This window comes from Ralstonia sp. NFACC01 (assembly GCF_900115545.1).
Taxonomy (GTDB): domain Bacteria; phylum Pseudomonadota; class Gammaproteobacteria; order Burkholderiales; family Burkholderiaceae; genus Ralstonia; species Ralstonia mojiangensis.
This window is the reverse complement of sequence record NZ_FOWV01000012.1, coordinates 1-55,093: the sequence shown is the minus strand read 5'-3', so window position 1 is coordinate 55,093 and position 55,093 is coordinate 1. Positions and strand designations below refer to the sequence as shown.

59 protein-coding genes (1 of these 59 cut by a window edge) are annotated in these 55,093 nt (G+C 63.9%); 20 read left to right on the top strand and 39 right to left on the bottom strand.

Annotation, left to right across the window (positions count from 1 at the left end; translation table 11 throughout):
* The 3 genes from gstA to BM136_RS23095 form a co-directional block, all read left to right on the top strand.
* A protein-coding gene (gene gstA, locus BM136_RS23105; protein WP_092976282.1) for a glutathione transferase GstA crosses the window boundary here: on the top strand, positions 1–186 show its end. It extends 444 nt beyond the left edge of the window; the window shows 186 of its 630 coding nt (coding positions 445–630); its start codon lies off the left edge, out of view; its stop codon occupies positions 184–186.
* A gap of 192 nt (positions 187–378) precedes the next feature.
* Entirely contained in the window at positions 379–1,446 is a 1,068-nt protein-coding gene (pstS, locus tag BM136_RS23100) for a phosphate ABC transporter substrate-binding protein PstS (protein WP_092976279.1), read from the top strand.
* Positions 1,447–1,619: 173 nt separating this feature from the next.
* Positions 1,620–1,823, top strand: a complete 204-nt coding sequence (locus tag BM136_RS23095; protein WP_024977239.1) for a DUF3562 domain-containing protein — start codon at positions 1,620–1,622, stop codon at positions 1,821–1,823.
* Positions 1,824–1,834: 11 nt separating this feature from the next.
* Here the strand turns inward: BM136_RS23095 and BM136_RS23090 are convergent, their stop codons facing one another.
* From BM136_RS23090 to BM136_RS23080, 3 genes are all read right to left on the bottom strand, one after another.
* Positions 1,835–2,782 carry an alpha/beta hydrolase gene (locus BM136_RS23090; protein WP_092976276.1) on the bottom strand — a complete coding sequence of 316 codons (948 nt, stop codon included), beginning with the start codon at positions 2,780–2,782 and terminating at the stop codon, positions 1,835–1,837.
* 149 nt (positions 2,783–2,931) lie between these two features.
* Positions 2,932–3,393 (bottom strand): CoA-binding protein, encoded by a 462-nt coding sequence (locus tag BM136_RS23085; protein WP_092976273.1) that lies wholly within the window; start codon positions 3,391–3,393, stop codon positions 2,932–2,934.
* Between the two features lie 20 nt (positions 3,394–3,413).
* Entirely contained in the window at positions 3,414–4,556 is a 1,143-nt protein-coding gene (locus BM136_RS23080) for an RsiV family protein (RefSeq protein WP_092976270.1), read from the bottom strand.
* A 590-nt stretch (positions 4,557–5,146) separates the two neighbouring features.
* Between BM136_RS23080 and BM136_RS23075 the strand changes: the two genes are divergently transcribed.
* The gene (locus BM136_RS23075; protein WP_092976267.1) at positions 5,147–7,546 is read left to right on the top strand and encodes a DUF6600 domain-containing protein; all 2,400 of its coding nucleotides are present in this window, start codon (positions 5,147–5,149) and stop codon (positions 7,544–7,546) included.
* 99 nt (positions 7,547–7,645) lie between these two features.
* Here BM136_RS23075 and BM136_RS23070 read toward each other — a convergent pair whose 3' ends face one another.
* The 14 genes from BM136_RS23070 to BM136_RS23005 all read right to left on the bottom strand — a co-directional run bounded on the left by BM136_RS23070 (position 7,646) and on the right by BM136_RS23005 (position 21,128).
* A complete protein-coding gene (locus BM136_RS23070) occupies positions 7,646–8,062 on the bottom strand; it encodes a F0F1 ATP synthase subunit epsilon (protein WP_009239559.1) in 417 nt (138 codons plus the stop codon).
* Between the two features lie 92 nt (positions 8,063–8,154).
* A complete protein-coding gene (atpD, locus tag BM136_RS23065) occupies positions 8,155–9,558 on the bottom strand; it encodes a F0F1 ATP synthase subunit beta (protein WP_092976264.1) in 1,404 nt (467 codons plus the stop codon).
* Between the two features lie 36 nt (positions 9,559–9,594).
* Complete coding sequence (gene atpG, locus BM136_RS23060; protein WP_092976261.1) at positions 9,595–10,470, bottom strand: F0F1 ATP synthase subunit gamma; 876 nt, start codon at positions 10,468–10,470, stop codon at positions 9,595–9,597.
* Positions 10,471–10,534: 64 nt separating this feature from the next.
* Positions 10,535–12,076, bottom strand: coding sequence for a F0F1 ATP synthase subunit alpha (atpA, locus tag BM136_RS23055; RefSeq protein ID WP_004628633.1), 1,542 nt, complete (start codon positions 12,074–12,076; stop codon positions 10,535–10,537).
* 85 nt (positions 12,077–12,161) lie between these two features.
* Positions 12,162–12,698, bottom strand: coding sequence for a F0F1 ATP synthase subunit delta (locus tag BM136_RS23050; protein ID WP_009239555.1), 537 nt, complete (start codon positions 12,696–12,698; stop codon positions 12,162–12,164).
* A 2-nt stretch (positions 12,699–12,700) separates the two neighbouring features.
* Positions 12,701–13,171, bottom strand: a complete 471-nt coding sequence (locus BM136_RS23045; RefSeq protein ID WP_045205302.1) for a F0F1 ATP synthase subunit B — start codon at positions 13,169–13,171, stop codon at positions 12,701–12,703.
* A gap of 106 nt (positions 13,172–13,277) precedes the next feature.
* The gene (gene atpE / locus BM136_RS23040; protein ID WP_003262709.1) at positions 13,278–13,544 is read right to left on the bottom strand and encodes a F0F1 ATP synthase subunit C; all 267 of its coding nucleotides are present in this window, start codon (positions 13,542–13,544) and stop codon (positions 13,278–13,280) included.
* Between the two features lie 83 nt (positions 13,545–13,627).
* Positions 13,628–14,509 (bottom strand): F0F1 ATP synthase subunit A, encoded by an 882-nt coding sequence (gene atpB / locus BM136_RS23035; RefSeq protein WP_092976258.1) that lies wholly within the window; start codon positions 14,507–14,509, stop codon positions 13,628–13,630.
* A 232-nt stretch (positions 14,510–14,741) separates the two neighbouring features.
* Positions 14,742–15,290, bottom strand: a complete 549-nt coding sequence (locus BM136_RS23030) for an ATP synthase subunit I (RefSeq protein ID WP_092976338.1) — start codon at positions 15,288–15,290, stop codon at positions 14,742–14,744.
* 351 nt (positions 15,291–15,641) lie between these two features.
* Entirely contained in the window at positions 15,642–16,553 is a 912-nt protein-coding gene (locus BM136_RS23025) for a ParB/RepB/Spo0J family partition protein (RefSeq protein WP_092976255.1), read from the bottom strand.
* 17 nt (positions 16,554–16,570) lie between these two features.
* Positions 16,571–17,356, bottom strand: coding sequence for a ParA family protein (locus tag BM136_RS23020; RefSeq protein WP_092976251.1), 786 nt, complete (start codon positions 17,354–17,356; stop codon positions 16,571–16,573).
* Positions 17,357–17,393: 37 nt separating this feature from the next.
* Complete coding sequence (gene rsmG, locus BM136_RS23015) at positions 17,394–18,062, bottom strand: 16S rRNA (guanine(527)-N(7))-methyltransferase RsmG (protein WP_092976249.1); 669 nt, start codon at positions 18,060–18,062, stop codon at positions 17,394–17,396.
* Positions 18,062–20,011, bottom strand: a complete 1,950-nt coding sequence (mnmG, locus tag BM136_RS23010; protein WP_092976246.1) for a tRNA uridine-5-carboxymethylaminomethyl(34) synthesis enzyme MnmG — start codon at positions 20,009–20,011, stop codon at positions 18,062–18,064. The genes rsmG and mnmG overlap by 1 nt, the downstream gene beginning before the upstream one ends.
* A gap of 172 nt (positions 20,012–20,183) precedes the next feature.
* The gene (locus BM136_RS23005; protein WP_092976243.1) at positions 20,184–21,128 is read right to left on the bottom strand and encodes a LysR family transcriptional regulator; all 945 of its coding nucleotides are present in this window, start codon (positions 21,126–21,128) and stop codon (positions 20,184–20,186) included.
* An 86-nt stretch (positions 21,129–21,214) separates the two neighbouring features.
* On the opposite strand from BM136_RS23005, the gene BM136_RS23000 reads away from it, so the two are divergent.
* Entirely contained in the window at positions 21,215–22,228 is a 1,014-nt protein-coding gene (locus BM136_RS23000; RefSeq protein ID WP_092976240.1) for an aldo/keto reductase, read from the top strand.
* Between the two features lie 75 nt (positions 22,229–22,303).
* Here BM136_RS23000 and BM136_RS22995 read toward each other — a convergent pair whose 3' ends face one another.
* Both BM136_RS22995 and BM136_RS22990 read right to left on the bottom strand, forming a co-directional pair.
* Positions 22,304–23,452, bottom strand: a complete 1,149-nt coding sequence (locus BM136_RS22995) for an ABC transporter substrate-binding protein (RefSeq protein WP_092976237.1) — start codon at positions 23,450–23,452, stop codon at positions 22,304–22,306.
* 156 nt (positions 23,453–23,608) lie between these two features.
* Positions 23,609–24,214: a short chain dehydrogenase gene (locus BM136_RS22990; protein ID WP_092976234.1), complete on the bottom strand. Its 606-nt coding sequence runs from the start codon at positions 24,212–24,214 to the stop codon at positions 23,609–23,611.
* Between the two features lie 107 nt (positions 24,215–24,321).
* On the opposite strand from BM136_RS22990, the gene crgA reads away from it, so the two are divergent.
* Together crgA and BM136_RS22980 are read left to right on the top strand one after the other, a co-directional pair.
* Positions 24,322–25,230: a LysR family transcriptional regulator CrgA gene (crgA, locus tag BM136_RS22985; RefSeq protein ID WP_092976231.1), complete on the top strand. Its 909-nt coding sequence runs from the start codon at positions 24,322–24,324 to the stop codon at positions 25,228–25,230.
* A gap of 5 nt (positions 25,231–25,235) precedes the next feature.
* On the top strand, positions 25,236–25,451 hold the full coding sequence (locus tag BM136_RS22980; RefSeq protein ID WP_092976228.1) for a DUF3820 family protein: 216 nt from the start codon (positions 25,236–25,238) through the stop codon (positions 25,449–25,451).
* 12 nt (positions 25,452–25,463) lie between these two features.
* Here BM136_RS22980 and BM136_RS22975 read toward each other — a convergent pair whose 3' ends face one another.
* A complete protein-coding gene (locus BM136_RS22975; RefSeq protein WP_092976225.1) occupies positions 25,464–26,360 on the bottom strand; it encodes a LysR family transcriptional regulator in 897 nt (298 codons plus the stop codon).
* Positions 26,361–26,461: 101 nt separating this feature from the next.
* On the opposite strand from BM136_RS22975, the gene BM136_RS22970 reads away from it, so the two are divergent.
* Positions 26,462–27,418 carry an SDR family oxidoreductase gene (locus BM136_RS22970; protein ID WP_092976222.1) on the top strand — a complete coding sequence of 319 codons (957 nt, stop codon included), beginning with the start codon at positions 26,462–26,464 and terminating at the stop codon, positions 27,416–27,418.
* Here BM136_RS22970 and BM136_RS22965 read toward each other — a convergent pair.
* Entirely contained in the window at positions 27,404–27,955 is a 552-nt protein-coding gene (locus BM136_RS22965) for a phosphonate degradation HD-domain oxygenase (RefSeq protein ID WP_092976219.1), read from the bottom strand. The two genes, BM136_RS22970 and BM136_RS22965, sit on opposite strands and share 15 nt — an antisense overlap.
* A gap of 169 nt (positions 27,956–28,124) precedes the next feature.
* Between BM136_RS22965 and BM136_RS22960 the strand changes: the two genes are divergently transcribed.
* On the top strand, positions 28,125–28,502 hold the full coding sequence (locus tag BM136_RS22960) for a cupin domain-containing protein (protein ID WP_024977217.1): 378 nt from the start codon (positions 28,125–28,127) through the stop codon (positions 28,500–28,502).
* On the opposite strand, the gene BM136_RS22955 is transcribed toward BM136_RS22960, so the two are convergent.
* Together BM136_RS22955 and BM136_RS22950 are read right to left on the bottom strand one after the other, a co-directional pair.
* Positions 28,492–29,250, bottom strand: a complete 759-nt coding sequence (locus BM136_RS22955) for a sulfite exporter TauE/SafE family protein (protein WP_092976216.1) — start codon at positions 29,248–29,250, stop codon at positions 28,492–28,494. The two genes, BM136_RS22960 and BM136_RS22955, sit on opposite strands and share 11 nt — an antisense overlap.
* Before the next feature lie 23 nt (positions 29,251–29,273).
* Positions 29,274–29,711 carry a hypothetical protein gene (locus BM136_RS22950; protein WP_092976214.1) on the bottom strand — a complete coding sequence of 146 codons (438 nt, stop codon included), beginning with the start codon at positions 29,709–29,711 and terminating at the stop codon, positions 29,274–29,276.
* A gap of 121 nt (positions 29,712–29,832) precedes the next feature.
* Between BM136_RS22950 and BM136_RS22945 the strand changes: the two genes are divergently transcribed.
* Entirely contained in the window at positions 29,833–30,069 is a 237-nt protein-coding gene (locus tag BM136_RS22945; RefSeq protein ID WP_092976212.1) for a hypothetical protein, read from the top strand.
* 246 nt (positions 30,070–30,315) lie between these two features.
* Here BM136_RS22945 and BM136_RS22940 read toward each other — a convergent pair whose 3' ends face one another.
* The 6 genes from BM136_RS22940 to BM136_RS22915 form a co-directional block, all read right to left on the bottom strand.
* Positions 30,316–31,302 carry a branched-chain amino acid ABC transporter permease gene (locus BM136_RS22940; protein ID WP_092976335.1) on the bottom strand — a complete coding sequence of 329 codons (987 nt, stop codon included), beginning with the start codon at positions 31,300–31,302 and terminating at the stop codon, positions 30,316–30,318.
* A gap of 14 nt (positions 31,303–31,316) precedes the next feature.
* Positions 31,317–32,201, bottom strand: coding sequence for a branched-chain amino acid ABC transporter permease (locus BM136_RS22935; RefSeq protein WP_092976209.1), 885 nt, complete (start codon positions 32,199–32,201; stop codon positions 31,317–31,319).
* An 83-nt stretch (positions 32,202–32,284) separates the two neighbouring features.
* Entirely contained in the window at positions 32,285–33,493 is a 1,209-nt protein-coding gene (locus BM136_RS22930) for an ABC transporter substrate-binding protein (protein WP_092976206.1), read from the bottom strand.
* A 75-nt stretch (positions 33,494–33,568) separates the two neighbouring features.
* Positions 33,569–34,309 carry an ABC transporter ATP-binding protein gene (locus BM136_RS22925; RefSeq protein ID WP_092976203.1) on the bottom strand — a complete coding sequence of 247 codons (741 nt, stop codon included), beginning with the start codon at positions 34,307–34,309 and terminating at the stop codon, positions 33,569–33,571.
* 94 nt (positions 34,310–34,403) lie between these two features.
* Complete coding sequence (locus BM136_RS22920; RefSeq protein ID WP_092976200.1) at positions 34,404–35,174, bottom strand: ABC transporter ATP-binding protein; 771 nt, start codon at positions 35,172–35,174, stop codon at positions 34,404–34,406.
* A gap of 245 nt (positions 35,175–35,419) precedes the next feature.
* Positions 35,420–37,054: a GMC family oxidoreductase gene (locus BM136_RS22915; RefSeq protein ID WP_092976197.1), complete on the bottom strand. Its 1,635-nt coding sequence runs from the start codon at positions 37,052–37,054 to the stop codon at positions 35,420–35,422.
* Between the two features lie 545 nt (positions 37,055–37,599).
* On the opposite strand from BM136_RS22915, the gene BM136_RS22910 reads away from it, so the two are divergent.
* The gene (locus BM136_RS22910; protein ID WP_139219400.1) at positions 37,600–38,175 is read left to right on the top strand and encodes a hypothetical protein; all 576 of its coding nucleotides are present in this window, start codon (positions 37,600–37,602) and stop codon (positions 38,173–38,175) included.
* Between the two features lie 98 nt (positions 38,176–38,273).
* On the opposite strand, the gene BM136_RS22905 is transcribed toward BM136_RS22910, so the two are convergent.
* The 3 genes from BM136_RS22905 to BM136_RS22895 form a co-directional block, all read right to left on the bottom strand.
* On the bottom strand, positions 38,274–39,143 hold the full coding sequence (locus BM136_RS22905; RefSeq protein WP_092976332.1) for an alpha/beta hydrolase: 870 nt from the start codon (positions 39,141–39,143) through the stop codon (positions 38,274–38,276).
* Between the two features lie 75 nt (positions 39,144–39,218).
* Positions 39,219–39,677, bottom strand: coding sequence for a Cu(I)-responsive transcriptional regulator (cueR, locus tag BM136_RS22900; RefSeq protein ID WP_092976191.1), 459 nt, complete (start codon positions 39,675–39,677; stop codon positions 39,219–39,221).
* Positions 39,674–41,896, bottom strand: coding sequence for a heavy metal translocating P-type ATPase (locus BM136_RS22895; RefSeq protein ID WP_092976188.1), 2,223 nt, complete (start codon positions 41,894–41,896; stop codon positions 39,674–39,676). The genes cueR and BM136_RS22895 overlap by 4 nt, the downstream gene beginning before the upstream one ends.
* A gap of 147 nt (positions 41,897–42,043) precedes the next feature.
* Here BM136_RS22895 and BM136_RS22890 point away from each other — a divergent pair, with 147 nt between their 5' ends.
* Positions 42,044–42,256: a heavy-metal-associated domain-containing protein gene (locus tag BM136_RS22890; RefSeq protein ID WP_092976185.1), complete on the top strand. Its 213-nt coding sequence runs from the start codon at positions 42,044–42,046 to the stop codon at positions 42,254–42,256.
* A gap of 62 nt (positions 42,257–42,318) precedes the next feature.
* Here the strand turns inward: BM136_RS22890 and BM136_RS22885 are convergent, their stop codons facing one another.
* From BM136_RS22885 to BM136_RS22870, 4 genes are all read right to left on the bottom strand, one after another.
* Positions 42,319–43,038: an OmpW/AlkL family protein gene (locus BM136_RS22885; RefSeq protein ID WP_092976182.1), complete on the bottom strand. Its 720-nt coding sequence runs from the start codon at positions 43,036–43,038 to the stop codon at positions 42,319–42,321.
* 205 nt (positions 43,039–43,243) lie between these two features.
* Complete coding sequence (locus BM136_RS22880; RefSeq protein WP_092976179.1) at positions 43,244–44,245, bottom strand: delta(1)-pyrroline-2-carboxylate reductase family protein; 1,002 nt, start codon at positions 44,243–44,245, stop codon at positions 43,244–43,246.
* Between the two features lie 35 nt (positions 44,246–44,280).
* Positions 44,281–45,045 carry a lysoplasmalogenase gene (locus BM136_RS22875; RefSeq protein ID WP_092976176.1) on the bottom strand — a complete coding sequence of 255 codons (765 nt, stop codon included), beginning with the start codon at positions 45,043–45,045 and terminating at the stop codon, positions 44,281–44,283.
* Positions 45,046–45,137: 92 nt separating this feature from the next.
* Positions 45,138–45,614 (bottom strand): Lrp/AsnC family transcriptional regulator, encoded by a 477-nt coding sequence (locus tag BM136_RS22870; RefSeq protein ID WP_092976173.1) that lies wholly within the window; start codon positions 45,612–45,614, stop codon positions 45,138–45,140.
* Between the two features lie 138 nt (positions 45,615–45,752).
* On the opposite strand from BM136_RS22870, the gene phhA reads away from it, so the two are divergent.
* On the top strand, positions 45,753–46,697 hold the full coding sequence (gene phhA / locus BM136_RS22865) for a phenylalanine 4-monooxygenase (protein WP_092976170.1): 945 nt from the start codon (positions 45,753–45,755) through the stop codon (positions 46,695–46,697).
* Positions 46,698–46,758: 61 nt separating this feature from the next.
* The gene (locus BM136_RS22860) at positions 46,759–47,073 is read left to right on the top strand and encodes a 4a-hydroxytetrahydrobiopterin dehydratase (protein WP_092976167.1); all 315 of its coding nucleotides are present in this window, start codon (positions 46,759–46,761) and stop codon (positions 47,071–47,073) included.
* Between the two features lie 17 nt (positions 47,074–47,090).
* Here BM136_RS22860 and BM136_RS22855 read toward each other — a convergent pair whose 3' ends face one another.
* The gene (locus BM136_RS22855; RefSeq protein WP_045205351.1) at positions 47,091–47,318 is read right to left on the bottom strand and encodes a DUF3717 domain-containing protein; all 228 of its coding nucleotides are present in this window, start codon (positions 47,316–47,318) and stop codon (positions 47,091–47,093) included.
* 76 nt (positions 47,319–47,394) lie between these two features.
* Here BM136_RS22855 and BM136_RS22850 point away from each other — a divergent pair, with 76 nt between their 5' ends.
* Positions 47,395–48,105 (top strand): response regulator transcription factor, encoded by a 711-nt coding sequence (locus tag BM136_RS22850; RefSeq protein WP_092976164.1) that lies wholly within the window; start codon positions 47,395–47,397, stop codon positions 48,103–48,105.
* 8 nt (positions 48,106–48,113) lie between these two features.
* Positions 48,114–49,790, top strand: a complete 1,677-nt coding sequence (locus tag BM136_RS22845) for a sensor histidine kinase (protein ID WP_092976161.1) — start codon at positions 48,114–48,116, stop codon at positions 49,788–49,790.
* A 16-nt stretch (positions 49,791–49,806) separates the two neighbouring features.
* On the opposite strand, the gene BM136_RS22840 is transcribed toward BM136_RS22845, so the two are convergent.
* Positions 49,807–50,346: an SET domain-containing protein gene (locus BM136_RS22840; RefSeq protein ID WP_092976158.1), complete on the bottom strand. Its 540-nt coding sequence runs from the start codon at positions 50,344–50,346 to the stop codon at positions 49,807–49,809.
* Between the two features lie 633 nt (positions 50,347–50,979).
* Between BM136_RS22840 and BM136_RS22835 the strand changes: the two genes are divergently transcribed.
* The 4 genes from BM136_RS22835 to BM136_RS22820 all read left to right on the top strand — a co-directional run bounded on the left by BM136_RS22835 (position 50,980) and on the right by BM136_RS22820 (position 54,273).
* Entirely contained in the window at positions 50,980–51,258 is a 279-nt protein-coding gene (locus tag BM136_RS22835) for an HU family DNA-binding protein (protein ID WP_004628548.1), read from the top strand.
* A gap of 147 nt (positions 51,259–51,405) precedes the next feature.
* Complete coding sequence (locus BM136_RS22830; RefSeq protein WP_092976155.1) at positions 51,406–52,353, top strand: DUF2272 domain-containing protein; 948 nt, start codon at positions 51,406–51,408, stop codon at positions 52,351–52,353.
* Between the two features lie 112 nt (positions 52,354–52,465).
* Positions 52,466–53,290: a class II aldolase/adducin family protein gene (locus BM136_RS22825; protein WP_092976152.1), complete on the top strand. Its 825-nt coding sequence runs from the start codon at positions 52,466–52,468 to the stop codon at positions 53,288–53,290.
* A gap of 5 nt (positions 53,291–53,295) precedes the next feature.
* A complete protein-coding gene (locus tag BM136_RS22820; protein WP_092976149.1) occupies positions 53,296–54,273 on the top strand; it encodes a 2-dehydropantoate 2-reductase in 978 nt (325 codons plus the stop codon).
* A 34-nt stretch (positions 54,274–54,307) separates the two neighbouring features.
* On the opposite strand, the gene BM136_RS22815 is transcribed toward BM136_RS22820, so the two are convergent.
* A partial coding sequence (locus BM136_RS22815) for a fimbrial protein (RefSeq protein WP_092976146.1) occupies positions 54,308–55,093 on the bottom strand: 786 nt, incomplete at its 5' end.

The following is a 55,093-nucleotide window of genomic DNA, read 5'->3' as shown; positions in this document are numbered from 1 at the left end:
ACGTACAGCGTGGCCGACGCTTATGCCTTTGCGGTGCTGAACTGGACGAACTTCCTGGCGCTGCCGATGAGCGCGTATCCGAACGTGCAGGCGTATATGGCGCGGGTAGGTGCGCGGCCGCAGGTGGTTGAAGCGTTGACGGCGGAAGGCTTGATCAAAGCCGATGCAGCCAGCGCCGTCGCCTGACCGATGGCCTGGGATCGGCCGGCCCTAAACAAAACCGCCGACCCCACCCCCTACTCCGCCCAACGTTTGCGGAACGTCTTACAACAGATCCCCATGTTGTAGATGGGCTCTATCAGGGCTGCACGCCGTGCTGTCACAGGCGCGTCGCTACAATCGCACGCTTTGCGTCTTCTGCAGCCCGCAGCTCCGCCCATGTTCAAGCACGCTGTTCTCGCCCTCGCCCTTGCCATTGCGGCTGCGGGCTTGCCGCCCCTCGCACGCGCCGATGTGCGCGGCGCAGGTTCGACCGCCGCTGCGCCGGTCTATCGCGTCTGGTCGGCAGGGTATGCCGCATCGTCGGGCGTTGCGCTCAGCTATGACGCGGTAGGTTCGGGAGAAGGCCTGAAGCGCATTCGCGCGGGCGCGGTGGATTTTGGTGCGTCTGACGTGCCGCTCTCCAGCGCGGAGGCTGCCAAGGCAGGCCTCGTCTGCGTGCCGTCGGTGGTGACAGGTGCGGTGCCGTTTGTGAACGTGCCGGGTGTGCCGCGCGGTCAGCTCAAACTGACGGGCGAACTGCTGGCGCAGATCTTCCTCGGCAAGGTCGAGAGCTGGGATGCGCCGGAGCTGCGTGCGCTTAACCCGGGCGTGACGCTGCCCAAGTTGAAGATCCATCCCGTCGTGCGCTCCGATGGCTCTGGCACGACGTACCACTTCACCGATTATCTGAGCGCAGTCAGCGCCGATTGGAAAAGCGCTTACGGCACCAAGTCGACCATCAATTGGCCTGCGGGCTTCACGGCCGCAAAGGGCAGCGGCGATGTGGTCAAAGCGGTGCAGGCTACATCCGGCGCCATTGGTTATGTCGACTACAACTACATCCTCGACAACGACCTGAGCGGCGTGCAGCTACGCAATTTGGCGGGCCGCTTTGTCAGCGCCCAGGTGAGCGGCTTTCGCGAAGCGGTGATGCAGAGCGCTTGGAACCGCAAGGGGGATTTCACTGCGCCGCTGGTCAACCTGCCGGGTGCCGAGACGTGGCCGATCACGATGGGCACCTTCATTGTCGTGCCGGCAGTCAGCGCATCGGGGCCGCGCACGCTGGCCGCGCTGAAGTTCCTGACGTGGGGTTACTTCCACGGCGACGAGCTGGCCGCGCGTGCGAAATTCGTGCCGCTGCCCGAGCGCGTGCAGGCGATTGCGTATCGCGAACTGGCACGCGTGACCGATACGTCGGGCGCCGCCATCGGCCTGCAGAGCATGCCCGCGAACTGGGGCAAATGATCATTGCCGGGTGCAGTGTCTGCACTGGCAACAGCACCGTTTTGATGCTGCGCAGGTGACCCATTGAAAGCTTTGCAACAAGGCTGGATTGTTCCGACGCGTTTCCTATAGTGGTCACTCGCCGCGCAAGTCAGCCCGCGCGTCATCGCCGAAGCAACGACCGGAAAGCAAACATGGGTACCGCCATCGCAGACCAGGACGAGCAGATCCACCAGATCGCACAGGACACCGGCGCACCGGCTGATCTCGTCCGTGAGCAGTACATGCAGACCATGCGCACATTGGCCGCAGATGCCAGCGTGCACGACTATCTCTCGCTGTTTGTCACACGCCGGGTGCTCGCCGCGTTCCGCCCGCGCCGCACGCCCACGCGTTAGCCCTGCCCTGCTTATTCCTCGCTGATCATCCCGACGAATGCATGCGCTGCGCGGCGCATCCATTCGCGTGCGCGCTCTGCTTCGAACTGGATGCGCGCAAAGGCGTGCGTCATGCCGGAGGCTTCGATGGTGATGACCTGCGCGCCGTGCTGCACGAGGTAGTCGGCGTATTGCAGGCCATCGTCGCGCAACACGTCGTGCGCGGCCACGATGACGACGGTGTCGGGCGGCGTATATGCCGGCGCACGCGCCATCAGGAAGATGCGTGGGTCGTGCTCGGCGAGCGGCTTGGCGAGGGCGTCTGCACCGATGTATTTCTCCCAGTACCAGCGCATTTCGTCACGCGTGAGGCCGGGGCCTTGTGCAAACGCGTTGTAGCTTTCGCTACCGAAAGCGGGCGTGGTAACGGGGTACAGCAGCAACTGAGCATTCACGAGACCGGGGCGCATGCCCTGCGCGGCCTGCACCGCAAGATGGCCGCCCGCGCTGTCGCCGCCCACCGCAAGGAAGTCCGGATCAAAGTCGAGGTGCGAGCGCTGCTCGGCCAGGTATGCGAGCGCGTCGCGTGCATCGTCCGCCGGCGTGGGAAACGCATGCTCGGGCGCAAGGCGGTAATCGACACTCACAACGGCACAGCCCGTGTCTTGCGCCACCAATGCGGCGAGCATGCGATGCGTTGTGCGCGGCGCGCCGACCACCCAGCCGCCACCGTGGAACCACACCAGCAAGCGCGGCGTGGTCACGCCTTTTGGCCGAAAGACGATGGCGTCGAGCGTGCGCCCGGCGAGCGGCAGGCTGAAGTCTGAAACGTCAACGCCTTCGGGATCAGGCCGGTCGGATACCGCAGCAATCGCCTCAAAGCGCGCGCGCTGCGCGGGCGCGTCTTCAGGCGGGGGCAAGGCGCCGAACTGTTCGGCAAGGCGTTGGTAGAACTGCAGGATTTGCGGATCGACGGCCATGATTTAAGCAGGATGCGATGACCGCCAGAGTGTAGCGCGCCAGGTTGGCTGAACTCCCTTGATCCGTCAGGAAGCGATCGGCGCGGTCGTCGACGAAACCTCTGTCCCCCTGCACCATCGTGTTTGTCACAAGGCCGTGGGGCCGGCGTTCATTTTTGCTCGCCGATACCGAGTCGCCAGTGTTCGATCTTCGTGCAGCGGTCTTGCACGGCCGGAATGCCGGCGTTGCGCGCCACGGCCATCGCCTCGTCATTCACGATGCCGAGCTGCACCCAGATGCCTCCCACGCCGAGCGTCACGGCTTCCTGCACGACGGGCAGAACCTGTTCTGAGCGCCGGAAGATATCGACCAGATCGATGCGCTGGCCGGCGGCGGCAAGCGTCGTCGCCGCTTCGGTAAGCGTGGCGTAGCAAGGCTCGCCGAGCACGTCTTCGCCCGCGTGCTGCGGGTTGACGGGGACGATGCGATAGCCGGCCTGTTGCAGATAGCGCGCCACGTCATAGCTGGGCCGCGTCGGCCGCGGCGACAGCCCGACCACGGCAATGGTCTTGCCGGACAGCAGCCTGCGCATGGTGGCTTGCTCGTCGACGTAGGAAGGATTGGCAGACATGGTTGGCAATGCAGAGGCAATCAGGTTGTGGGCCGCTTGCAGGCGGAGCCCAGGTCATCGAAGCGCACGGCGGCACGGAACGCCCCCGACGAATACGGGCCGACCTCGTACGGCCCGTAGTGCACGACGATGCGGTCACCTTGCAGCGTAAACGGAAACGCGGCGTTACGCAGATCACGCTCCTTGAGCGCGCCGCGCGGCGCATCCGGTGCGCCTTCGCGCTTGAGCGCATCGACAATCTGCGTATTGAAGCTCTGCAGGCAGGCGGATGTGGGGTTCAGCACATCAGCCAGGACAATCGGCTGAAAACCCTGCGCGCCCCGTCGCCAGTTGCCGGCGGTGAAGCTGTAGTTGCCATGCGCGCCGCCGCTGTAAGCCCACACCATGCGCAAGAGGCTCACGGTGTCGCCCAGGCCGACGGCGCTGATGCGGATGACGCATTCGGTGTCGTATTGGTCGCACTTGCGCACGCGCAGCGACTGGATCAGCGCGTCGATGGTGGCATCGCCCGTCACCGGATAGCGCTCAGTCAGCTTGGCTTGGCCGGAGGCGCCCGTGGCCTCCTGATAGCGCGCCATGCGCTTGAGGGTGAAGGGTTGGCTGCGGCCGCCGTCGCTCCAGGTTCCGGTAGCAGCGGCACCATCGGCCGAGAGCGCGCCGGAGAGCGTGCCGCCCTCGCGCACGACAGACTGGCCGGCCGCATCGAGCGCTTCCGCACGTTCGCGCCACACGAAGCGGCGCTCGGGCACGTTGCGCCCTTCGATGGTCCAGAAAGCGCGGCCCTGGGGGCGGTCATCGTAGGCTTCGCCGGTCAGCGTGTCAGCCACCGGATCCTTGTCTTTGTCCTGCTCTTTGGGTGGCGGGTCGTACACGTTCAACCAGACGTTCCAGCCAGGGCTGTCGGCGCCTTTTCCTACAGCCCCCTGCCAGAAGTTGCCGGCCAGACGCTCGGACTGCTCTTTCGTTTTTGCAAGTGGGACAGTTGGCGCAGAAGCAACAGGTGCGGAGGCGGGGGGCGCACTCGCAGGCGTAGCAGGTGAAGCCGAGGCGGCTTCGGTGCCGGCCTGTGCGCCACCGGCCCCGCCAAGTGCCCCCATCAAGGTAACAAAAACGCCCGCCCTCACCGACTTGTGCAACACATGGTGCATCGCATGCCTGTGCATGCCTCCCTCCTATGAACCCGACACCCCAGACTAGGACACACCCCGCTGGTTCGTCTTTTTCCAAGCCCCGTCTGCCTAAGCGGCAAACCGATGGGACTGTGCGGGTGCAGCAGGCGTTCCCCGAACGCGCCTTCGAAGCGATTTTGGGCTCACACCAAGCGGCTTTTACCACGCTTGCATTCGATTGCAATCCGACACACTTTGTTACGCCTCGGGGCCACCCCGTCACCCACAATGCCTTCGCACCCCGGCGTTTGTGTCCAATTGTTGTGCGCCATATCTGGCCCAGCGGTGGCGGCGACACGGCCTGCGGTGCAAGGTTACCCCCTCCTTTCGAATTGACCCCTCGAAGGGATTTCCCGTCCGCGCGGTGCTCCCCGGCCCGCGCGCTTTTTTTTTGTATGCGCAATTCGCGCGCCTGCCCGCCTGCTTCCCGCCTTTCCCCAACGCCCTGGATACGACCGATGCGTCTATCGGCTTCCTGCGCGACGAAACACGCTCTTACAAAGGCAAGTCGACCCCTCGGCGCCTGCCGCGTTAAATGGAGACATCCACGCGGCACAGGCCGCCATAAAAAACGAGGGCTCATCATGTCCAATGTTTCCCGCCGTTCCCCTCTCTCCTCAGGTGTACGGCTGCCGCATGTGTTGCGCGCAGTGGGCGTTGCCGCCGTATTGCTTGTTTGCGGTGCGCAGGCCGCGATGGCCGCCGATCCGGCCTCACGGGTGGCGCGGCTGTCGGACTTTTCCGGCACGGTGAGCTTCGCGCCCGCTGGGTCCGATGATTGGGCCGGCGCCTCGCTCAACCGCCCACTAACCACGGGCGACCGCCTGTGGTCGGACCAGGGCAGCCACAGCGAGCTGCACGTCGGGTCCACGGCGCTGCGCCTGGGCCAGAACACCGGCGCCACGCTCGTCGACCTGGACGATCGCAACACGCAAGTGAAGCTCACCCAAGGCGCCCTGTCGGTTCGCGTACGCTCCCTGCCGCCCGACCAGACCATCGAGATCGACACGCCCAACCTAGCCTTCACACCGCAGGCACCGGGCGAATACCGTCTCGACGTCGCACCCGATGGCTCCAGCACGACCGTCACCGTGTGGCATGGCCAGGGCACAGCCTACGGCGATGACCGCTCCACCCCGCTGGGTGCCGGTCAGCAAATCCGCTTTGGCGGCACCGATCTCGCCGAGGCCGGCGGCACCGACAACCCCGGCCGCGACGCCTTCGACCGCTGGGCGGAATCTCGCGATGCCCGCGAAGACGCTTCTGTCTCTGCCCGCTACGTCGGCCGCGAAATGACCGGCTACGAAGCCCTTGACGACAACGGCACATGGCGTGAAGAAGACGGCTATGGCGCCGTGTGGGTGCCGCGTGCCGTGCCCGCCGGCTGGGCACCGTATCGCACAGGTCATTGGGCCTGGGTGGCACCGTGGGGCTGGACGTGGGTCGATGACGCGCCGTGGGGTTTTGCGCCTTTCCACTACGGCCGCTGGGCGTATGTCGGCTCCACCTGGTGCTGGGTGCCCGGGCCGGCGGTGCCGCGTCCGGTCTATGCGCCGGCACTCGTCGGTTTCGTAGGCAGCGGAGGCGGCGGCGGCGTGAGCTGGGGGATCAACATCTCGATCGGCTCGCCGGGTGTGGCGTGGTTCCCGCTTGCGCCGGGCGAGGCGTATCGCCCCGTGTACGCGGCCAGCCCGACGTACGTGACGAACATCAACCGCACGGTGGTAGTGAACAACGTCACGGTCAACAAGACCATCATCAACAACACCACCAACGTGACCAACGTTCGCAACGTGAACCGGGTCACCTATGTCAACGCAAACAACCCGGCCGCACTGACGGCGGTGCCCGCCAAGACGTTCGTCAACGGCCAGCCCGTCGGCCCCGCCATGACACATCTGCGGCCGGAACAACTGCGCGCGCAGATGGCGCACGCGCAGTTTGTGTCGACGCCGGCGCTGGCACCGGTGCGTGCCAGCCTGGTGGGCGCAGCAGCCAACGGCGGGCCGCATCAATTGCCGCCGCCGCAGGCGTTTGCACGTCAGGCGATTGCGGTGCGCGCACCCGCCCTGCCGGCAGGTGGGCACGATGCATTGGCAGAACGGTTCCGATCGCAAGGCGGTGCGCTCCCGGGCGCTGGCCCGGCGTGGACGGGCGGCAACGTGGGCGCCCGCGTTGCGCCGGTGCGGGATCACGCCAATATGGGAGTGCCGACCCCACCCGCGGCTGCACAGGCAGCAGGGCTACGTCTGACTCGCGCCGCACCGAGTGGGCAGAATGGGCCTGCGCACGCCGTTAACGAGCCGGGCCGCCCGCAGGAACAGCACGGTCCGAATGGGCCACAAGGATTGATGGGTTCGCCGAACCCGCAGGGTGTGCAAGCGCCGCACAGCGCCCAGCCTGGGCCGGCACCGCGGGCCCTCATGGCCCCGGACTCGATCAACCGTCCACGCCCGTTGCCGGGTGCCGCCGCACCGCAGGAGCGCCCCGGACAACCGCAGATTGGGCAGGCGCCACAAGGCCCGGCCGGCATGACAACACGGCCACCGCAGCGCGAAGGCGCGCCCGGTACACCGCGTGATGAGCGCCGCGCCTTCGAGCCGCGTCCGCAACTGCCGCAGCCCGGCCCGCAAGCGCCTCATCCGCAACCGCAACCACAGCACGGTGGCCAGGAGCCGAATCGCTTCAACGGCAACCCGGCACCCGCCATGCAGGAGCGCCCGCACAACGAGCCGCCGCAGATGCGCGCACACCCCGAACCTGAACAGCGCCGGCCGGAACCGCACATGGAAGCCCCGCGTCCCGCACCGCAACCCCACGTTGAGATGCGCCCGTCGCAACCGCAGGCCCAGCCACATCCGCCTGAGGCGCGCCCGCCGCAACCTCAACCGCAGGCTCAGCCGCCTCGACAGGAACACCATGAAGCCCAAGCGCATCCGCAAGGCAATCGCGGTGAAGAGAAGCGCGAAGGTGAGCATCGCTGAGCAGGTACCGCGCGAATGCGCAGGCAAAAAAAAGCAGCCCTTAGGGGCTGCTTTTTCGTCGGCGCCGACCTATGACACCGGCCAGCACACACTTTTGCCTTAGCGCTTGCGACGCAGGCGTGCGATCGCTGCAAGCTGCGCAGCGGCCACGGCCAGTTCACCTTGCGCACGGGCCAGATCCAGATCGCTGCTTTGGTTCTGCAGCGCCTCTTCGGCCGCACGCTTGGCTTCGTTCGCCTTGGCTTCGTCCAGGTCGTGACCGCGGATTGCAGTATCGGCCAGCACGGTTACCTTCTTCGGCTGCACTTCGAGAATGCCACCGGCAACGAACACGAACTCTTCGCCGCCATCTTCCTTCTCGATGCGCACGGCGCCCGGCTTGATGCGCGTGATCAGCGGCGTGTGACCAGGCAGAATGCCCAGCTCGCCGGCTTCGCCGGGCAGTGCCACAAACTTGGCATTGCCGGAGAAGATCTCGTGCTCAGCGCTGACGACGTCTACATGAATGGTTGCCATCTCGATTCCTTTGCTCAGAAAAGCGGCTTCCTGAATGGACTTCAGGAAGCCAGTACTGGCCCCGGCTTACGCACGGCGCCAGACCGTTGCTCTTACTGGAGCTTCTTGGCCTTCTCGAAGGCTTCGTCGATCGAGCCGACCATGTAGAACGCCTGTTCCGGCAGGTGATCGCACTCGCCGTCCACCAGCATCTTGAAGCCGCGGATGGTTTCCTTCAGCGGCACGTACTTGCCCGGCGAGCCCGTGAACACTTCAGCCACGTGGAACGGCTGCGACAGGAAACGCTGGATCTTACGAGCACGGCCCACGGCCAGCTTGTCTTCCGGCGACAGTTCGTCCATGCCCAGAATCGCGATGATGTCGCGCAGTTCCTTGTAGCGCTGCAGCGTCTTCTTCACGCGGTCGGCGACTTCGTAGTGCTCCTGGCCGACCACTTGCGGGTCGAGCTGGCGCGAGGTCGAGTCCAGCGGATCCACTGCGGGGTAGATACCCAGTGCAGCGATGTCACGCGACAGCACGACGGTCGAGTCCAGGTGCAGGAAGGTCGTTGCCGGCGACGGGTCGGTCAAGTCATCGGCAGGCACGTACACGGCCTGGATCGACGTGATCGAGCCAGTCTTGGTCGACGTAATACGTTCCTGCAGCTTGCCCATTTCTTCAGCCAGCGTCGGCTGATAGCCCACGGCGGAAGGCATACGGCCCAGCAGTGCCGACACTTCGGTACCGGCCAGCGTGTAGCGGTAGATGTTGTCGACGAAGAACAGGATGTCACGGCCTTCGTCGCGGAAGCGCTCGGCCATCGTCAGGCCGGTCAGTGCCACGCGCAGACGGTTGCCCGGCGGCTCGTTCATCTGGCCGAACACCATGGCCACCTTGTCGAGCACGTTGGAGTCCTTCATTTCGTGGTAGAAGTCGTTGCCCTCACGGGTACGCTCGCCCACACCAGCAAACACCGACAAGCCCGAGTGCTGCTTGGCGATGTTGTTGATCAGCTCCATCATGTTCACGGTCTTGCCGACGCCGGCACCACCGAACAGACCCACCTTACCGCCCTTGGCGAACGGGCAGACCAGGTCGATCACCTTGATGCCGGTTTCCAGCAGGTCCACCGACGGCGACAGCTCGTCGAACTTCGGGGCCTTCTGGTGAATCGCGCGCTTTTCGTCGCAGGCGATCGGGCCAGCTTCGTCAATCGGACGACCCAGCACATCCATGATGCGGCCCAGCGTGCCGTGACCGACCGGCACCGAGATCGGCGCGCCGGTGCCCTTGACTGCCATACCGCGGCGCAGGCCGTCGGACGAACCCAGCGCAATGGTACGCACCACGCCGTCGCCCAGCTGTTGTTGCACTTCGAAAGTCAGCCCCTTCTCGGCAAACGACTTCTCGCTGCTGTCTTCCAGCACGAGTGCCTCGTAAATATGGGGCATTGCGTCGCGCGGGAACTGGATGTCCACCACGGCGCCGATGCACTGCACAATCGTTCCGATACTCATTTGTATCTCCAATAACTTAAATCTTTGCCGTGGGCGTCAAACCGCTGCCGCGCCGCTGACGATTTCGGACAGTTCCTTCGTGATCGCTGCCTGACGGGTCTTGTTGTAGACCAGTTGCAGTTCGCCGATCACGTTCTTCGCGTTGTCCGAAGCCGCCTTCATCGCCACCATCCGGGCCGATTGCTCGGAGGCCATGTTCTCGGCCACCGCCTGGTACACCAGCGCCTCGACGTAGCGAATCAGCAGCTCGTCGACGACCGTCTGTGCGTCCGGCTCGTAGATGTAATCCCACGAGTAGGCCTGCTTCTCGGCGTCGCTCTGCGCCAGCTTGTCGGCGGTCAGCGGCAGCAGCTGCTCGACCACCGGCTCCTGCCTCATCGTGTTGATGAAGCGGGTGTACGCAAGGTACACGGCATCGATCTGGCCTGCGTTGAACGCGTCCAGTTGCACCTTGATCGCGCCGATCAGCTTTTCCAGATGCGGCGTGTCGCCCAGATGCACGACGTGCGAGACCACCTTCGCACCGACGCGGCCCAGGAACTGCATGCCCTTGGTACCGATGGCAGTGGTTTGCGTCTCAACGCCCTTGTTCTGCAGATCGCGCAGTTGGGTGGTGACGGCACGCAGCACGTTGGTGTTCAAGCCACCGCACAGGCCCTTGTCCGTCGTCACCACGATCAGGCCGGCACGCTTGATGTCGCGCGCAACCATGAACGGGTGCTTGTACTCCGGATTGGCCAGTGCCATGTGCGCAGCCACGTTGCGGATCTTCTCGGCATACGGGCGGGCAGCACGCATCCGTTCCTGCGCCTTGCGCATCTTGGATGCGGCGACCATTTCCATCGCCTTGGTGATCTTGCGCGTGTTTTGCACGCTCTTGATCTTGGTGCGGATTTCTTTTGTTCCGGCCATTTCTTCCTCTCCGTTCAAACCTGGTCACGCTGGCTACGCGCGACCAGTTTCGGGAATGACGCGGTTAGAACGCGGCGGACTTCTTGAAATCCTCGATCGCGGCACGCAGGGCGGCCTCATCGTCCTTCGAAAGATCCTTCGTATCTTCGATGCGGTTGATGAGATCGGCGTACTTCGTCTTCAGCGTGTCGTGCAGGCCCTTTTCAAAAGCCAGGATGTCCTTCACGTCCACGTTGTCGAGGAAGCCGTTGTTGGCTGCGTACAGCGACGCGGCCAGCTGCCACACTTGCAGCGGCTGGTATTGCGGCTGCTTGAGCAGTTCGGTCACGCGGCGGCCGCGCTCGAGCTGCTTGCGGGTCGCTTCGTCCAGGTCGGAAGCAAACTGTGCGAACGCAGCCAGTTCACGATACTGAGCCAAGTCGGTACGGATACCGCCGGACAGCTTCTTGATGACCTTGGTCTGGGCAGCACCACCCACACGCGACACCGAAATACCGGCGTTGATTGCGGGGCGCACACCTGCGTTGAACAGGTCGGTTTCCAGGAAGATCTGGCCGTCGGTAATCGAGATCACGTTGGTCGGAACGAATGCGGACACGTCGCCGGCCTGCGTTTCGATCACGGGCAGTGCGGTCAGCGAACCGGTCTTGCCCTTGACTTCACCGTTGGTGATCTTCTCGATGTGCTCGGCGTTCACACGTGCAGCACGCTCCAGCAGACGCGAGTGCAGATAGAACACGTCACCGGGGTACGCTTCACGGCCAGGCGGACGGCGCAGCAGCAGCGAAACCTGACGGTACGCCCAAGCTTGCTTGGTCAGATCGTCATACACGATGAGAGCGTCTTCGCCGCGGTCGCGGAAGTATTCGCCCATCGTGCAGCCGGCGTAGGCCGACAGGTACTGCATGGCAGCGGAGTCGGAAGCGGCAGCAGCCACCACGATCGTGTATTCCAGCGCGCCGTGCTCTTCGAGCTTGCGGACGACGTTGGCGATCGTCGAAGCCTTCTGGCCGATTGCCACGTACACGCAGAAGATGCCCTTGCCCTTCTGGTTGATGATGGCGTCGACGGCCACGGCGGTCTTGCCGGTCTGACGGTCGCCAATGATCAGCTCACGCTGGCCACGGCCGATCGGCACCATTGCGTCGATCGACTTCAGACCGGTCTGCACCGGCTGGCTCACCGATTGACGTGCGATCACGCCCGGAGCGACCTTTTCGATCACGTCCGTCTTCTTGGCGTTGATCGGGCCCTTGCCGTCGATCGGCTGGCCCAGTGCGTTGACCACGCGGCCCAGCAGTTCCGGGCCAACCGGCACTTCCAGAATGCGGCCCGTGCACTTGACTTCGTCGCCTTCGGAAATGTGCTCGTACTCACCCAGCACCACAGCGCCGACGGAGTCGCGCTCGAGGTTCAGCGCGAGGCCGAACGTGTTGCCCGGGAATTCCAGCATTTCGCCTTGCATCACGCCCGACAGGCCATGAATGCGGCAGATACCGTCCGTCACGGAAATGACCGTGCCGGTGTTCTTTGCGTCAGCGCCAGCCTTCAAGCCCTCGATACGGGTCTTGATCAGGTCGCTGATCTCGGAGGGGTTCAGTTGCATCGAATGCTCCTAATTCTTCAATCTGTCTGCGGGCGCGCTACGTCGATGAAATCGCGTCGATTCATCGGCGCCTCGCGGAGCAGCATTACGCGGCGGTCAGCGCAGACTGCATCTGCGTCAGGCGCGCGCGCACCGAGGTGTCGAGCACTTCGTCGCCAATCTGCACACGCACGCCGCCGATCAACGAAGGATCGACGCTCACGTGAGCCTGCAGCTTCTTGCCGAACTTGCGCTCGAGCGTGGCGACCAGTTCGGTCAGGGGCGCGCCCTCAAGCGGGAACGCACTGGTGATCTCGACGTCGGCGGCGCCTTCGCTGGCATTCCGCAGCACATGGAATTGCGCGGCAATTTCCGGCAGCAGCGACAGGCGCTTGTTGGCCACCAGCAGGCCAACCAGTTCCTTCGCCTCATGCGAAACCGGAGATTTCAGCGCCGACAGGAAGATCCCCGCCACATCGGCTTTGGAGAGCTTCGGATCATCGGCGACTGCCTTCATGTCGGGCACGGCGGCAATTTGCCCCATTTCCGACACGAGCTCAGACCATGCACCCAGATTGCCGGCCTTCGCCACGCGGAACAGCGCCTCTGCGTACGGACGGGCAACGGTTGCGAGTTCTGCCATGATTACAGCTCAGCCTTGAGTTGATTGAGCAGATCGGCGTGGACCTGCGCATTGACTTCACGCTTAAGGATCTGCTCGGCACCCTTGACGGCCAGCACAGCAACCTGGTCACGCAGCGATTCACGCGCGCGCACGGTTTGCTGCTCGGCTTCTGCCTTGGCTTGCGCAATGATGCGCGCGGCTTCGGCCTGGGCGTTTTGCTTGATCTCATCGGCGCTCATCTGGGCGCGCTTTTCAGCGTCCGCGATGCGTTGCGCGCCTTCATTGCGCGCTTCGGTCAGTGCCTGGTCGACCCGCTTGTTGGCCAGCTCCAGCTCAGCCTTGCCCTTGTCGGCAGCGGCCAGGCCATCGGCGATTTTCTTCGCGCGTTCGTCGAGCGCCTTCACCAGGGGCGGCCAAATGAATTTGGCAACAACCCACCACAGGATGAAGAACACGACCATCTGCGCGACGAGTGTGGCGTTCAGGTTCATGGTGTGTTCCTTTCGGTATTGAGACTACGGATCAATGCACGAAGCGGCGAGGGTCACGCGCAGCGTTCACCCAGGCCGCCTCCGGCATCATGCAGACCGAAAAGAATTACTTGATGACCGACAGCAGCGGGTTGGCGAACGCGAACAGCATGGCCACACCAACACCGATCAGGAATGCCGCGTCGATCAGGCCAGCCAGCAGGAACATCTTGGTTTGCAGCGGGTTCATCAGTTCAGGCTGACGTGCGCAGGCTTCGATGTACTTGCCGCCCATCAGTGCGATGCCGAGGCAGGCGCCGATAGCACCCAGGCCAATGATGATGCCGATACCGATGGCGGTCAGACCTTGGATGTTGGCGAGAAATGCTTGCATGATGACTCCCTTTTACGTGAAAGACTAAGAACTTGAGAACTTGGAAAAATCAAACGGAACCGGAGAACCTGAACCGCAACTACTTAGTGGTGTTCATGTGCCTGGCCGATGTACACCAGCGTCAGCATCATGAAGATGAAGGCTTGCAGCAGCACGATCAGGATGTGGAAGATCGCCCATACTGCGCCAGCCACCACGTGACCCACGAAACCCAGCGCCGACGTGTCAGCACCAAACGTCCAGACCGAGCCAAGCAGCGCGATCAGCAGGAACACCAGTTCGCCCGCGTACATGTTGCCGAACAACCGCATGCCCAGCGACACAGCCTTGGCGAGGAATTCAATGATGTTGAGGATCAGGTTGAACGGCGCGAGATACCACTTGGCGCCGAAGGGTGCCGATAGCAGCTCGTGCGCAAAGCCGCCAGCGCCCTTGATCTTGAAGCTGTAGTAAATCATCAGGATCAGCACGGCGAACGACATGCCAAACGTGCCGTTCAGGTCCGCCGTAGCCACCGCGCGGTGGTGCGGCACGTGCACACCAAAGGTACCGAGGAGGTGGTTGACGCCCGTGACCCAGTCCACCGGGATCAAGTCGACCGCGTTCATCAGCGTGACCCACACGAAGACCATCAGCGCCAGCGGAGCAATCCAGGAACGATCGCCATGGATGATGCCCTTGGCCTGGTCATCAACCATCTCGACGACGAGTTCAACGAAAGCCTGGAAGCGGCCGGGAACGCCGGCGGTAACGCGGCGTGCGGCGATGCCCAGGAAGATGATGCCGATCAGGCCCATCAACACGGACCAGAACATCGTGTCCCAGTTGATGACGGAGAAGTCGACAACGGAGGCCTGCTTGCCGCCGATGCTATTGAAATTCTGCAAATGCTCCGCGATATACGCGGAAGGCGTAAGAGCGTGCTCGGCGGCGTGGCCGGCGGCTTCTGCGACTTCAGTTGCCATGATGATTCAGTCCAATATTGCGAAACATTCTTCGTGACCCGTTCCGACTCGCGCCCGATTCAACCAGGTTCGTCCTGGAGATCGCGGACTGCACGCGGCCGAAACGCGCCACCTTATTCTTGTGGAGTGTCAGCGCAATGAACCGGGGCTTCTCCTGCCTCAGGTTACTGCCACATGCCAACACGTCCAGTGTGCCCGCCGTGTCGTGGTGGGCTGGAGCCGACTCAACGCGCTATCGCAGCGCGAGACCGACCCAATACATCTTGAGTGCTAGGATCAGGGTAATCAGCAAGGGCGGCCAATGCAGGCCCTTGAAGACAACCACCACGATCACCAGCAGCGCGACCGTGCCGAGCACCTTGATCGCTTCGCCCACCACCAGACGGGCGATGGATTCGAACCCCTTGGCCGCCGACAGCCGCATCGCGAACCATGCCGAGGGCACCACGCACACGCCGCCACCCAGCAGAGCAGACAGCGCAGCCTCGCCCGCTGACGCAGCGCTCGTGCCCGCGAACCAACTGCCGACGTACCAACCGAGCGCACACAACAGTGTGATGGCCACTTGGCCGAGCACGATGGAAAAAGGCGTGATACGCGAGGCTTGCAGAGCCTGCTCGCCAAACAGAGCGACCGCCTCGTCATGTGAGAGCACATGCACCGGCGGTTCCGCCTTCTCCTCATCGTCCCAACTATCGTGCTTCGGATCCTGCACCGACTGAGGTCGGGCGGCGTTCAACGAAGCGTAAGAATCGGGCCGTTGCCGGTCGGCTGGCTGCATGGAAGAATGTGCTTTCATCATGCCGCACCGCTTTGGGTCAGGCGGATTTAAAACCGCACGATTTTACGGGACATGGCGTTCGCCAGTCAACGCGCAAGCGAACGCTCGTGCGGGCGCCTTCGACAGCACTCAGCGCGGCGGCGTTCCATATGGCATGCGCAATGCGGCGCTGCTGCCGGGGCACCGAATCCGCCTGATGGAGCGGCACCCCGTTGATTCCATGATGGTGTGGGCGATACGCAGCGTCGATGACGCGCGAGGTAATCGCACCAATTCCGTGCCAAGCGGCTGCCCGCAAATGGCGCAACCACGCCGGCTACGATAGGTGCGTCAAACTGTCGCAGGGAAAATTCAGGCCGCTTCTTCGCCACCATCAGGACGCAGGCGCGCCAACAACCCGTCGAATTCGTCGAGACTGCTGAACTGCACGGTCAACTGACCACGGCCCTTTGCTGCCAGCTTGATCTGCACGCCCAAGCCCAGTTGATCAGCCAGCTCCTCTTCCAGGCGCGCAACGTCGCGACCACCCTGGTGGCCGCCCTTCTGCTTCAGTGACTTCAGCTCAAACGGCTTGAGCGTCAATGCCACCAGTTTTTCCGTCTCGCGGACCGACAGGCGCTTATTGACGATCTGATTGGCCAATGTGATTTGTGTTGCACCATCGACGGCGAGCAGCGCACGGGCGTGACCCATATCCAGGTCACCCGCCATCAGCATCGTCTGCACAGGCTGGGCAAGATTCAGCAGGCGCAGCAGGTTCGAGACCGCGCTACGCGAACGCCCCACCGATTCCGCCGCCTGCTCGTGCGTGAACTGGAATTCCCGCACCAGGCGCGCGATGCCCTGCGCTTCTTCCAGCGGGTTGAGGTCTTCGCGCTGGATGTTTTCGATCAGCGCCATGGCGGCGGCCGATTCATCCGGCACGTCCTTCACGAGGACGGGCACTTCGGTCAGGCCCGCAAGGCGCGATGCGCGGAAGCGGCGCTCACCCGCGATGATTTCGTACTTAGGCTTTGTGCCGTCGGACTCGACCTTGCGCACCAGAATCGGCTGCATCAAGCCTTGGGCGCGGATGCTCGCGGCAAGCTCCTGCAGCGCGCCTTCGTCCATGCGCGTGCGCGGCTGATATTTGCCAGGCTGCATCTGTTCCAGCTTCAGGACCGTCGGCGCACCCTCCTGCTTGGCGGCTTCGACAATCTCGGCCGGGCTGCCGAGCAGCGCTTCGAGGCCGCGGCCCAGTCCCTTTTTCTTCATCGTGCTCATGTTGTTCCTCTTGCTGCTCAGGCCGGCATGTCGGCCATCTGCCGCACGCGCGCGATCATCTCGGCGCCGAAATCCAGATAGGCCTTGGCGCCTTTCGATGCCACGTCAAACGCTACGCCCGGCATGCCGTACGAGGGCGCTTCGGCCAGACGCACGTTGCGCGGGATGACCGTCTTGAACACCTTGTCGCCGAAGTGCGATTCGAGCTGCGCCGAAACCTGCTGCTGCAGCGTCACGCGCGGGTCGAACATCACACGCAACAGGCCGATCACCTTGAGGTCGCGGTTCAGGTTGGCGTGCACCTGTTTGATGGTGTTGACGAGATCCGACAGGCCTTCGAGCGCGAAGTACTCACACTGCATCGGCACGACGACGCCGTGCGCGGCACACAGGCCGTTGAGCGTCAGCAGCGAAAGCGACGGCGGGCAATCGATAAGGACGAAGTCGTAGTCGGCTTCCACCTCGGCGAGCGCAAGCTTGAGGCGGTTTTCGCGATGCTCCAGATCGACCAGTTCGACTTCGGCGCCGGCCAGGTCGCGGTTTGCTGGCAACACGTCATAGCGCCCGGCCTCGGAGCGCTTGCGCGCCTGCGGAATCGTCGCCAGCCCGACAAGGACTTGGTAGACGCTGAATTCGAGCGTGTGCTTGTCAATGCCCGACCCCATCGAGGCATTGCCCTGCGGGTCGAGGTCGACCAGCAGCACGCGCTGCCCTTGCGCGGCCAGCCCGGCCGCGAGATTCACCGTGGTGGTGGTCTTGCCGACCCCACCCTTCTGGTTGGCGATCACGAAAATATTCGACATGACTCCTCTGCGGTGAATGGCTCGCTACAACGTTCGCTCACGCCGACGGCGCAAGGATGACCAGGTGACGCTCGGCCGGCAGCCCCGGCACGGTCAGGCGTTCGATGGCTTCGACGGTCCAGCCGGCGGGCAGGCGCTCGATTTCAGCATCCGGGCGCACACCCTTCATGGCGACCATGCGGCCACCGGGGGCCAGCAGATGGCCAGCCAGATTCACGAAATCCACCAGCTCGGCAAAAGCGCGTGAGGTAATGACGCCGTAGCCGGTGGCATCAGCCAGTTTTTCCACGTGGCCCCAATGCGATTGAGCGTTGGTCAGCCCAAGCTCGGCCCGGCACTGCGTCAGGAAAGCGGTCTTTTTCTGCACGATGTCGACCATCGTGACGCTTACATCCGGGAAGGCGATGGCGAGCGGGATACCCGGCAGGCCGCCTCCCGAACCGACGTCCAGCACGCGCGGTGCGTCGGGTTGGGCGCGGCGGGCCAGCTCGGCGATGCGCGACACCGCCGACAGCGAATCCAGCAAGTGATGCGTCAGCATGTCGCCGGCATCACGAATGGCGGTCAGGTTGTAGACGCGGTTCCATTTGGCCAGCAGCCCTTGGTACGCCAGCAAGCGATCGACTTGCGCTTCGTCCAGCGACAAGCCAAGCGCGCGGGCGCCGGCTTCCAGCTCTGCCCGGGCGTCAGTCAGTGCATTCGCCATCAAGCGGCCTCGCCTTCTGAGGTGGCACGGGGTCCGACTTGTCCACGCAGCACGCCCTTCTTCAAGTGCACGAGCAGCAGTGACACGGCGGCCGGCGTGATGCCGGAGATACGCGAAGCCTGTCCGATAGTCTCCGGTTTGTGCTTGGCGAGCTTTTGCTGGACCTCAATCGATAGGCCGCGCACTTGCGCATAGTCGAAATCCGCTGGCAGACGGGTGTTCTCGTTGGCACCCAGGCGCTCGACTTCATCGGCCTGCCGGGCGATGTAGCCGTGGTATTTGATGCCGATTTCGACCTGCTCGCGGATCTGCTCGGCCAGCAACGGATCTTCAGCCAGGGGGGCTTTGAGCGCGTACTTGCCGCCTTGCATGCCCATGAGCGTTTCGTAGGTCACGTTCGGGCGGCGCAGCAAGTCGGCCAGCGCGTACTCGCGCTCGATGCCCTTGCCCAGAACCGGTTCGGCGTCCTCCAGCGGAAGCGTGGCCGGGTTCACCCAGGTCGATTTGAGGCGCTCTGTTTCACGTGAAACAGCGTCGCGCTTCCGGTTGAACGCATCCCAGCGCGCATCGTCAACGACGCCGAGCGCGCGGCCGACGTCGGTCAGGCGCATGTCGGCGTTGTCTTCACGCAGGCTGAGGCGGAACTCGGCCCGGCTGGTGAACATGCGATACGGCTCGGTTACGCCGCGGGTGATGAGATCGTCTACTAGCACGCCCAGATAGGCCTGGTCGCGGCGCGGCGTCCAGGCATCTTTACCCTGCACCTGCAGGCCAGCGTTGATGCCCGCCAGCAGGCCTTGCGCCGCCGCCTCTTCGTAACCGGTCGTCCCGTTGATCTGGCCGGCGAAGAACAAGCCGGAAATCGCCTTGGATTCCAGCGAAGCCTTCAGCCCGCGCGGGTCGAAGTAGTCGTACTCGATGGCATAACCGGGCCGCAGGATGTGGGCGTTCTCCAACCCGCGCATCGAGTGGATCAGATCGAGCTGCACATCAAACGGCAGGCTGGTCGACACGCCGTTCGGGTAGAACTCGTTCGTCGTCAGGCCTTCCGGCTCCAGAAAAATCTGGTGGCTGTCCTTGCTCGCGAAGCGGTGGATTTTGTCTTCGATGCTCGGGCAATAGCGCGGCCCTACCCCCTCGATGACGCCCGTGTACATCGGGGAGCGGTCCAGACCGGCGCGGATGATGTCGTGGGTGCGCTCGTTCGTGTGCGTCACCCAGCACGGTACTTGGCGGGGATGCATCTCCGCGCGGCCCATGAACGAGAACACCGGTACCGGATCAAGATCGCCGGGCTGCTCCTCCAGCACCGAAAAATCGATGGACCGGCCATCGATTCGCGGGGGCGTACCGGTCTTGAGGCGTCCTTGCGGCAGCTTCAATTCCTTGAGACGCGCCGACAGCGATACCGCTGCGGGGTCGCCCGCGCGGCCGCCGGTGTAGTTGTTCAACCCGACGTGAATCTTGCCGTCGAGGAACGTCCCAGCCGTCAGCACCACGGCACGTGCACGGAACTGCACGCCAACCTGTGTCACCGCCCCGACTACGCGGTCGCCCTCCACCAGCAGGTCTTCCACGGCCTGCTGGAACAGCATCAGGTTCGGCTGGTTTTCCAGGCGATGACGGATCGCCGCCTTGTACAACACGCGGTCCGCCTGGGCGCGAGTTGCCCGCACCGCCGGGCCCTTGCTGGAATTGAGAATACGGAACTGGATGCCGCCCTCGTCCGTCGCGATGGCCATGGCCCCGCCCAAGGCGTCCACTTCCTTGACCAGATGGCCTTTGCCGATGCCCCCGATGGACGGATTGCAGCTCATCTGCCCCAGCGTCTCGATGTTGTGCGTCAGCAGCAGGGTCTGACACCCCATGCGCGCTGCCGCCAGCGCGGCCTCGGTGCCGGCGTGTCCGCCGCCCACCACGATCACATCGAATTCAATTGGATACAGCATGGCTTCCTCCTCGCATGGAGGCATCAAAAATTTGGAGAAGCGGAATTATAAGTCGCGCGGCTACACCGCAGTTTGGCCATGCGGCAATCGGGGCGAAATTCCCCTGCTTTTCGTGTTTCACGTGAAACATGCACCGCTTGTTGCCCGCGTTTGTGTTTCACGTGAAACACATTCAGCTAATGGGCACTCGCCCTGGGCTGGCCGAGCGTTCCTGTAGAAAATCGATGAAGGCGCGCAGCTTGCCCGGCATCTGCGGCGTGCGAGGAAAATAGAGATGGAAGCGATACATCGGCGGGCACCAGTCTTCGAGCACCCGAACCAAGCGGCCGGCCGCCACATCCTCGGCGACGAGGTCTTCCAGCACGTGCGCCAAGCCCACGCCCTGCTTCGCCGCCGCGACCATCGCCAGCACGTCATTGGCGATGAAGCCGCCGGCCACATCCGCCGACTGGTTGGCGCCACCGCCGGGAGCGGCAAACTCCCAGTCGTACAAGGCGCCGCTGCTTGGAAAGCGGTATCGGATGCAGCGATGGCCGCGCAGGGCTTCCGGCGATGCGGGCGTGCCATGCGCTTGCAGATACGCTGCACTGCCCACCACCGCAATGCGGCGCGCCGGGCCGATCGGCACGCCGACCATGTCGCGCTCGACACGCTCGCCGAAGCGGATGCCGACATCAAAGCGGTCTGCGACGATCGCGGACAGCCCGTCGTCCACCGAGACCTCCAGCTCGATGCGCGGATAGCGCGAGAGAAAATCGCCCAGCACCGGCTGCAGCAACGACTGGTACGCCACGCGCGAGGCCGTCACGCGCAACGTGCCGCGCGGCTCCGTTGCACGCTCCCCCACTTCCGCCATCGCACCGTATAGCGCGTCAAGGCCAGGCCGCGCGACGGCAAGCAGCGCTTCACCCGCTTCCGTTGCACTGACCTGTCGCGTGGTGCGCGCCAGCAGTTGCACGCCGAGCGCCGACTCCAGCCGCCGGACAGTTTGCGACAGCGCGGACGTCGAAACGTCCAGCGCCGCGGCTGCCTGCGTGAAACTCCCCGCCTCGGCCACGCGGCGCAGCGCATCGAGCGCGGGCAGCAGGTCCGGATCGATTGTGAATTCCGTCTTCATAGTGCATCCGATTCTATCCACTTAATTGGCGTGACCGCGTTGCCTAGACTGGCGACTCCTCTCCCTGACCTGACAAGGACATCGCCATGCAGACACGACAACTTGGTCAATCCGACCTGCACATCTCGCCACTCGGCTTCGGTACTTGGGCCTCGGGCGGCGGGAACTGGGAATATGGCTGGGGCGCGCAGGACGATCGCGATTCCATTGCCGCCATCGCCGCCGCCGTAGACGCCGGCATCAACTGGATCGACACCGCTGCCGCCTATGGGCTGGGCCACGCAGAAACGGTGGTCGGCCGGGCGCTGCGCACATTGCCCGCAGAACGGCGCCCGTACGTGTTCACCAAGGGTTCGCTGGTGTGGGATGCGCAGGGGCGGATCTCGCATTCGCTCGACCCCGCATCGCTTTCACGTGAAATCGACGAGAGCCTGCGCCGCCTGAACGTGGACGCGATCGACCTGTACCAGATCCACTGGCCGGCCTTCCCGCCCGGGGCGCCCGAGCAATCGATCGAAGCCGCCATTGGCGCGCTGGCGGAGGCACGCCGCGCCGGCAAGATCCGCCATATCGGCGTGTCGAATTTCGATGCGGCGCAAATGGAACGCGCCCGCTCCGTCGCGCCGATTGCCTCGCTGCAACCGCCCTACTCGCTCCTGATGCGCGGCATCGAGGAATCCATCCTGCCGTACACGGCGGCGCGTGGCATCGGCAACATCGTCTATTCGCCGCTGCAATCGGGACTGCTGTCGGGGCGCATGACGCGCGAGCGCATCGCCGCGCTGCCGGCCGATGACTGGCGCGCGCAGCGCAGCCCCGAATTTCAGGAGCCGAATCTGACGCGCAACCTGGCGCTGGTGGAGGTGCTGCGTGGCGTCGGCGCCCGGCATGGACGCACGCCTGCCGAAGTCGCCATCGCGTGGACGCTGCGCAACCCGGTGGTCACGGGCGCCATCGTCGGCGTGCGACGGCCGGACCAGCTCGAAGGACTGCTCGGCGCGGCCAGCCTGAAACTGACGGATGCGGATCTCGCGGAAATCGACGCCGCGCTGCCGGAAACCACGGCATCGCCCGTGCCGCAAAGCCTCGTCAACGCTTGAGCCCTCCGCTAAACAAAGCAAAACGCACGGCGCGAACCGTGCGTTTTGCGTGGGACGATGACGTTGGCTACGCCGTCAGTTCTGCAGCTTCCACTTCCCGTCCTTGATTTCCACCATCACCCGCGCCCGTTGGTCCAGCCCGAGGTGATCCTTCGCGTTCATGTTCATCACGCCGTGCGAGATCGCCAGATTGGTGGTCGTCTCCATCGCATCGCGCAGCCCCTTGCGGAACGCCGGTGTGCCGGGTTGCCCCTTCCTCAGCGCTTCGGGCATCGCATGCGTGAACAACAAACCGGCATCCCACATGTGGCCGCCGAACGTGGAAACCTGCCCGCCATAGGCCTTCTCATATGCCGTCTTGTACGCCAGCGCTGGCTTCTTCACCGGGTTGCTGTCGGGCAGTTGCTCGGCAACCAGGATCGGACCTGCCGGCAGGAACGTGCCGTCGCAGTCCTTGCCGCACACGCGCAGGAAGTCGGCGTTCGCCACGCCGTGCGTCTGATACAGCTTGCCCTTGTAGCCCCGCTCCTTGAGCGCCCGCTCCGGCAGCGCGGCAGGCGTACCCGAGCCTGCGATCAACACTGCGTCCGGATTGGACGACACGATCTTCAACACCTGCCCTGTCACCGACGTATCGGTCCGAGCAAACCGCTCGTTGGCGACAACCTTCAGCTTGCGCAGCCCTGCCACCTTGTCGAACTCCTGCGCCCACGAATCGCCATAGGCATCGGCAAAGCCGATCAGCGCGACAGTCTTCACGCCATGGTTGACCATGTGTTCGGCAATGGCGGTCGCCATGTGCGAATCGTTCTGCGGCGTCTTGAACACCCACGCGCGCTTGGCGTCCATCGGCTCGATGATTCGCGCCGAGGCGGCCAGGGTGATCATCGGCGTTTCGCTCTCGGCCACCACATCCACCATCGCCAGCGAGTTCGGCGTGACGGTCGAGCCGATCACCAGGTCGACCTTGTCTTCGGTGATCAGCTTGCGCGTGTTCTTGACGGCAGTCGTCGTATCAGACGCATCGTCGAGCACGATGTACTCGATTTTCTTGCCTGCGATTTCCTTGGGCAGCAGCGCCACGGTGTTCTTTTCCGGAATGCCGAGCGAGGCGGCCGGCCCCGTGGCAGACACTGTGATACCGACCTTCACCTGGGCGAATGCCGTGCCTGCCAACAACGCCGTTGCGGCGAGTGCAATGCGGGATGCGCGCGAAACCTTCATGCCGTCTCCTGAGATGTGCCGAGTGGGTCTGCGCCCGCTCTGGATCTGCGATTTGGCCGACCGCTGGGTCGGGGATGAACGAGTCTAGAAGGAGTCACGCCACGCGAGCAAGGGGGAGATACCCCGAAACTTAACGTGTTCACGACCTGGGCAGATTCAGCCTACGCGATACACCCGGCCGCTCTGCACGCCTTCCACGCTGCGCCGATACGCCAACGCCGCGCGCGCTGCCGAGACCGGCTCGAAGCCCGGGAAGAACGGGCCATATGCCTCCATGGATTCGGTCAGCACCGTCGGGCTCACCGCGTTGATGCGGATGCCGCGCGGCAGCTCGCAAGCGGCGGCGCGCACAAAGCCCTCCACGCCCGCGTTCACCGCGGTGGCGTTGGCGCCTTGTGCAATCGGCTCCTGCCCCACGATGCCGGTCGTCAGCGTGATCGAGCCGCCGTCGTTCAGATAATGCTGGCCGACGAGCGCCAGGCGCACTTGGCCGAGCAGCTTGTCCTGCAGGCCAACGTTGAAATCCGCGGCCGTCATCTTGGTCAGCGGCCCGAAGAACAGATTGCCCGCGGTGGAGACAATCGCGTCGACGCGGCCGAGCTTGTTGAACAGCGCCGCCACGCTGTCTGCGTTGGTGATGTCGACTTGATGCTCGCCCTGCGTGCGGCCGACGCGGATGATTTCGTGCGCACCGCCCTGCCCCAGTTCCGCCACCACGGCGCGGCCAAGCGTGCCGCTGGCGCCAATCACGACGATTTTCATGCTCTGCTCCTTCACAAATCCGGTTGGAATGGCGCCTATTCTTGGCCGAACCCATCATGTAATAAAGCCGTGATACCTTTGATCATTCCAAATCAATAGTTCGGAATATGGACAAGCTGCGCAGCATGGAAACCTTCGTCGCCGTGGTGGAAGGCGGCAACTTCACCGAGGCAGCGGCGCGGCTTGAAATGTCCGCGGTGATGGTCGGCAAATATGTAAGCGCGCTAGAGACGCAACTGGGCGCCCGCCTGCTCCAGCGCAGCACGCGCCGCCAGAGCCTGACCGATGCCGGACGCGTGTTCTACGAAGACGCCAAGCGCGTGCTGGAACAGGTGCGTTGGGCGGAAACGTCCGTCGAACGGCTGCGCGCGTCGCCCTCAGGCACGCTGCGCGTAAGTGCCCCCACCACGTTTGGCGCGTGCGTGATCGCGCCGTTGGCGGCGACGTTCCAGCAGGCGCATCCGCAGGTGCGCGTGGAGCTGAACCTCAGCAACAGCATGGTCGATCTCGTCGACGAGGGGTTCGACCTCGCCATCCGCATCGGGCCACTGGGCGACGCCGATCTGGTCGCCAAGCCGCTGTGCGTGTATCGCATGGTCATCTGCGCATCGCCGGATTACCTCACGCGTTACGGGCGGCCGGAAACACCGGCAAACCTGCCACAGCACCGCTGCCTCTCGCACATGGTGTGGAACAACCGCAATGCGTGGCAGTTGCGTGACTGGGAAGGCGACACGCCCTGGCGCGACGACCCTGCCTTCACCTGCAACGACGGCCATGGCTTGCGCGCGGCAGCGGTTGCGGGCGCGGGCCTGCTGCTGCAGCCCGAAGTGCTCGTCGCAGAAGACCTGGCAAGCGGCCGCCTCGTGCGCGTGCTGCAAGCGTATGCGCCCGAGCCGCGGCCGATTCATGTCGTGTATCGGCAGGATCGACGGCCGTTGCCGAAGCTCTCCGGTTTTGTGGAGCATTTGCTGGCGCACGTGCCCGCGCTCGTCCCCACATCGACGGCACAATAGCGCCCATGAACCCCGAAGACCTCCAACGCCTCGTCACCACGCAAATGCCCTTCGGCAAATACAAGGGCCGCGTGATTGCGGACCTGCCGGGCCATTACCTCAACTGGTTCGCGCGCGAAGGCTTTCCGCCCGGGCAGATCGGCCGATTGCTCGCGCTGATGCAGGAGTTGGATCACAACGGGTTGAAGAGCCTGCTCGACCCATTGCGCCAGAAGCGATAGCAACGCGATCGATCAATCGCCGTTGATGTAACGCAGCAGCCCCGTCGCCAACGCATCAAACACGACGCGGCAGCGCGGGCTGTCACGCAGGTCTTCGTGCATGGCGAGCCAGGTGTCGAGCGTGATGGAGACCCGATTGCCGAACAGCCGAACCAGATCTGCGTTGTGCCGCACCAAGCCGACCTGGCAGAAGCCGATGCCGAAGCCCGCACGCAGCGCAGCAATCGCAGCCAGGTCACTGTCGGTGCGCAGTGCGAAGCGGTTGCGTTGGATCCACGGGAACTGCGCTCGCACGCTGCGCAGGAATGCGTTCTCCTTGTCGTAGCCGATCAACGTGTGGCCAGCGAGTTCTTCCACCGTGGTTGGCGTGCCGCGCTGCGCCAGATAACGCCGGTGCGCAAACAGCCCCAGTTCGATCCCGCCGATGTGCCGCGCGACGAGCACGCCCTGGCTCGGTGGCTGCATACGCACGGCGATGTCCGCCTCGCGGCGCAGCAGGTCCTCCATCCGGTTCGAGGGCACCAGTTCGAGCGTCAGCTCCGGATAGGCGGCGTGCAGATCGGCGAGGATGGGCGGCAGCACCTCCACCGCCACCACCTCGCTGGCGGTGATGCGCACGGTGCCGCGCACACCCTCGCCCTGGCTGGAGGCGGCGCGCAGCAAGGCGGCGCTCGTGGCTTCGAGCGATTCCGCAAACGGCCGCAGCGATAGCGCCGCTTCTGTGGGGCTGAGCCCCTGCTGGGTTCGGATGAAGAGCGACATGCCCAGCGCCCGTTCCAGCGCATCGACATGCCGGCCCGCCGTCGGCTGCGTCAGCCCCAGCGCGCGGGCGGCGCCCGACAGCGATCCTTCTCGCACGACGGCAAGAAACGTCCGATACAACTCCCAACCAGGCTCAGATCCGTTCATACAAATTTGTATATCTGCACGCTCACTATCAACAATTCCATTGAAGCACAGCTGCGCCCAGAATGCCTCCATCGCAACGCACACACACCGGGAGCACGGTCATGGAACAGGCACAACGCATCGCATTGGTATTGGGCGCCACCGGCGGTATCGGCGGCGAAGTGGCACGTCGGCTGGTGGCACGCGGCTGGCATGTGCGGGCGCTGCAGCGCAATCCGGAGGCGCTGACCAACCGCAACGCCGCATTCGAGTGGATTCGCGGCGACGCGATGGTGCGCGAAGACGTGGTCGGCGCAGCGCATGGCGCGGAGCTGATCGTCCACGCCGTCAACCCGCCGGGCTACCAGAACTGGGCCGGGCTGGTGCTGCCGATGATCGACAACACCATCGCCGCCGCACGTGCTTCAGGAGCGCGTATCGTGCTGCCCGGCACGGTGTACAACTTCGCGCCGGACACGTTTCCCGTGCTGCGCGAAACGACTGCGCAGGCACCGCTCACGCGCAAGGGCAAGATCCGCGCAGAGCTGGAGCGCCGCATGCAGGCCGCCAGCGCCGACGGCGTGCGCAGCCTGATCGTGCGCGCCGGCGATTTCTTCGGGCCGCAAACAAGCAATACGTGGTTCGCTGGCGCGCTGGTCAAGCCGGGCAAGCCCGTCCGCACCGTCACGCAGCCGGGCGCCGACGGCATCGGCCATCAATGGGCCTATTTGCCGGACGTGGCCGAAACGATGCTGCGTCTTATCGAGCAAGGCGACCGTCTGCCGGACTTCGCCGTTTATCACATGCGCGGTCACTGGGATGCCGACGGCACGCAGATGGCCGCAGCAATTGGCCGCGCGGTGGGTCGCCCCGTCAAGACGCGCGCATTCCCGTGGTGGCTGATGCCCGCGCTGGCCCCGTTCTCGGAGATGCTGCGCGAGATGCGCGAGATGCGTTATCTGTGGCAGCAGCCGGTGCGCATGGACAACGCCAAGCTCGTGCAGACGCTCGGGGCCGAGCCGCACACACCGTGGGACGAAGCCGTGGGCGCGACGTTGCGCAGCCTAGGCTGCCGCTGAAACCCGCGCGGCCGTCGCCAGGAAGTGCGCAAGATCAGGCGTGCGCTGCCCGGCCACCTTGGCGAGGTCGTCCCACCGGCGCAGCTGCAGCGCATCGGCAGCGTACAGACGCTGCATGAAGGCCTCGGCTTCCTGCGCTGAAAACACACCGCCCTGCAACGCCAAGCTCCGTACGGAATCGGCTGAGAGGCGCGCGTAGTAATGCGCATCCATCGCGCACAGGCAGCGCTTGGCATCCACATGCAGGCGGATCGGCTCCAGCACGGCATCGGGAAACGTCGCACGCAGAAACGGCAGCGCAAAGTACTGGTGCTGATCGTCGATGCCGTGGGCGGTCGGCGTCTCGCCCCGCAGGTTCAGCAAATGACCGAGGTCGTGCAGCAGCGCCGCCGTGATCAGCGCATCCGACGCACCGGCCGCCTCCGCCAACGCCGCCGTCTGCAAGGCATGTTCGAGCTGCGTGACGGGCTCGCCGCTGTAGGCAATGTTGCCGTGGCGGTCAAATAGCGTGCGGATGTCGTCGAGGCTCAGGGCCATGATGCTGCGCAGAAGAAAGCAGAACCTGGCAGCCTAGCCCGCCCATGCGGCAACACAGTGACAACGCACCGCGCATTAGCCCGCGTGATCGGTGCGATTAGAAAGTTTGGTTGGGAATGCCCGGCGCCCGCCCTTATCTTCAGAGCCTTCCCATACATCGGAGCGCAACATGCTCGCAGGACACGCCGTACAGGTCACGCACGCGCTGGAACAGGTCACAGACTATTGGTCGCCGCGCATTGTCGGCCAGGTCAACGATCAATACATCAAGGTCGCCAAGCTCAAGGGCGAATTCGTCTGGCACGACCACCCGAATGAAGATGAGCTGTTCTTCGTGGTCTACGGCCACCTGAAAATCGCCTTCGAAGACCGCGCCGACGTGCACCTCGGCCCGGGTGAATTCTGTGTCGTGCCGCGCGGTGTGCGTCACTTTCCCGTCGCCGACGAGGAATGCGGAATCATGCTGATTGAGACCGTCACCACGCAGCACACGGGCGACGTCATCACCGAGCGCAGCGTGGCGCTTGAGAAGCAACTCAACGGATGAACGCGTCGTAGGCCGTCTTCAAAATCAGCGCCAACACCACCACGATGAACACCTTGCGCACGAAGCGGCTGCCGTGCCGCAGCGCGAAGTGGCTGCCGACCTGATTGCCGGCGACGTTGGCAACCGCCATGACAACGCCGAGCTGCCACCAGACGTGCCCCTTGGCGGCCAGCAGCAACAGCGCTGCCACGTTGGTCGCCAGATTCACGATCTTGGTAGACGCCGACGCGTGCAGGAAGTCGTACCCAAACACGCGCACGAACACGATCATCAGAAAGCTGCCGGTGCCCGGGCCAAACACGCCGTCGTAGAAACCGATGGCCGCGCCGGCCAACAATGCCGCCGCGCGCTCGCGCCAGCCCTCGAGGCTCGGGGCGTGGTCGGCGCCCAGGTTCCTCTTGGCCACCGTATAGACGAGCAGCACGGCCAGTACGAACGGCAGCGCATGGCGCAGCGGTTCGGCCGGGATATGCGTGAGCGCCCACGCGCCCAGCAGCGAAAAGGCAAACGCCGTGACCACCGCCGGCGCCGTCGCGCCCCAATAGATGCGCACTGTGCGGCCGTAACGCACCGCCGCCGTCGCGGTGCCCGACATCGACGCGACCTTGTTCGTGCCGATCAGCGTAGCGGGCGCGATATTCGGATACGCCGAAAACAGCGCGGGAATCTGTACCAAGCCGCCGCCACCGGCCACGGCATCGATCAGGCCGGCCAGAAAGCCAGCCACGGCGAGCAAAGCGAATTCCATCAGAAGAAACGAAACGGGAAGAATTAGCCCAACGACTTGGGCGACGGGCGTGCGCTGCGCCACCAGCACCCGGATGCATCAGACCCAAAGCCGAGCGCTGCAGCCTCTTCAGCCGAAAGCGCCGCGGGCGGCAGCAGGACGTGGAGTATGCCATGTGCTCTGGCGTACTCATTCACGGCGGCCAAGGCGGTGTCACGGGTGACCATGTCGCCGGAAAGCACCAACACGCCAGCTGGCAACCACGCCACCAAGCCGCCCAACACCAGATGCGGCACGAGCGTGATCGGCGCCACGCCGGCCAATACCTCACCCTTTTCGATCAGGAAGCAGGGATGCACGTTCGGATGGGCGAGCAGCGTATCAACGGCATGCGCCAGCTGCAGCGGCGAGGCGGTCGAGGCGACGGCGGCCAGCAGCCGCGGCCCGTCTTCGGGCGTGGCAAGGCGAGTGGAGAGGGTCATGGGCAGCTTTGGCGAAGGCGCCATTGTCATGCAGTGCGCGCATAGGCGTCGACACCGAATGCATTTCTCTTGTGAACGCGCGCGAACCAGAATGGATCGGTCGCCCCACCCGGAGCCCGCCATGGCCGATCCGACCCATGCCCTTACCCTGCAACTGCTGCAGTCGCTGGCCGAGCGGCCCCGGCCCTACGCCGAAGTGCTGGAAACGTGGCGCACGTCGTGTCCGCGTTTGTCGATCTGGGAAGATGCGTGCATTGACGGGCTGGTGGACTGCGCGCCCGGATCTCCACCTGAGTTGCATCTGGTGACGGTCAGCGCCCGGGGCCGGGCGCTATTGGCGGCAAGCGCCACCGGTTGAACGCACAAACTAAAAGGCCCTGCCGGGGATCGCCTGGCAGGGCCTTCATTTATTTTGCATCTCCACCGTACGTGCGGTGTGTGCTGTCGTCTCCTCGCTCCCGCCTCATTTATCTCGTGCGAAAACCGTAACGCGACTGTAAAAGATGCACCGCAATGCAGCAACTAGAGCAAACCCTTACGGTGCATGAGGCACCAAATTCAGCCGTCTGGGTGAAATTCGCCGGCATCTTCGCGCATTGTGGCGTCAACGTCGCAACCAGGGAACGCGAGCCGCAATTTCGCCCATGATGCCGCGGCGGAAGGTCAGCACGCAGATCACGAAGATCGCACCCGTGACCGTGGTGACCGATTCGCCGAGGATATTGAAGCCGTCGATGCCGGTGGCGCCAGCCAGGAAGCTGCCGATGTCGCCGAGCTTGTTTTCCAGCGCAATCACCAGCGCCGCGCCCAGCAGCGGGCCCGACAGGATACCCAGGCCGCCCACCAGCGTCATCAGGATGACCGAGCCGGACATCGACCAGTGCACGTCGGTGAGCGTCTCGAAGCCGAGGACCAGCGTCTTAAGCGAGCCGGCCAGGCCCGTGAGCGCCGCCGACAGCACGAAGGCCAGTAGCTTGAAACGATCGGTGTCGTAGCCGAGGGACGTGGCGCGCGGCTCGTTCTCCTTGATGGCCTTGAGGATCTGTCCGAACGGCGAGTGGATCGTGCGCACGATCAGCAGAAACGCCAGCGCAACGATGACGAGCACAACGTAATACAGCGTCAGATCGGACGACAGATCCAGCACACCGAACAGCTTGCCGCGCGGCACGCCTTGCAGGCCATCTTCACCGCCGGTGAACGGCACCTGCAGGCAGAAGAAGTACAGCATCTGCGCCAGCGCCAGCGTGATCATCGCGAAATAGATGCCCTGGCGGCGGATGGCCAGCAGGCCGACGATCAATCCGATGAACGCGCCCGCCGCAGTGCCGGCCAGCAACCCCAGTTCAGGGGTGACATGCAGATCGCGCATCATGTAGCCGGCCACGTAGCCCGCGCCACCAAAGAACGCCGCATGCCCGAACGACAGCAGCCCCGTGTAGCCCAGCAGCAGGTTGAATGCGGAGGCAAACAGCGCGAAGCAAAGCAGCTTGGCGACGAACACCGGATACGCGCCCACCAGCGGTGCGGCGATCAGCGCGACCAGCAGCAGGCCGTACAGGACGTATTTGAGGGAAGAAGAGTTGGTCATGTTGGCCGCGCCGCTCATTTCTCTTTACCGAACAGGCCCGCCGGACGCACCAGCAGCACCAGCACCATGATCACGAACACCACGGTCGCCGACGCCTGTGGATAAAACACCTTGGTCAGCCCCTCGATCACGCCCAGGCCCAGCCCCGTGACGATCGAACCGAGAATCGACCCCATACCACCAATCACCACCACCGCAAACACGGTGATGATCATGCTCTGCCCCATCAGCGGCGAGATCTGGATGACGGGCGCAGCCAGCACGCCAGCAAACGCCGCCAGCGCCACGCCAAAGCCGTAGGTGAGCGTGACCATCAGCGGCACGTTCACGCCAAAGGCTTCGACCAGCTTCGGGTTCTCGGTGCCGGCGCGCAGGTACGCGCCCAGCTTCGTCTTTTCGATCATGAACCACGTGGCAAAGCACACCGCCAGCGACGCCACCACCACCCACGCGCGATAGTTCGGCAGCATCATGAAGCCGAGGTCCGTGGCACCCTGCAGCAATTCGGGCGTGTCGTACGGCAGGCCCGACACGCCATAGATGGCGCGGAACACGCCTTCGATGACAAGCGTCACGCCCAGCGTGAGCAGCAGGCCATAGAGATGGTCCAGCTTGTAGATGAACCGCAGCAGCGTGCGTTCGATCACCACGCCCAGCAGGCCGATCACCAGCGGCGAGAGCACCAGCATCGCCCAGTACGGGATGCCCAGGTACGAAAAGCCCATCCACGTGAGCACCGCGCCCAGCATGAACAGTGCGCCGTGCGCAAAATTGATGACGTTGAGCAGCCCGAAGATGACCGCAAGGCCCAGGCTCAACATCGCATAGAAGGAACCGTTGACCAGACCCAGCAGCAATTGGCTGAGCATGGCCGGTAGCGGAACGCCGAAGATTTCCATCGCGGTCAGGAAGAGAACACCACACCAACAACGTTGATGACGCCGCCATCCACACGGACAGCGGCGCCGGATTGCCTACGCTTTTACTTCTTCATCAGCGAGCACTTCGACTCGGCCGGCGTGGTGAACGCCTGTTCGCCCGGGATGGTGGCCACGACCTTCAGGTAATCCCACGGCTTCTTCGATTCGGCCGGCGTCTTCACCTGCAGCAGGTACATGTCGTGGATGCCACGGCCGTCCTGGCGGATGTAGCCCTTCGTGTAGAAGTCGTCGATCTTGGTCTTCTTGAGCTGCGCGATGACCTTGTCCGGATCATCCGTGCCGGCAGCCGCCACGGCCTTGATGTAGTTCGACACCGCCGAGTAATCCGCCGCCTGCAAGCTGCTCGGCATCTTCTTCATCTTCATGAAGTAGCGGTTGGCGAACTTGCGCGTGGCGTCGTTCATGTCCCAATACCAGCTGTCGGTCATCAGCAGGCCCTCGGCTGTCTGCAGGCCCAGGCTGTGCACGTCGTTGATGAACATCAGCAGGCCGGCGATCTTCATCGACTTGGTGATGCCGAATTCCTTGGCCGCCTTGATCGAATTGATCGTGTCGCCACCGGCGTTGGCCAGGCCCAGGATCTGCGCCTTGGACGACTGCGCCTGCAGCAGGTACGACGAGAAGTCCGACGCCGACAGCGGGTGCTTGACTGAACCCACCACCGTGCCACCGTTGGCCTTGACCACGGCCGTCGTGTCGTTCTCCAGCGAATGGCCGAAGGCGTAGTCGGCGGTCAGGAAGAACCACGACTTGCCGCCCTGCTTGACCACCGCACTGCCCGTGCCCTTCGCCAGCGCCACGGTGTCGTAGGCATAGTGGATCGTGTACGGCGTGCACTCTTCGTTGGTCAGGCGCGCCGTGCCGGCACCGATGTCGATGAACACGCGCTTCTTCTCGGAAGCCACCTTGTTCATCGCCAGGCCCGTGGCGGAGTTCGTGCCGCCCAGCAGCATGTCCAGGCCTTGCTGGTCCATCCATTCACGCGCCTTTGAAGCGGCAATGTCGGCTTTGTTCTGGTGATCGGCCGTCACCAGTTCGATCGGCTTGCCGAGCACCTTGCCGCCCGCATCCTCGATCGCCATCTTGACCGCCTCGACACCGCCCTGCCCGTCGATGTCGGCATACAGACCCGAGAGATCAGTGATGTAGCCGATCTTCACCTTGTCGCCGCTCACCTGCGCATGCGCGCCGAAAGCCGCCGCGCCCAGCCCTACCGCCATCAATGCACCAGCCAGCTTCTTGAGTGTCATGGTCTTGTCTCCTGTGTCGTGCGCGCCGCGGATCACGCTGGCGCATGGGTCTTGCAAGTCGATCGGGAAAACGCCTTAAACGCCGAGCAGCTCGTGCAGCACCGGCATCTTGTCCTGCAACTGCGCCGCTTCGAAGCGCTCGACGATGCGGCCGTGTTCCATCACATAAAAGCGGTCTGCCAGCGGCGCCGCAAAGCGGAAGTTCTGCTCCACCATCACAACCGTGTAGCCACGCTTCTTGAGCATCAGAATCATGCGGGCCAGCGCCTGCACGATCACCGGGGCCAGTCCTTCGGAAATCTCGTCAAGCAGCAACAGGTTCGCGCCAGTGCGCAGGATGCGCCCGACCGCCAGCATCTGCTGTTCGCCGCCCGACAGGCGCGTGCCCTGGCTCTGGCGGCGCTCCGCCAGGTTCGGGAACATCTCGTAGATTTCTTCGATGCTCATGCCAGCATTGCCGGTCTTGGCTACCTGGCCCTTCAGCACCGGCGGCAGCATCAGGTTCTCTTCGCACGAGAGGCTCGAGAAAATGCCGCGCTCTTCGGGGCAGTAGCCGATGCCGCAGTGGGCGATCTTGTGCGTCGGCAGGTCGATCGTTTCCACACCCTGGCCGCTTGTGTCATGCACGACGATGGAGCCCTTGCGCGTGCCCACCAGGCCCATGATGGCGCGCAGCGTGGTGGTGCGGCCCGCGCCATTGCGGCCGAGCAGCGTGACGACCTCGCCGCGGTTCACGGTCAGGTCGACACCATGCAGGATGTGCGATTCGCCGTACCAGGCGTGCAGGTCCTTGATCTGGAGCGCGGGCGTGCTCATGCAGTGTTCTCGTGTGTTCGGGTCTAGCGTTCGCTTACGTTTGATGCGCGGCATGCAGCCGCGTCGCGTGATCGATTGGCGTCGATCAGTCGGCTCAATGGCCTTCCAGCGCCGCATCGGCGGTGCCCATATAGGCTTCCATCACCTGCGGGTTCTTCGAGACGTCTTCGTACGGGCCTTCGGCCAGGATCTGGCCGCGCTGCAGCACCGTGATCTTGTCGGCGATGGACGAGACCACGTTCATGTTGTGTTCGACCATCAGGATCGTGCGGCCCTGCGCCACGCGCTTGATCAGCTCCGTCACGCGGTCCACGTCTTCGTGGCCCATGCCCTGCGTGGGCTCATCGAGCAGCATCAGCTCAGGCTCCATCGCCAGCGTGGTGGCAATTTCCAGGGCGCGCTTGCGGCCGTAGGGCAGCTCCACCGTCACGGTGTGCGCGAACTCCGTCAGGCCCACCTGCTCGAGCAGCTCCATCGCACGCGCGTTCAGCCTGTTGAGCGACTGCTCGCTGCGCCAGAATGCGTACGCCGTACCGAGCTGCCGCTGCAGCCCCACGCGAACGTTTTCCATCACCGTCAGATGCGGAAACACGGCGGAGATCTGAAACGAACGGATGACGCCACGGCGTGCGATCTGCGCCGGCTTTTCCGAGGTGATATCGACGCCGTTGAACAGAATCGTGCCGCGCGTGGGCACCAGGAATTTGGTCAGCAGGTTGAAACAGGTCGTCTTGCCGGCACCGTTCGGGCCGATGAGCGCATGGATGGACCCACGCTGCACGCGCAGGTTGACGTCGGACACGGCGGTAAAGCCTTTGAAGCCCTTGGTCAGTCCACGCGTTTCGAGAATGATGTCCTGCGCCATGATTCCCTCTTGTCTCCCGCCCTTTTTATGGTGCGGATGATTGTCAACGGCTGTTGCGTTGCAAAACATCGGGGTTTTTACCGAGACGATTACACCCCGCTTACGCCCCGGAAACCCGCACCGGTATTGGCTTTCCGCCTCACAGGAGGGAGTTACGTAGAGTTACCTATCGGGGCAATGCGGATTGCGTATTCATATGACACGGGCGGTGTGTCACGCCCGTGTCATCGGTATCGGAACCGGCGTCAGGCTGGCACGGCCTCGCCGCGGGCACGGGCCTTGCGCGCGGCACGGATCATCTCGCTCGCCTTCTCCGCAATCATGATCGTCGGCGAGTTGGTATTGCCCGAGGTAATCGTCGGCATGACGGACGCGTCGACCACCCGCAGCCCCTCGATGCCGCGCACGCGCAGTTGGGCGTCGACCACCGCGTTTGCATCATCGGCGCGCCCCATGCGGCATGTGCCGACCGGGTGGAAGATGGTCGTGCCGATCTCGCCGGCGGCGCGGGCAAGTTCCTCGTCGGTTTGGAACGCCGCGCCAGGCAGGTACTCCTCGGGCTTGTATTGCGCCAAGGCCGGCTGTGCAACGATGCGGCGCGTGAGGCGCAGCGAATCGGCCGCGACCTTGCGGTCTTCCTCTGTGGACAAGTAGTTCGGCGCGATGGTCGGCGCCGCAAACGGATCGGCGGATGTGACATGCACCGTGCCGCGCGAAGTTGGCCGCAGATTGCACACGCTCGCGGTAAACGCATTGAACGCGTGCAGCGGATCGCCGAACTTGTCGAGCGACAGCGGCTGCACGTGGTATTCCACATCGGGCCGCGAAACATGCGGATTCGAGCGCGCGAACACGCCCAGCTGCGACGGCGCCATGCTCATCGGCCCGCTCTGGTTGAACGCGTATTGCATGCCGATGAGCGCCTTGCCCCACCAGTTGGAAGCGCGCGTGTTGAGCGTGGGCACGCCGTTCACCTTGACCACGCTGCGCAGTTGCAGATGGTCCTGCAGGTTTTCTCCCACACCCGGCAATGCCTGGCGCACCGGAATGCCAAGCGCCTGCAGACGCTCCGGCTGGCCGATGCCCGCCAGCTCCAGCAACTGCGGCGAATTGATCGCGCCGGCCGAAAGAATCACCTCTTCGCGCGCGGCCACCGTGTAGTCCTGCCCTGCCCCGCGATAGGTCACGCCGGTGCAGCGCTTGCCATCAAACGTCAGCGCTCGCACTTGCGCACCCGTGACGATCGTCAGGTTCGGCCGCTGCGATGCTGGGCGCAGAAAACCCTTGGCGGTATTCCAACGAATGCCGCGTTTCTGGTTGACCTCGAAATAGCCGACGCCGAAGTTGTCTCCGCGATTGAAGTCGCTCGTGCGCGGGATGCCCGCCTGTACAGCCGCTTCGATGAAGGTCTCCAGCACCTGCCAGTGCAGGCGTTGCGGCTCGACGCGCCATTCGCCGTTCGCGCCGTGCCATGCGTTCGCGCCGCCATGATGGTTCTCACTGGCCTTGAACAAGGGCAGCACGGCATCCCACTTCCATGAATCGTCGCCGGTGATGGCAGCCCAACCGTCGTAATCCTCGCGCTGGCCACGCATGTAGATCATCCCGTTGATCGACGAGCACCCACCCAGCACACGGCCACGCGGATAGCCGAGCGAGCGGCCATTCAGGCCGGGTTCTTCGCGGGTGCGATAGAGCCAGTCGGTGCGTGGGTTGCCGATGCAATACAGATAGCCGACGGGGATGTGGATCCAGTGGTAATCGTCCTTGCCGCCCGCTTCGAGCAGCAGGACCGAAACGTCGGGGTCACGAGTCAGCCGGTTAGCGAGGACGCAGCCTGCGGACCCTGCACCGATGATGATGTAGTCGTAGGTTTCCATGTCTCCGTGCTTCTTTTCCTTGGTGTTATTGGTTTTTATTGTTGTGGTGCAACCCTTGTTTCATGTCCTGCCGAGCTAACTCACTTTCTATATCTTTGCCAAAAAACGTAAGCAAAGAAAAACGCCATCTTGCAGGGACGGCCACCTTGTTGGTTTGCTGAGGCTGCGGCTCCATCCCACCGGCGAAAAGCCATTGTGCACGGATTCGCCTCCCACCGTCTCGGTACAGCGTTGAGGCTGGTCACCAAAGGCGATGCGGGGCGCTTAAGCAGCCTTCGCTGGAATACGTCTCCGATGTCCCTGCACTTTTCCTCGTAGTCGCGAGATCTTGGCGGACGCAGCACTGCGCCTGCGGGACAACGTCACGGTGAGGCCCACGGCAGCTGGATGCGGCAGCCTTGCCATCCCGGATATAAGGCAATGCTCAGCGAAATTTCGCACGCCCGACTTGCACCCGCTTGCCCGTTTTCCTACGTTCCAGAAACGCATTCAAATAAAAGTCTAGCGCGGGTAATGAGCCAAACGCCCCGCAAAAGGAGGGAGACGTGAAGGCAAGCATCGTGGCCGCGGTTGCCGTGTGCTCAGTTGCCGCTGCTTGGTGGTCTTTCTCATCCCGAAGCGAGGGCGATGGTCAGAACCGGGTAACCGGCGCAACAACATCCAGCGCCCTTCAAGCCAGCAAGAGTTCCGTACTGAACCCACAGGTTGGCACGGTCGAAAATCAAGCTGGCCGTCCCGGCGTGAAATCGAGGGATTTCGACGCTTCCATCGCCGGCATCGACGCCAATAAAAACGGCATACGCGACGACATCGAGCATTACATCGAGAAAACGTATCCGAATTCGGCACAACGGGCAGCGATGATGCAGTATGCAAAAGCCCAGCAGAACTTCACGCTGACAGCCACGACCCCAGAACGGGCTCAGCTCGCTGCACAGGAACTATGGCGCTCTTTCGCCTGCGCTCGCAGCGAGTTCGGCCCCCCATGGCTGGATGCCACCAAGGACGTTCACGCGATGTACCTCAATACCCGTGACCGGCTGCATGCTCAAGCGAGAGCCCAAGACAATCTAGCGGGGCAAATCGTCGAGTCGTATTCGGGAGACAAGCCATGCGACTAAGAGCAGTTGCACTTACGTGCTCCGTTTCAAACGTGCGTCGCTTGGGCTAACGAAACCACACCGTCCGCACATGAAAGGCGGATGGGGTTTCAAAAAGATCAAATCCGGCTATGGAGCCACTCCGTCATCTTCCCAAACACCTCACTACGCAGCGGTTCTGCTTCGTTGAAGATCTCGTGATAGCCCTTGTCGAACCACGCCAAGGTCCGCAGATCCTCGGGCGCATTCGCATAGAAATCCCGGCTGCCGGAAGGATCGACAATCGAATCCGCACCACCCGCCATCAGCAGCATCGGCGCTTCCAGGCGCGGCGCATCCTGCTGCGCCTGCGTGATCGCATTGAGCATGAACTCCAGCAATGATGCGCTGATTGTGCCCTGCACCAGCGGGTCCGCTCGATAGGCCGGCGCAATGCTCGGGTCATGCGAGAGCTTGGCTGGGTCCACCGGATTGGGCACCGCCAGCTTGGGCGCCAGCGCAGAAAGAACGCCACGCACGATGCCCGCCCCGGGCGGCAATTTCACGCGCAGCGCGGGCGATGACAGCAGCACGCCACGCACCGGGCGGATACGCGCGGTGGTGAAGCGCGCGACGATCAATCCGCCCATGCTGTGGCCGAGCACGAACGGCATCTCGTGCCATTGAGCGACTGCCGCGTCGATGATTTCTGCGAGATCGGTGAGGTAATTGTCTTGCGCGTCGAGCGCCATGCGTGGGCCGCCGCTCTTGCCGTGGCCGCGTAGGTCGAAGGCCCGTACGCGCAGGCCCAGGTCGGTGAGCACCTTGGCCACATGTAGATAGCGGCCGCTGTGTTCGGCCATGCCGTGAACGAGGATGACGGTGCCGCGCGGCTCGCCGGTATCGGGCGCGGGCAACCAGGTGCGGACCAGCAGTTCAGTGCCGTCCTTCATGCGCTGGCGGGTTTCCAGCGCTGGATGGGCGGTGACCTGAGCGGGGGCTTGCGTCATCGGCGTCTCCTCCTTGGGTTGCCAGATTGTGGCATAGACGCCGCCTGCCGCAATCTGCATCAGTAGAGCGCCGCGTCAGTGACAGCAGGCGTCGGTGTCACCGCCTTCGCCACCTTCGCCGGCTACGCTCTGGAGGATCGGGCAATCGGGGCGGTTATCACCGTGGCACGCATTGGCTAGCGTCATGAGCGTGTCGCGCATGCTTTGCAGCTCGCTGATGCGCGCATCGAGATCCGCCACGTGGCGCAGGGTGACGGCCTTCACATCGGCGCTGGCGCGTTCGCGGTCGTTCCACAATGAAAGCAGCGTGCGAATCTCTTCGAGCGAGAAGCCCAGCGAGCGCGACCTGTGGATAAAGCGCAGCACATGCACCGCCCGGGCGTCGTACATGCGGTAGTTGCCTTCGGTGCGCGGGCTGGGCGGCAGCAGGCCAATGCTTTCGTAGTAGCGGATCATCTTGGCCGACACGCCGCTGGCCTTCGCGGCCCCGCCAATGTTGACGGGGCCTTTGTCGATGAGATCGGTACGCGTCATGCGTTGTCTCCGGTGGCGCGCCAGCGGCGCAGCATCAGTGCATTGGTGACCACGCTCACGCTGGAGAACGCCATTGCCGCCCCGGCAAAGGTGGGGTTCAGCAAGCCGAATGCCGCAAGCGGAATGCCCACCACGTTATAGACGAAGGCCCAGAACAGGTTCTGCCGAATCTTGGCGACGGTGCGGCGCGACAAGTCCAGCGCGTCGCTTACCAGACGCGGCTCACCACGCATGAGGGTGATGCCGGCGGCCTGCATTGCCACATCCGTGCCCGTGGCCATGGCGATGCCGACATCGGCCGCAGCCAGCGCCGGCGCATCGTTGATGCCATCGCCCACCATCGCCACCACATGGCCGCTCTGCTGCCACGCCGTCACGCGTGCGGCCTTGTCTTGCGGCAGCACTTGCGCGGCCACTTCGTCGATCCCCAGTGCCTGGGCCACGCTGCGTGCGGCGCCTGCGTTGTCGCCCGTCACGAGCGCGGTGCGCACGCCACGCGCCTGCAGGGCGGCCACGGCATCCCGGGCACCGGGCTTAAGGGCGTCGCCAAATGCAATCAGGCCACGCAGCTGCACGCTGCCCTCATCACGCTGCGCAAGCCACGAGACAGTATTGCCTTGTGCTTCCAGCGCATCGGCACGCGCTTGCAATGCACTGCGATCCAGCCCCAGTTCATCCATCCACCGCGCATTGCCGAGTTGCAGCGATGCGCCATTCACGATCCCGCGCGTGCCGCGTCCGGCCAACACTTCCGGCGATTGTGCGGGCGTGATTGCACGGCCCTGCTCTTTCACATATTCACGCGTGGCCTGCGCAAGCGGGTGCGTGTTCTCAGCCTGCAGCGCGGCAAGTTGGTCGAGCAACGTGTCGGCGTCAATGCCGGATGCCGCTTCCACTGCCATCACACGCGGCTGGCCGACGGTGAGCGTGCCCGTCTTGTCGAAGACGACGAAATCCACCTGCTGTGCGCGCTCCAGCGCCTGCGCATCGGCAATCAGAATGCCGCGCCGCGCGCCCGCACCCGTGCCGGCCATGATGGCGGACGGCGTGGCAAGACCCAGCGCACACGGGCAGGCGATCACCAGCACGGCCACGGCGTTGACGATGGCCGTCTCCCACCCTGCACCGGCGATCGTCCAACCGGCCAGCGTGAGCAGCGCTGCGACCAGCACCGCCGGCACGAAGATGGCGCTTACGCGGTCGACCAGTTGTTGGATCGGCGGCTTGGCGGCCTGGGCGTCTTCCACGAGGCGGATGATGCGCGAGAGCATGGTGTCTGCGCCGATGGCCGTGGTGCGCACAAGCAGCACGCCATCCGTGGCGATGGCACCGGCGGTCACGCGGTCGCCTTCGCGCTTGGGCACGGGCAGGCTTTCGCCGGTCAGCATGGATTCATCGACATGGCTCGCGCCTTCCAGCACCACGGCATCCACGGGGATGCGTTCACCGGCACGCACAGACACCACATCGCCCACGCGCACCTGCGCGACGGGGATATCGCGCAGCGTGCCCTCGGCGCCGCGCACGCGAGCGGTATCGGGGCGCAGCGCCTGCAGGGCACGGATGGCCTGCGCGGTCTGGCGCTTGGCACGCACTTCCAGCCACTTGCCAAGCCGCACGAGCGTAATGACCACGGCGGCGCTTTCGAAGTACAAGTGCGGCTCATGGTGCATCCCGTCCGCTCCCGCGCGCCACCACAGCCACAGCGACAGCCCATACGCCGCGGATGTGCCGAGCGCGACCAGCAGATCCATATTGCCGGCACCCGCACGCACCGCCTTCCAGCCCCCCTTGTAGAAGCGTGCGCCAATCACGAACTGCACCGGCGTCGCCAGCAGCCATTGCACCCAGGCCGGCAGCATCCAATTGCCGCCGAACCACCCGGCGATCATCGGCAATACGAGCGGAATGGCCAGTGCGGCGGCAATCCACACCGGGCCGGCACCTTCCCAGAAGTCGGGTTCCGCAGTAGCGGGAGCGGCGGTTTCATCGGAAGCGACGCGGGCCTCATAGCCGGCGCCCGTCACAGCAGCGATCAGTGCATCGCTGGCGGCGCCCCCCTGCACGCGAGCGCGCTCGGTTGCGAGATTCACGCTGGCGTCGGTCACGCCAGGCACGGCACGCAAGGCACGTTCGACGCGACCTGCACAGGCGGCACACGTCATCCCGCTGATATCGAGATCGGTGGAGGTCACGTCGGCAAGGCTGGCGGCGGTCATGGAAGCGTCCGTTCTAAGGAAGATGGCATCAGCCTAAACCTTCCCATCTTGGTAAGGTCAAGCCCGCATTTTACGCTTGCGCTTCCAACAATGGGAAGGTTCATACTGCTCCCGTGATTCTCTCTTCCCTCTTTTCAGGAGCAAACCATGACGACGTCTTCCACGACCTTTTCCGTGACTGGCATGAGCTGTGGCCACTGCGTGTCGGCCGTCACGCGTGCGGTGCAGCAGGTCGATGCCGGTGCCAATGTGAAGGTGGACCTGGATAAGCAGACCGTTGCTGTCACCAGCGGCGCCAGCACCGATGCGGTCAAGGCCGCCATTGAGCAAGCCGGCTACCCGGTCAAAGCCTTCGCCTAAATCTGCGCGGATAACAAAAAAGGCGTGCCGTTGTGGCACGCCTTTTTTTGCGCGGAAACCGCTTAGAAGCGGTAACCGACGTTCAGGAAGGTCACGACCGGGTTGATCTTGATCTTCGCTTCGCTCACAACGTGGACGCCGGTCGCCGTCGTGCTGTCGATCGTTGCCGTCGTCTTCAGCGGCAGATACGACACCGACAGGCCAACGAACCAGTCCTTGGTGATGGCGTACGTAGCACCCACGTTCAGCACCGGGTTCAACGAACCGTCGGTCGACACGTTGCTCTTGCTGCCCGGGCCAGCCAGCTTCGTCTGGAAGGCGCTGTTCGTGATCTTCTCGTCGGAGAACCACGTGTAGTTCAAGCCCAGGCCAACGTACGGGCGGAACTTGGTGTCGGCGTTGAAGAAGTACCACTTCGCCAGCACGGCCGGGCTCCATTGCTTGGCCGAGCCGATTTCGCCGTAACCCGACAGCGCGCCAGTACCTTCGATCTTATGGCGCGGCGGAATGCCGCCCACGAGTTCAACGGCAATGTTGTCGGTAAAGAAGTGCGTGAAGGCGAGACCAACGGTATCGGCTTCCTGGATCTTGGCGCCCGTACCGGACTGCGATTGATTCACCGGCATCCCGCCGATGCTCTTCACCAGCAACGGATCGCTGGAGCTGTTCGGCATCACGCGGAACCAGCCGAGGCTGACAACGTTGCTGCCGGCAGCTTGAGCGTGCGCGGCGGTGGCGAGGATCATCCCGGCGGCGGCCGCCAGTGCTTTTTTATAGGCCATCTCTGTATGTGCTCCTGTGTCAGACGCATCCGAGGCAAAACGCAGTTGTTACGTTTGCGGTGCGTTCTCAGTCTCCTCCCAGGCGGAAGGGATGGCCATTATCCCGTGTGATTGCCGTGGCTAGAACCCTTTTTCTAGAGGTTTCCTGTTACAAGCTGTGCGCTAAATCGGCCTGCAGCGGGCGTCTTCGGCACAGGCTCTGTTTTTAAACAGGCTTGGACTTGGATAGCGCAAGCACGCAGGCGGCCAAGTCCCAGAGGGCATTGCCGACGCTTTTGAAGACCACTGGCGACGCTGGCGCGGGCTGCGTGAGCGTGTCCGGCGGTGTATCGACGCACTGTTGTAACGGCCGCACACGCGACCACGGCACGCCGGCCTGCAGCAGGTCGCCGGCTTCGGCCTCCAGGTCAACCAGGGTGTCGGCGTACAGGCGATCGACCGCAGCGGCATGCACGCATAAGCGCGGCGGCAGCTCGGCCATGTCGGGCCGGAACGCGCCAACGGCCGCGATGAAGTGATGCGCGCCCCACGCATAGCCAGCAGGGTGGCTCGGATCCCCCAGATCCGGAAGTACCGATTGCGATGACGGCGTGGCGGTGATGACCAGCGGCGTCTGTGGGAGCACCGCACGGGCGGCATCTGCCACACCAGCCGCATCGCCACCCGCCAGCGCGGTGGCGTCCATGCCGAGCGCGCGAGCGTACCCCGCCAGCCCATCCGCGCTGGCAGCCGTGCGCGCGATGATCGTGACGCGTCGTGTGCCCAACCCGAAGCGGAAGGCTTCCAGATGCGCGCGTGCCTGGGCACCGGCACCGACCAGCAGCAAATCCCCGGCCGGCTCAGGCGCCAGCAAGCGCGCTGCCAGCAACGACACAGCCGCTGTGCGGTGTGCGGTGACGGTGGGGCCATCCAGCATGAGTTGGCGTTCGCCGGTTCGGGCGTCCATCACCACCACCTCGCCGTGAATGGCCGGCAAGCCCTGCGCAGGGTTGTGCGGGTGCACGGTGATCATCTTGGTGACGGCGATGTCGGCATTGGACGCCGGCATCAGCAGCAAACTGCCACCATCAGCCACCGGCATCACAAGCCGCGCGGGCGCCTGGGCACGGCCCGCGCGCGCATCGCGCAATACCTGAGCGATGGCATCGGCCAGCGCGGCATAGGGCAAGCGGGCCGCCGTGGTGGCAGCGTCGAGGGTCTGCAGCATCGGGCTCCCGCAGAGGAGGAAACGTCGGACGGACCTTATGCCGCGGCGCGGCGCGCGGGGGGCGTGCGGCGCGTAAGCAAGCCGGCGCTGATAAGGAGTTGGGCGGCGGCGTAGCTCCACCAGATCGCCAACTCGTGATCAGTAAACGGGAAGACGAACACGCTGATGCCAATCATGGCATCGGAAGCCGCAAAGGCGAGTGCGCCCCAAGCCGTCAGCGGCCCAGGCAGGCGCGCCAGCAATGCCGCGCACACCATCGCCGAGAGCACCACCATGTAGACGATCACGGGCCCTTTTAACTCGCGCAGACCCGGCCAGTACCACAGCAACATGCCGAGGGCCACGCCGATCATCAAGCCGACGCCAATCATGCGGATGGCCGACGACGCCCCGCGCAGCCCCACCAGCACCCGCAGGTAGCACACGTGCGCTAGCAGGAAACAGCCCAGCCCCGCCATGAAAGAGAACGCCAGCCACGGCAACGCTAGCCATAGATCGCCGAGTGCGGAGAACACCATCGCGCCGATCAGCCAGCGCCGCTCGCGCGGAATCTCGTGCAGCGAGGCGGCGCGCGCCAGGAGCAACGCCATCAGCATTTTCCACAGCGGCTGCGCAACGATGCGGCCTACGAGCGGGGTGCCGGGCGGTACCTCGACGGCCACCATGGTCAGCATGCCACCGTAGGTGACGCCTGCCACCGCTGCGGCCACCCACCACGCGCGAACCCGTGCCGGCATGCCGTAGCCGCCTGACAGATGCGCCGGCGCGTGCACCGGATGCGTGGTGTGTCCCTCAACCATTGTGGTCTCCCGCCCAGACAGGCGTTTCATATCAGCAAAGTGATGTCGGCTTGCAGCGTGACACGCCGCGCACCCTGGCGCAAGGCGCGAATCTACCCACCAAGGTGGGATAGCGGCAACGCGCCATCCCGCTTCAAGGCCGTTAGAACGATATTGGAACGCACGTTATCCACACCCGGCACGCGCATCAACTTGCGCATGACGAATTCCGACAGCGCGGGCAGATCGGGCACCACCACACGCAGCATGTAATCGGCGTCGCCGGCCACGGAATAACATTCCTGCACTGCGTCGAGCAGGCTGATCTCTTCATGAAAGCGTTCGACGATGGCGTCGCCGTGGTGTGCAAGCTTGACGCTGGCAAACACCGTCACGCCCAAGCCCAGCCCCGTCGGCGAAAGCACCACCCGGTAGCCCTCGATCACGCCTTCCGATTCAAGCCGCGCCAAACGCCGCCCGACCTGGCTGGCCGACAGGTGAACCTGCTCCGAAAGCTGCTGATGCGTCGCACGCCCATCGCGCTGAAGGGCCTCCAGCAGGGCCAGATCGAAGGTATCGAGTGAAATCATGCATATCTCCTGCGTTCACAGGCTGCATTCTGCATGATTTCCGCAAACAATGTGCAATGGGTGGCGGTTTTGCGGCCAACCCGCGTGGGCGCGCCCATACACTGGCCGGACTTTGATTGCACAAGATCGACATTACAAATGGACATCGCAACCACCGCCCCCGACGCAGCTCAAAACGCCGCCCCGGCCGGCTTCAACGGCACCCTGACCGACAAGCTGCGCGAGCAATTCGCAGAAGGCCTGGACGGCCAGACGCTGCGTGCCGACTTCACCATGCAGCAGCCAGTGCACCGCTACACCGCCGCCGATCACGCAACGTGGCGCACGCTGTACGACCGCCAGGAAGCGCTGCTGCCCGGCCGTGTGTGCGATGAATTCCTGCAAGGCCTGTCGACGCTGGGCATGAGCCGCGATGCCGTGCCGTCATTCGACCAGCTCAATGAAACGCTGATGCGCGCCACCGGCTGGCAGATCGTCGCCGTGCCAGGCCTGGTGCCCGACGAAGTGTTCTTCGATCACCTCGCCAATCGCCGCTTTCCTGCAAGCTGGTGGATGCGTCGCCCCGATCAGCTCGACTACCTGCAAGAGCCGGATTGCTTCCACGACATCTTCGGCCACGTGCCGCTCTTGATTAATCCGATCTTTGCCGACTACATGGAAGCCTACGGCAAGGGTGGCCTGAAGGCCGCGCGCCTGGGCCAGCTGGACATGCTCGCGCGCCTGTACTGGTACACGGTGGAGTTCGGCCTGATCCGCACGCCGGCGGGCCTGCGCATCTACGGTGCGGGCATCGTGTCGAGCAAGAGTGAATCGGTGTACGCGCTGGATTCGGCCAGCCCGAACCGCATCGGCTTTGACGTGCGCCGCATCATGCGCACGCGCTACCGGATCGACACGTTCCAGAAGACCTACTTCACTATCGACAGTTTCGAGCAGTTGTTCGACGCCACCCGCCCCGACTTCACGCCGCTGTATGAAGAACTCGCCGCGCTGCCGACCATTGGCGCGGGTGATGTGGTGGATGGGGATCTGGTATTGAACGTGGGCAACCGCGAAGGTTGGGCGGACACTGCGGACATCTGACGGCAGATAGTCGAGCGCTGACTATACTGCGCGCATTCAAGACCGAACTTTGCACCCCATCATGATGCCGACCCTGAACGAAGACCAACGCAAGGCCCTTTTTGCCGAACTGCCCGGCTGGACGCTACAGAGTGAGCGCGACGCCATCCAGAAGACCTTCACCTTTGCCGACTTCAACGCCGCGTTCGGCTTCATGACGCGCGTGGCGATCAAGGCCGAGCAGATGAATCACCACCCGGAGTGGTTCAACGTGTGGAATCGCGTGGACATCACCTTGTCCACACATGACGCGAATGGGCTCACGCACCGTGATGCAGATCTCGCGCGCTTTATCGAGCAAGCCGCGAAAGGCACCAGCGCCACCGCCGCAAAGTAACGACGCAATGCTAGCGCTCAGCCCTGTGAGGCTGCGCGCCACGCCTCATATGCCGCCCGCGCCTTGTCGCCCAATTGCTCAGGGGCGATGCGGGTGGCGCCTTGTACAATCATCAGCGCATACGGCTTGGCCAGCGCCGACGCCTCGGCACACAGCCGCAGTTCCTCGCCTTCGGCGGGTGAACGGGCGCGCCAGAAATTAATGGCGGCCTCCAGATCGGTGATGGTGAGCAGGGCATCGGTCATCCGCGCATTGTAGCGCTGCCAAATCACGCCGATCGCCCCTTTTTGCCTTTTCCGCCCCGCACTCTGGATCGAGTCAATGCGCATCCTGCTGATTGAAGACGACCGTGCCATCGCCAGCGGCATCCATGCCGGGCTCACGCAAGCCGGGCATCGTGTGCACGTCGTGCACGACGGTGTCTTCGCCACTGAACAGCTCACTCGGCAGACCCACGATCTGGTGATCCTCGATCTTGGGCTACCCGGTATCGACGGCATGACGCTGCTATCTCAGTTTCGGGCGCGCGATCGCGTGACGCCCGTGCTGATCCTGACGGCACGCGACGGCCTGCTCGACAAAGTGAACGGCCTGAACGCCGGTGCGGACGATTACTTGCTCAAGCCGTTCGAGATGCTCGAACTGGTGGCCCGCGTGGGCGCATTGCTGCGCCGTCGTAACGATTCGACCGAACCCGCCGCACGCCCTGACGTCCTTGTCGGACGACTTCGCATGAGCGGCGTGGAACGGCGCATCTTTGTCGACGCCGCACCGCTGGAACTGTCGCCGCGCGAATTTGCCGTGCTTGAGTTGCTGATGCTGCGCCAGGGCCGGGTGGTTAGTAAGGTGCAGTTGCAGGACCACCTTGCCAGCTTCGGGCACGCCATCGGCGAGGCCAGTCACGATGTGGTGGGCGATACGGCCATCGAAGTCTACGTGCACCGCGTACGCCGCAAGATCGAGCATTCCGAGGCGGAGATCGTCACGGTGCGCGGCTTCGGCTACCTCTTGCAGGCACGCGCCGCGGCGTAGTCCGGCCCATGTTCAAGCGCCACCGTCCTACCTCGTCGTCGGCTTCATCAGCTCCGGCCAAGGGTGCTGGCAACGGTGCCATCAGCCTGCGCCTGCATCTGTTGCGTGCGCTGGCGACACCGCTGTTTGGTTTGATCGTGGGTACCGGCGCGCTGTCGTATTGGCTGGCGGCGCACTACACCGCTCAGGTGTTCGATCGCGCATTGGTGGGTGTGGCCAACACGCTGGCCGAACAGTTGCGCATCGCTGGCCCGCACGTGCCGGCGGCCAAGCTCTACGACATCGCCCTCACCGCGCAGACGCTCGTACAGAACAGCGGCGAAGACCGCATCTACTGGCGCATTTCCGGCCCCATGGGCACGCTCGTCGGGCGCGACACGCCGCTGGGCTACGGCTCGGGCCAGGTCCGCATTGGCGATGCACGCGTGTTCTATAGCTGGATCGACGGCAAACAGGTGCGCGCCGTGCATCTGCTCGTTCCGGGCGTGAGTGCAGAGGTGCCCAAGCCGCGCTCGCCGCGCCAGCCGGTGCTGCCCGAACCTGAAGACGACGTTACACGCCCCGCGCTCGCGCCCACGCAGGCGCAGACGGCACCGGCATTCAACCCGTCCAATCCGCCTGACACCATGAAGGCGGAAGACGGCATCGTCGTGGAAGTGGCGGAGCTGCTGGACCACCGCGATACGGCGGCCAAGGAAGTGCTGCTATCGGTGTCGATTCCGTTGATCGTGCTGCTGGCAATCGGCGGCCTGATTCTCTCGCTCGTGCTCAAGGAAGAGCTGCAGCCGTTGCAGACGCTGGCCGACACGCTTAACAAGCAGAGCGCACGATCGGTGACGCCGCTGCCCGCGGAATCGGCGGAACGTGTGCCCGCCGAACTGCAACCGCTCATCAACGCGATGAACGCGCTGCTTGCCCGGCTGCGCGACGCGCTTGAAGCGCAGCGCACTTTCATCGCAGACGCTGCACATCAACTGCGCACGCCGCTCACCGCGTTGAAGCTGCACGCCGATCGCGCTGTCGATGCCAAGACATTGGACGAGGCCCGCCCTGCACTGCTGGAGCTGCAATCGGGTGCCAACCGCGCCGTGCGTCTGTCCAACCAGTTGTTGACGCTGGCGCGTGCCGAGCCAGGCATGACGCTCGATCAATTGGGCCCACCGATGCAGGTCGATCTCGTCGCGCTGGCGTTCGACACCGGCGCCGAGTGGGTACCGCGCGCGCTGGCACGAGGGCTGGATCTCGGCTTCGAGGCCTGGCCGCAGGAGGCAGCATCGCCGGGTTCGTTGCAGGCGCCGGTGCTGGCCAACGTGGTGCTGCTGCGCGAGGCCATCAACAACCTGCTCGACAACGCCATCAAATACGTGCCGGCCGGCGGACGCGTGACCTTGCGTGCCGGCATGGAGGCCGACGCGGCATCCCAGTGGTGGGGTGTGGTGAGCGTGGAAGACAATGGCCCCGGCATTCCGCCCGAGCGGCGCGGTGAAGTGTTCCAGCGCTTCTTCCGCGGGGATGCGGACCACCGCCCCGGACAGCCGCAGGGCAGCGGCCTGGGCCTGGCCATCGTGCACGACATCGTGCGTTTGCACGGCGGCACCGTCGCCATTGAAGATGCGACTGCGCGTGACGGCAGCCGCGTAATGCGCTTCGTGTTGCGCCTGCCGCTGGCAAGCGATTCCGTCTGAACGACGGACCTTCTGCTTACTTCTTCTTACGCTTCTCGGGCGGTGCCAGCATGGTGCCGCGGCACTTCTTCGCGCCGCAGCGGCACGCAAACTGTTCCTTCAGAGCCTTGGTCTGGCGGCCTTCGATGACGAGGCCGTAGTCGTAGAACAGTTCTTCGCCAGGTTCGATATTGCGCAGCGCGTGAATGAACACGCGGCCGTCCTCTTCGCGCGCCTCGCAGTTTGGCTTGCAGGCGTGGTTGATCCACCGCGCGCGGTTGCCGCCAAACTTGGCGTCGATCACGCTGCCGTCTTCCAGGCTGAAGTAGAAGGTGTGATTCGGGTCGGACGGGTCGTGCGGATGGCGGCGCAGCGCCTCCTTCCACGTGATGTGCTCGCCCTTGTATTCGATGATCTTCTTGCCGCGTGCGATGGCGACCACGGCATACACGCCGCGTCCGTGCACGCCCGATTCGCGCACCTCGATGCGATCGCGGCGGCGCAGTTTGGCCGGAGCTTCCGGCGTGGGCGAGGACTCAGCCAGAGCCGGCGTGGCATCAGGGGACGTGCGTGTCATGGAGAAATGGCGCAGTAAAGCGAAACAAGAACGTCGATCAACGAAGCCGTGAGCCTACACCAAAAGCATGGCATCTCGACACGTGCCGCAACCCCATGCCGCCCGGTCAATGTGGATAACCTGGCCCGCAGCTGTGGATAACTACCGGCAAAGGCTGTTGGCTGTCTGTGGCTGCCCTGTCGACGGTGTGGGCACAAGTGACGGGGTTGCCAGGCCGGTGGTCGGAAAAAACAGCAAGCTATCCACCTGAGGACACACGCGGTACCCCCTGTTTTGCTTGCCACAAGTGTTTGAACATAAAGCGCTTTTTCCACTTATCCACAGAAACTATCCACCGTTATCTACTACTACTATCTGTATACATAAGAAAAAAGGTAAACCAACTGATCGACTTGCGTCGAACCTATCAGCGAGCAGACAACCAAGCGCAAATCAGAACATCGAGCGTTAGCATTGATGTGATTGGATCGCCTCGCAACGTAGAGCCCGTGCGGTTTTGCGGAACCCACATACCACGCGCCGTTACAAAGCTCACGTGCCGACGCTGTTCGCATGCCGGTATCATGTCGCCCTTGGAGCCATCCCCCGGAGGCTCTGTTGTGTGTTTTATCTACTCTTGAAGGGAGTCAAGCAATGACGAAAACCGAACTGATCGACGCCATCGCCAGCGGCGTAGACGGTCTGACCAAGGCCAAGGCCGAGCAGGCACTGAACGTGACGCTGCAAGCCATCATGGAATCCGTTGGCAAGGGCGATGCGGTCAGCCTCATCGGCTTTGGTACCTTCAGCCAAGGTGAGCGTGCCGAGCGTATGGCCCGCAACCCGCGCACCGGCGAAGAAATCAAGGTCGAGGCGGCCAAGACGGTCAAGTTCAAGGCCGGCCAGAAGTTCAAGGACGCTGTCAACGCCTAAGGCAATGACAAAACCCTCGGCGTGACCAGCGCGTCTGGTTAGCGCCAACGACGTGGCATGCCATTGCATGCGTGAATCGACCGCAGCATTGGCGTACCACGTCGGAAGGCCTGTCTCCCCGTCAGGCCATCCGTTCCCCCCTCTTCCATGTCCCGCCCTCTTCTGCGCAATTCGCTCGTTCTGCGTATTGCCCTGCCGATCGTCCTGATCGCACCGGTCCTTTGGTTTGCCGGTTGCGCGACGCCGCCTGCGCGCCCGCAAGCCGAACCGCTGCCCGACAACGAAGTCGTGCAGACGCGCCCAGGCGCGACACCGCGCGAAAAGATGATCGAGATTGCCCTGGCCGAATGGGATCGGTGGGGGCGCCAGGTTGTGCGTGTGGGGCGTGACGATACGTATTGCGTGGCGGGCGGCGGGTTTCCTGACCAGCCGCAAGGCCGCTGGCTGACACCCGACGACCCGACACCCGCCCCGTCCGATGAAGAAAGCGGCACCGACATGCCGTTGCCCAAGTCGGTTGCTACGCCTGCAGTACCGCCCCCTGCGCCCTGCCTGCGCTATCCGGACGGCACGGGCGGTGAAGCTACCGGACGCGGTTGCATGCTGGCCAAGCGCTACTGGGGCATCGTCGGCAAGACACCAACCTGCCAGCAGCTGACCACCGGCGGCTGGGCGTGGTCTGCGGTGTTCATCTCATGGATCATGCGCAAGGCAGGCTTGCAGAACGATCAGTTCTTGACTGGCGCCACGCACGCGGAATACGTGACCGACGCGCGCGATCATCTGCTCAAGCACCCCGCCTTCGTGCTCGAACGCACGCCGGCCGTGCCGCGCCCGGGCGACCTCATCTGTACCGCACGCGGCGCCGATCGCTTCATGACGGATCCGGCCGAGATCCAGGCCGGCAGAACGCCCATGCACTGCGATCTCGTAGTCGAGGTGGACCCGGTGCGCCATGAGGTGAAATCAATTGGCGGTAACGTGCAGCAATCCGCATCGATGAGCATCACCGAGTTGAACGACGCCAATCAACTCGATCCGTACACCAATTCTGTCATGCAGTGGCTGGTGATCCTGCGCAACCAGTTGCCCTAGCAGACAGCGGATGTAACCAAGTTTGACGTTCGGCGCGAATTAATTAACATGTGAATAAATTTAGCGCCGGCAACCCGACCGGCGCATGGCCCCTGCGATCAGGAGACAGGTCATGACGGTGCTTTCGCTTTCGCTCGATCCCGGTTCGAACATCCAGGCCCATCGCCCGGCTTGGTGCGGCCCACATGAATGGGCCGCGCGCGTGAAGCTGGCGGCGTGCTATCGCATCTTTGCGCAGCTGGGCTGGACCGAACTCATCTACAACCACATCACGCTGCGCCTGCAGCCGGAAGACGGTGCGGATGACGATGAAGGTCCGTACTTTCTGATCAATCCGTTTGGCCTGACCTATGCCGAGGTTTGCGCGTCGAACCTCGTGAAGATCGACCTGCAGGGCAATGTGCAGCGTGCGACGGGTCAGCCGGACTGGCCGGTCAACCCGGCGGGCTTTACGGTTCATGCCGCCATTCATGCGGGCATCCCGGGGGCGCACTGTGTGATGCACACCCACACCACTGCCGGTATGGCCGTGGCGTGCGCGCGCGATGGTCTGTCGATCAGCAACTTCTACGCGGCGCAACTGCACGGCAAGGTGGCGTATCACGACTTCGAAGGCATCACCGTGCATGCCGACGAAGGGCCGCGCCTAGTGAGGAACATCGGCGACAAGCCTGCGGTGATCTTGCGCAACCACGGGCTGCTGGCCTGGGGCGATTCGATTGCGCGGGCGTTTGCGATGCTGTGGCTGCTCAACCGCGCGTGCGAGATCCAGCTCGCTTCGACATCGATGGGCCCGGTGCTGGAGATTCCCGAAGCAGTGGCACGCAACTGCACGCGCGATTCACTGCAGTTCAATCCGAATTTCGGTGCGGGTGAGGACGTGTTCGCGGCGCTCACGCGCACCATCGACCGAATCGACTCCTCCTACCGTTCCTGATCGATATGACACGCATCTGCATCGTGGGCGCCGGCGCGGTCGGCGGCTATCTTGGCGCGAAGCTCGCACTGGCAGATCAACCGGTCAACGTGCTGGCACGTGGGGCCACGCTTCAGGCGTTGCGCGCAGAAGGCCTGCGCCTGACAGAAGACGCTGCAACGCATACCGCACAGGTGAGCGCAAGCGATGAAGCGCATGCGCTGGGTGTGCAGGATGTCGTGATCGTCGCCGTGAAAGCCCCTGCCATGGAAAGCGTGGCGCAAAGCATCGCCCCGCTCATCGGCCCTCAGACCTGCGTGGTGGTGGCAATGAATGGCGTGCCCTGGTGGTTCTTTGATCGGCCGGGCCCGCTGCAGGGATTGCGCCTGCAGTCGGTTGACCCGCATGGCCAGATTGCCGAGGCCATTCCGACTCGCAACGTGCTCGGCTGCGTGGTGCATCTGACGTGTTCGACGTCTCTGCCAGGGCATGTGCGCCATGGTTTCGGCAAGCGATTGATTCTCGGCGAACCGGCTGGCGGCACGTCGCCTCGCCTGGATGCCGTTGGAGCGTTCCTTGAACGCGCCGGTCTGCAGATCGAGCGTAGTGAAGCCATCCAGCGCGACATCTGGTTCAAGCTGTGGGGCAACATGACCATGAACCCGGTGTCGGTGCTGACGGGTGCAACGTGCGACCGCATCCTCGATGATCCGCAGGTCAGTGCGTTCTGCCTGGCCATCATGGAAGAAGCGAAGGCCATCGGCGCGCGCATCGGCTGCCCGATCGCGCAGAGCGGTGAAGAACGCAGCGCGGTGACGCGCCAGCTCGGTGCGTTCAAGACATCGATGCTGCAGGACGCCGAGGCCGGGCGTGGACCGCTGGAGATCGACGCGCTGGTGGCGTCGGTGCGGGAGATCGGTCAGCACGTGGGCGTGCCGACACCGTATATCGATGCCCTGCTGGGTCTGGTGCGATTGCACGCGCAGACCCGCAGGTTGTACTGAGCATGCGAGGTGCGTTTGTGCTTGCCCCTTGCGTCTATTGGTAGGTCACCGTGAATGTAGCGGCGGCGTTTGCCACGCCAGGGGTCACGCTCGCATCGGTCTGCAAGTAACGCGCCTTCAGCGGAATGGCGTAGTTGCCATCGGCGGCGGTGGTCTGCCACTTGACGCGAGAGCTCAGCGGGAGCGGTTGATCGTTGTAGAGCAACTGCAAGGCCACGCCTTTTGCAGCGGAGGTGTCTGCGGAGAGGTTCAACAGACCGCGCGAGGGGTCTTTTGCGTTGCCATCAATCTGGAAGTTGATAGCAACTCCTTTTTGGCACAGCACCGGAATACTGAAGGCCCGCGTGTTCTTGTCGGTGGGCCACGTGCCGGGGCCGTTGAATGCGCGCGCATTCACGGTTCCCATATCGACCGAGATCGCTTTGCTGCCGAGTGTGCACGATACCGTGTTGACCGCGAACGTCCCGATGTTGATGCGTGATTCGGGCGAGAACCACGTAGTCTTGTTGTTCTTCAGAATGAACGAAGCCACGTTGAGCGACACCACCTGGCCGGTTCCTGTCACCTCGGCCGTCTTGTAGAAGGTGACGAAGGCCTTGGCATACATCGGCTGGACCGACCACATCCCGTTGATAGAGCACATCAGCTCGTTGTTCGGGTTCTCGGTGTCCCTTCCCGTGACCCAATAGATTTTTGTCGCGCAGTTCGGATATTGGGCGGCCACCGCGTAGCCGATGCCCGCAACATTCGTGCTGTAGACGCGCCGGCCATTGAAGGTTCCGGCATATGTGCCATAACCCTTAATCCCGAAGTCTTGCCA

Bases quoted from the DNA above. Each gene is read 5' to 3' on its own strand.
- BM136_RS23075 (WP_092976267.1), top strand. From the start codon at position 5,147: ATGTCCAATGTTTCCCGCCGTTCCCCTCTCTCCTCAGGTGTACGGCTG.
- atpA (WP_004628633.1), bottom strand. From the start codon at position 12,076: ATGCAACTGAACCCCTCCGAGATCAGCGACCTGATCAAGACCCGTATC.
- BM136_RS23070 (WP_009239559.1), bottom strand. From the start codon at position 8,062: ATGGCAACCATTCATGTAGACGTCGTCAGCGCTGAGCACGAGATCTTC.
- BM136_RS22955 (WP_092976216.1), bottom strand. From the start codon at position 29,250: ATGGAATTCGCTTTGCTCGCCGTGGCTGGCTTTCTGGCCGGCCTGATC.
- BM136_RS22960 (WP_024977217.1), top strand. From the start codon at position 28,125: ATGCTCGCAGGACACGCCGTACAGGTCACGCACGCGCTGGAACAGGTC.
- BM136_RS22880 (WP_092976179.1), bottom strand. From the start codon at position 44,245: ATGCTGCAGACCCTCGACGCTGCCACCACGGCGGCCCGCTTGCCCTAT.
- BM136_RS22890 (WP_092976185.1), top strand. From the start codon at position 42,044: ATGACGACGTCTTCCACGACCTTTTCCGTGACTGGCATGAGCTGTGGC.
- BM136_RS23050 (WP_009239555.1), bottom strand. From the start codon at position 12,698: ATGGCAGAACTCGCAACCGTTGCCCGTCCGTACGCAGAGGCGCTGTTC.
- BM136_RS22990 (WP_092976234.1), bottom strand. From the start codon at position 24,214: ATGAAAATCGTCGTGATTGGCGCCAGCGGCACGCTTGGCCGCGCCGTG.
- BM136_RS22965 (WP_092976219.1), bottom strand. From the start codon at position 27,955: ATGGCCCTGAGCCTCGACGACATCCGCACGCTATTTGACCGCCACGGC.
- BM136_RS22895 (WP_092976188.1), bottom strand. From the start codon at position 41,896: ATGACCGCCGCCAGCCTTGCCGACGTGACCTCCACCGATCTCGATATC.
- BM136_RS22870 (WP_092976173.1), bottom strand. From the start codon at position 45,614: ATGATTTCACTCGATACCTTCGATCTGGCCCTGCTGGAGGCCCTTCAG.
- BM136_RS22885 (WP_092976182.1), bottom strand. From the start codon at position 43,038: ATGGCCTATAAAAAAGCACTGGCGGCCGCCGCCGGGATGATCCTCGCC.
- atpE (WP_003262709.1), bottom strand. From the start codon at position 13,544: ATGCAAGCATTTCTCGCCAACATCCAAGGTCTGACCGCCATCGGTATC.
- BM136_RS23085 (WP_092976273.1), bottom strand. From the start codon at position 3,393: ATGTCTGCCAATCCTTCCTACGTCGACGAGCAAGCCACCATGCGCAGG.
- BM136_RS22855 (WP_045205351.1), bottom strand. From the start codon at position 47,318: ATGACCGATGCCCTGCTCACCATCACCGATCTGGAGGCCGCCATTAAT.
- BM136_RS22820 (WP_092976149.1), top strand. From the start codon at position 53,296: ATGACACGCATCTGCATCGTGGGCGCCGGCGCGGTCGGCGGCTATCTT.
- atpG (WP_092976261.1), bottom strand. From the start codon at position 10,470: ATGGCCGGAACAAAAGAAATCCGCACCAAGATCAAGAGCGTGCAAAAC.
- BM136_RS22970 (WP_092976222.1), top strand. From the start codon at position 26,462: ATGGAACAGGCACAACGCATCGCATTGGTATTGGGCGCCACCGGCGGT.
- BM136_RS22835 (WP_004628548.1), top strand. From the start codon at position 50,980: ATGACGAAAACCGAACTGATCGACGCCATCGCCAGCGGCGTAGACGGT.
- BM136_RS23045 (WP_045205302.1), bottom strand. From the start codon at position 13,171: ATGAACCTGAACGCCACACTCGTCGCGCAGATGGTCGTGTTCTTCATC.
- atpB (WP_092976258.1), bottom strand. From the start codon at position 14,509: ATGGCAACTGAAGTCGCAGAAGCCGCCGGCCACGCCGCCGAGCACGCT.
- BM136_RS22830 (WP_092976155.1), top strand. From the start codon at position 51,406: ATGTCCCGCCCTCTTCTGCGCAATTCGCTCGTTCTGCGTATTGCCCTG.
- BM136_RS22935 (WP_092976209.1), bottom strand. From the start codon at position 32,201: ATGGAAATCTTCGGCGTTCCGCTACCGGCCATGCTCAGCCAATTGCTG.
- cueR (WP_092976191.1), bottom strand. From the start codon at position 39,677: ATGACGCGTACCGATCTCATCGACAAAGGCCCCGTCAACATTGGCGGG.
- BM136_RS23020 (WP_092976251.1), bottom strand. From the start codon at position 17,356: ATGTCGAATATTTTCGTGATCGCCAACCAGAAGGGTGGGGTCGGCAAG.
- BM136_RS22995 (WP_092976237.1), bottom strand. From the start codon at position 23,452: ATGAAGGTTTCGCGCGCATCCCGCATTGCACTCGCCGCAACGGCGTTG.
- BM136_RS23080 (WP_092976270.1), bottom strand. From the start codon at position 4,556: ATGCACAGGCATGCGATGCACCATGTGTTGCACAAGTCGGTGAGGGCG.
- BM136_RS22845 (WP_092976161.1), top strand. From the start codon at position 48,114: ATGTTCAAGCGCCACCGTCCTACCTCGTCGTCGGCTTCATCAGCTCCG.
- BM136_RS23030 (WP_092976338.1), bottom strand. From the start codon at position 15,290: ATGCAGCCAGCCGACCGGCAACGGCCCGATTCTTACGCTTCGTTGAAC.
- BM136_RS23025 (WP_092976255.1), bottom strand. From the start codon at position 16,553: ATGAGCACGATGAAGAAAAAGGGACTGGGCCGCGGCCTCGAAGCGCTG.
- BM136_RS22825 (WP_092976152.1), top strand. From the start codon at position 52,466: ATGACGGTGCTTTCGCTTTCGCTCGATCCCGGTTCGAACATCCAGGCC.
- phhA (WP_092976170.1), top strand. From the start codon at position 45,753: ATGGACATCGCAACCACCGCCCCCGACGCAGCTCAAAACGCCGCCCCG.
- rsmG (WP_092976249.1), bottom strand. From the start codon at position 18,062: ATGGCGAATGCACTGACTGACGCCCGGGCAGAGCTGGAAGCCGGCGCC.
- atpD (WP_092976264.1), bottom strand. From the start codon at position 9,558: ATGAGTATCGGAACGATTGTGCAGTGCATCGGCGCCGTGGTGGACATC.
- BM136_RS22915 (WP_092976197.1), bottom strand. From the start codon at position 37,054: ATGGAAACCTACGACTACATCATCATCGGTGCAGGGTCCGCAGGCTGC.
- BM136_RS22945 (WP_092976212.1), top strand. From the start codon at position 29,833: ATGGCCGATCCGACCCATGCCCTTACCCTGCAACTGCTGCAGTCGCTG.
- BM136_RS23005 (WP_092976243.1), bottom strand. From the start codon at position 21,128: ATGAAGACGGAATTCACAATCGATCCGGACCTGCTGCCCGCGCTCGAT.
- BM136_RS22975 (WP_092976225.1), bottom strand. From the start codon at position 26,360: ATGAACGGATCTGAGCCTGGTTGGGAGTTGTATCGGACGTTTCTTGCC.
- BM136_RS22940 (WP_092976335.1), bottom strand. From the start codon at position 31,302: ATGACCAACTCTTCTTCCCTCAAATACGTCCTGTACGGCCTGCTGCTG.
- BM136_RS22875 (WP_092976176.1), bottom strand. From the start codon at position 45,045: ATGGTTGAGGGACACACCACGCATCCGGTGCACGCGCCGGCGCATCTG.
- BM136_RS22905 (WP_092976332.1), bottom strand. From the start codon at position 39,143: ATGACGCAAGCCCCCGCTCAGGTCACCGCCCATCCAGCGCTGGAAACC.
- BM136_RS22840 (WP_092976158.1), bottom strand. From the start codon at position 50,346: ATGACACGCACGTCCCCTGATGCCACGCCGGCTCTGGCTGAGTCCTCG.
- BM136_RS23000 (WP_092976240.1), top strand. From the start codon at position 21,215: ATGCAGACACGACAACTTGGTCAATCCGACCTGCACATCTCGCCACTC.
- BM136_RS22925 (WP_092976203.1), bottom strand. From the start codon at position 34,309: ATGAGCACGCCCGCGCTCCAGATCAAGGACCTGCACGCCTGGTACGGC.
- crgA (WP_092976231.1), top strand. From the start codon at position 24,322: ATGGACAAGCTGCGCAGCATGGAAACCTTCGTCGCCGTGGTGGAAGGC.
- BM136_RS22950 (WP_092976214.1), bottom strand. From the start codon at position 29,711: ATGACCCTCTCCACTCGCCTTGCCACGCCCGAAGACGGGCCGCGGCTG.
- BM136_RS23095 (WP_024977239.1), top strand. From the start codon at position 1,620: ATGGGTACCGCCATCGCAGACCAGGACGAGCAGATCCACCAGATCGCA.
- BM136_RS22920 (WP_092976200.1), bottom strand. From the start codon at position 35,174: ATGGCGCAGGACATCATTCTCGAAACGCGTGGACTGACCAAGGGCTTC.
- BM136_RS22930 (WP_092976206.1), bottom strand. From the start codon at position 33,493: ATGACACTCAAGAAGCTGGCTGGTGCATTGATGGCGGTAGGGCTGGGC.
- mnmG (WP_092976246.1), bottom strand. From the start codon at position 20,011: ATGCTGTATCCAATTGAATTCGATGTGATCGTGGTGGGCGGCGGACAC.
- BM136_RS23090 (WP_092976276.1), bottom strand. From the start codon at position 2,782: ATGGCCGTCGATCCGCAAATCCTGCAGTTCTACCAACGCCTTGCCGAA.
- BM136_RS22860 (WP_092976167.1), top strand. From the start codon at position 46,759: ATGATGCCGACCCTGAACGAAGACCAACGCAAGGCCCTTTTTGCCGAA.
- BM136_RS22850 (WP_092976164.1), top strand. From the start codon at position 47,395: ATGCGCATCCTGCTGATTGAAGACGACCGTGCCATCGCCAGCGGCATC.
- BM136_RS22980 (WP_092976228.1), top strand. From the start codon at position 25,236: ATGAACCCCGAAGACCTCCAACGCCTCGTCACCACGCAAATGCCCTTC.
- pstS (WP_092976279.1), top strand. From the start codon at position 379: ATGTTCAAGCACGCTGTTCTCGCCCTCGCCCTTGCCATTGCGGCTGCG.